Below are 57,671 nucleotides of genomic sequence, written 5' to 3'. Positions count from 1 at the left end.
CTTCCGGGGAACCGGACAGAAGGGCACTAATCGCCGGCGAAGGTCTGCTGGTCCCGAGTGAAGCGGTAGGTCGCCCAGTGCATGCGCACGACGGTGCCCTCGGCGTCGCGGGTGAGCCGCAGCAGCTCGCCCACCTCCCGCCCGGAGACGCCGCGCAGCACGTCCGGGCGGTCCGGCACGGGGGCGAATACCGCCGGCGGGCGGGTCGGCGGATCGTCCACGCCCCGGGCCCGCAGCACGCCGTCCCGCCAGAAGAAGACGTACTCGAAGCCCTCGCCCCACCAGCGGCCCAGCACCGACCGGTACGCCTCCGGGGCCGGCTCGCCGGGCGTCCAGGCCGGGACCTGCGCCGGGTCGTCCTGCACGGCGGCGGCGAGCAGCTTGTGCGGCAGCTCGACGGTGGCGATCGCCGTGCCGGAGGAGCCGAGCACCGCGCAGCCCATCGCCCGGGGCGTACCGTCACCGAGCCCGGCGGGGGCGGGGCGGCGGCCGTACACGCCGGCGAGGAAGCCCGGCATCGCACCGTCGTGCCCGACGTGTACGACCCGCTCCCCCTGCGGCACCAGGATCAGGCCGAGCCCGAACCCGGCGCTCCACAGTGCCTGGTCGGTCGTGGTCAGCGGCCAGCTCATCTCGTCCAGGGTGGACGGAGCGAGCACGCCGGCGCCCGGGTCGAGCGCGGCCGGGTCGGCGAGGAACGCGGCCCACCGCGCCATGTCGGCGGCGGTGCTCCACAGCTGCCCGGCCGGGCCCACACCGCCGAAGTCGGTCGGCGGCTCGGGCTTGGCGTGGTCGCTGTACGCCTCGACGAGGTAGCCGGTCACCGCGCGCTCGCCGGGCCGGACCGTCGTGTCCGCGAGTCCGAGCGGGCGCAGGATCCGGTCTTCGAGCACCTCGGCCCAGGTGCCGCCGCGCAGCCGGCCGACCGCGTGCCCGAGCAGCGACATGCCGAGGTTGGAGTAGTGGTAACGGCGGGCCGGTGGCAGGACCCGCTCGGCCCGGTCGAGCTCGGCCAGCAGGCCGTCGGCATCGGGGGCGAGCAGCGTGTCCCACACGTCGCCGTACGGCTCGCGTTGCAGGCCGGAGGTGTGCGAGAGCAGGCGGCGCACCGGCAGGTCGCCGTGCGCGGGCAGGTCGAGGTGGCGGCCGATCGGGTCGTCCAAGTCGAGCAGTCCCTCGTCGCGGGCTTGGAGCACGAGCACCGCGGTGAACGTCTTGGTCACCGACCCGATCCGGAACCGGCTCTCCGCGCCCGCCGCGCCGACCTGTACCTGCCACAGCGGCCGGTCCGCCCGGTGCAGCGCGGCGGAGAGCGCCGGTACGCGGGCCTCTGCCTGCACCCGCTGGGCCATCCTGGCCAGTTTCTTCGACATCACTTGGCGACCATCGGGCCCAGTGGCTCGCCGCCGAGCACATGCGCGTGCACGTGGAAGACCTCCTGGCCGCTGTACGGCCCGGTGTTGAAGATGACCCGGAAGCCGCCGTCGAGCAGCCCCTCGGCCTTGGCCACGGCGGCGGACGCGGCCAGCACCTCGCCGGCGAGCGCCGGGTCCGCGGCGGCGAGCGCGACGACGTCGGCGTGGTGCTCCTTCGGGATCACCAGCACGTGCACCGCCGCCTTGGGCCCGATGTCGCGAAAGGCGAGCGTGGTCTCGGTCTCGTACACCTTGGCCGCCGGGATCTCCCCAGCGACGATCTTGCAGAAGAGACAGTCAGTCGTGGTCACCCGCTGATGCTAGGTCGTGGACCCCGCCCTCCCCACGGCTGTGATCGAAGCTCCCCTCAAGTCGTTAGAACGACTTGAGGGGAGCTTCGATCACAGCCCACCACCCCGGCCCTAGAGCGCGCCGGCGGCCTGGGCCGTGTACAGCGTCGGGTAGAGCGGGCGGTAGCCCAGCTGGGTGCGGATCCGGCAGGTGTCGACGATGCCCTCCCACGGGTCGTCGAGCCGGCGGGTGGCGGCCTCCGGATCGGGCTCCTCCTGGTTGGCCCGGAGCAGCTCCAGCGCGGTCACCGGCGCGTCGTCGGCAACGTTGAAGACCTGGCCGTCGACCCCCTCGGCCGCGAGGATGCGGTCGAGCGCCTGGGCCACGTCGGCGTGGTGCACGAGGTGCAGCCGCCGGTGCGGCGCCCAGCGGCGGGCCCACGCCACCGACTCGGCCAGGTGCGGGTCGCCGTCCCCGTAGACGAACGCGAGCCGGGCGATCCGCACCGGCAGCCCCCGCTCGCGGTGCAGGCGCAGCAGCTCGACCTCGGCCGCCGCCTTGCCCACCGGGTACGCCCCCGCGGGGCGCGGCTCGTCGCCCTCGCCGGCGGGGCGGCCACGGCCGGGGCCGTAGACGAGGTTGGTACTGACGAATACGAACCGGGCCACGCCAGCGTCCACAGCGGCCTGGGCGAGCGCGATGGTGGCGTCCCGGTTGACCGCGTACGCCTCGGCGTCGGGCACGCCGCGGAACGCCGCCGCGATGTGCACCACCGCCTCGACCCCTTCGAGCGCCCGCTTGGCCGTGTCCGGCTCGCGCAGATCGCCGACCGTGACCTCGGCACCGCCGTTCCACCAAGGGGCGACCTGAGCCTCGGAACGCACCAGGACGCGCACCGGTCGGCGCAGGTCGAGCTGGCGGCGCACGTAGCGGCTGCCCACCCGTCCGGTGGGCCCCGTGATGAGGGTACGCACGGACCCTCTCCCTCCGTCGGTATCATTAGCTAGGCAATGAGTATACGTTAGCCGGCTAACGATTTTGGGGCAAGGGTGGGTGGCGAATTCCAGGCCGCGTTCTGGGCGGCCAAGCGGGCGATGGCCACCGCCTCCGAGGAGGCGTACCGCCGGCACGGCGTCCGTGCCGGCCAGCAGTTCCTCCTGTACGAGCTCTGGGCCGAAGACGGCCTCACCCCCGGCGAGCTGGCCCGGCGCCTCGGCCTGGCCGTGCCCACCGTCACCCGCACCGCCACCCGCATGGAGTCCGCCGGCATCCTGCGCCGCGAGCCGCACCCCACCGACGCGCGGCTGGTGCGGCTCCGTCTCACCGAGCGGGGGCACGAGCTCCAGGAGCTGATGACCGCCGAGGTGGTCCGGCTCTCCGAAAAGGCACTGAGCACATTGGACCAGGCCGACCGGGAACGCTTCATCGGGTACCTGAACGAGGTCCGGAAAAACCTCACGACCCCGGACGGTATGACGTAGCTGGGATGGCATTGACTCATTGCCATCCGTAAATCGAGATCCGTACGCTCCCCGCATCCGTGACATGCGCGCGCTCACGAGGTGCGCCATCCGTGTGGGGAGGATCCAATGGTTCGCTGGCGCAAAGTCGTGGGGACGGTCGCCGCGGCGCTGGCGGTGGCCGGGTTCACGGTCACCGTACCCGCTTCACCCGCCGCCGCGTCCGACGTGGCACCGCTCGTCGTGGGCGGCACCCGGGCCGCACAGGGCGAGTTCCCGTTCATGGTCCGGCTGTCGATGGGCTGTGGCGGCGCGCTCTACAGCCCGCGCCTCGTGCTGACCGCCGCGCACTGCGTGAACGGCACCGGCACCAACACCAGCATCACAGCGACGCTCGGCGTCGTCGACCTGCAGTCGTCGAGCCGCGTCCAGGTGCGCTCGAACTACGTCTACCGGGCCCCCGGCTACAACGGCAACGGCCGGGACTGGGCGCTGATCCGGCTCGCCAGCCCGGTCAGCGGCCTGGCCACACTGCCGATCGCGACGACCACCGCGTACAACAGCGGCACGTTCACGATCGCCGGCTGGGGCGCCGCGCGCGAGGGTGGGCCGCAGCAGCGGTACCTGCTGAAGGCGACGGTGCCGTTCGTCAGCGACTCCAGCTGCGACTCGATGTACGGCGGCGACGTCATCGTGGCCGAGGAGATCTGCGCCGGCTACACCTCCGGCGGCGTGGACACCTGCCAGGGTGACTCGGGTGGCCCGATGTTTCGCCGGGACGCCGGCAACGCGTGGATCCAGGTCGGCATCACGAGCTGGGGCAACGGCTGCGCGCGCCCCAATTTCCCCGGCGTCTACACCGAGGTGAGCACGTTCGCGTCCGCGATCCAGTCCGCGGCCGCGAGCCTGGGCGGCTGACCCCCACCGCCCGCCGCAGGGGGCGCCCGCGTGCGGGGCGCCGGGTGGGGCGTCCCCGTGCGGGGCGCCCCACTTTCCATTTAGGATCGGGCGATGTCGATCATCGAGGAAGCGCTGGCGGCTCTGGATCTCGAGACCAAGGTGCGGCTCCTCTCCGGTCAGGACTTCTGGACGCTGCCGGCCATCCCCGAGATCGGGCTGCGCTCGCTGGTGATGTCCGACGGCCCGATCGGGCTGCGCGGCATCGGCTGGCGCCCCGACGACCCGTCCGTGGCCCTGCCCAGCCCCACCGCGCTCGCCGCGACCTGGGACCCGGAGCTGGCCCGCACGGCCGGGCGCGTGCTCGGGCAGGAGGCCCGCCGCAAGGGTGTGCACGTGCTGCTCGCGCCGACCGTCAACCTGCACCGCAGCCCGTTCGGCGGCCGGCACTTCGAGTGCTACTCCGAGGATCCGCTGCTGACCGGCGAGATCGGCGCGGCGTACGTGGCGGGCGTGCAGGACCAAGGCGTGGGCACGACCGTCAAGCACTTCGTGGCCAACGACTCGGAGACCGACCGCTTCACTGTGGACGTACGGGTCGACGAGCGGGCACTGCGCGAGCTCTACCTGGCGCCGTTCGAGCGGATCGTCGGGGCCGGCGCGTGGGGCGTGATGTCGGCGTACAACGGGGTCAACGGCAGCACCATGACCGAGCACGCCGACCTGCAGATCGGGGTGCTCAAACGGGAGTGGGGCTTCGACGGCGTCGTCGTCTCCGACTGGACGGCCGCCCGCAGCACCGCACCGGCGGCGAACGGCGGGCTCGACGTGGTCATGCCGGCGGTCGGCGACCCGTGGGGCGAGGCGCTGGTCGCCGCGGTCCGCTCCGGCGCCGTCCCCGAAGAGGTCGTCGACGACAAGGTACGCCGGGTGCTGCGGCTCGCCGCCCGGGTCGGGATCCTCGACGGCGCCTCCCCGGCGGCCGGAGCTCCTTCCACACTCGACGGTGCGGCGGTCGCGCGGGAGATCGCCGCCCGGTCCTTCGTGCTCGCCCGCAACTCCGGCGGCCTCCTCCCGCTCGACCCCGCGCGGCTGCGCACGGTGGCGCTCTCCGGTGCGCTCGCCGCCGACGCGCGCGTGCAGGGCGGTGGGAGCGCGCTGGTCCAGCCGGCCCGGGTGGTCTCCCCGCTCGACGGGCTGAGCGCGGCGCTGGGCGGCGCGACCGTCACGTACTCCGTCGGTGCCGACCCGCGCCGCCGGATGCCGGTCGCCCGCGGTCCACAGTGGAGCGGCATCACGGGTGTGCTCCGCGCTGCGGACGGGCGGGAGCTCTTCCGGGCGTCGCTCCCCACCGCGTACGTGCGCTGGATGGGCGACCCGCCGCCCGGCGTCGCCCCGGACGAGATCGCCGAACTCGCCCTCTCCGCCCGCGTCACGCCGTCCGTGGGCGGCGCGCACGAGCTGGCGATCGTCGGCTTCGGGGACTTCACGCTCACCGCCGGCGGGCGCACGCTCTTCGAAGGCTCGCTGTATCGCGACCGGGACGAGTCGGCCGTCTTCCGCGGCCCGGCGGAGCAACGGTTTCCGCTCGACCTGGCCGCGGGCGAGCCGGTCGACGTGGTGCTCACCCAGCGGGGCGGCAATCCGGGGTTCGTGTCGTTCGCCATCGGTCACGCGCCGCCCTCGCCCGGCCCCGACGCGCTCCTCGACGAGGCGGCCAGCGCCGCGGCCGCGGCGGACGTCGCCGTCGTGGTCGTGGGGACGACCGAGGAGGTGGAGTCGGAGGGCTTCGACCGCACCACGCTCGCGCTGCCCGGCCGCCAGGACGAGCTGGTGTCCCGGGTCGCCACCGCCAACCCCCGTACCGTCGTCGTCGTGAACGCCGGCTCGCCGGTGCTGATGCCCTGGGCGGACGAGGTCGCCGCGATCCTGCTCACCTGGTTTCCCGGCCAGGAGGCGGGCGCCGCGCTGGCCGACATGCTGCTCGGGGCGGCCGAGCCGGGTGGCCGGCTGCCCACGACGTGGCCCCGCCACGACCGCGACGCGCTGCCGGTCACGCCCACGGACGGCGCACTGCCGTACGACGAGGGCGTCTTCCTGGGCTACCGGGCCGACCCGGCCGACCCGCTCTTCCCGTTCGGCCACGGGCTGGGCTACACCGACTGGGCGTACGAGTCACTGTCCATCGAGGACGGCGGCGAAGCGGTGACGGTGACGGTGACGGTGCGAAACGCCGGCGCGCGCCCGGGCCGCGAGGTGGTCCAGGTCTACATCGGACCGTCTACACCAGACCCGTCCCGGCCGCGTCGGTGGCTGGTCGGCTTCGCGGCGGCCGAGGCCGGGCCGGGCGAGGCGGTCACGGTACGGGTGCCGCTGCCCGAGCGCGCTTTTCAGGTGTGGGACGGCGGCTGGCGGAAGGTGCCGGGCAGCTACCTGGTCGAGGCCGCCCACAGCGTCGCCGACCGCCGACTGACCGCCGAGCTGACCGTCTAGCGAGTCCTCCCACGGCCGCGCGCGCTGGTGGGGGCGTTCTCCGCCGCGGGCCGGGATGGGTTACCAGCGGCCGAGGCGGGTGGAGAGGACGGACAGGGCGGCCACGCCGGCGGTCGACGTGCGCAGGACCTCGTCACCGAGCCGGACGGGTGTGGCGCCGGCCGCTTCGAAGGTGGCCAGCTCCTCCGGTGCGATGCCGCCCTCCGGCCCCACCACAAGGGCGATGTCGCCGGTGGCCGGGAGGTCGACCCGGGTCAGCCGCTCCTTGGCCGCCTCGTGCAGCACCAGCGTGGCGCGCTCGGCCGCCTCGCGGGTCGACGCGGCGGGTGCGACCACGGGCAGCCAGGGGCGGCGGGCCTGCTTCGCGGCCTCGCGGGCGGTGGCGACCCAGCGTTCGCGGGCCCGGTCGCCGCGCTCGCCGCGCCACTGCACCACCGAGCGGGCGGCGGCCCAGGGCACGATCTCGTCGACGCCGGCCTCGGTCATCGCCTGCACGGCCAGCTCGCCCCGCTCACCCTTGGCGATGCCCTGGATCACCACCAGTCGCGGGTCGGGCGTGTCCGCGTACCCGATGCTGATGGTCCGCAGATCGAGCGTGCCGCGGCCGGCGGCGGTGACCACGGCGGTGGCGGTGCCGCCCTTTCCGTCGCCGAGCAGCAGCTCCTCACCCACCCGCAGCCGCTGGACGGTGGCCGCGTGATGCCCTTCGGGGCCGTCGAGGGTGAACGACTCCCCCTGCGGCAGCGCGGCGACCAGGAAGAGCGGGCGGCTCACGCGTGGCCGTTGAAGGCGTCCCGCATCCGGGAGAAGAAGCCGCCCTGCTTGGTGAGCTCGGCGACCTCCTCGCCCCGGGTCTTGGCGAACTCGCGCAGGATGCGCTCCTGCTCCGGGTCGAGCTTGGTGGGTGTGCGCACGTCGAGGTGGACGAAGAGGTCACCGCGACCGGTGCCGCGCAGGTGCGGCACGCCACGGGCGCGCAGCCGGAGCGTCGCGCCGGGCTGGGTGCCGGCCTTGACGTCGAGCTGCTCCTCGCTGTCGAGCGTCTTGATCGTCAGGCGGGTGCCGAGCGCGGCGGCGGTCATCGGGACGGTGACGCGGCAGTGCAGGTCGTCGCCCTTGCGGGAGTAGACGTCGTGCGGCCGCTCGTGGATCTCGACGTAGAGGTCGCCGGCGGTGCCGCCGCCGGGGCCGACCTCGCCCTGCTGGGCCAGGCGGATGCGCATACCGTCTTCGACGCCGGCCGGGATCTTGACGGTCAGCGAGCGGCGGGTGCGGACCCGGCCGTCGCCGCCGCAGGTGGCGCAGGGGTGCGGGATCACGGTGCCGTAGCCCTGGCAGACGGTGCACGGGCGGGACGAGACGACCTGCCCCAGGAACGTGCGCTGCACCGACTGCACCTCGCCGCGCCCGCCGCACGCCTCGCAGGTGGCGAGGTGGGTGCCGGCCGCGGTGCCGGCGCCGGAACAGGTGGTGCAGAGCACAGCGGTGTCCACCGTGATCGGTGCCTCGACCCCGAACGCGGTCTCGGTCAGGTCGAGCTCCAGGCGCAGGATCGCGTCGGCGCCCGGCCGGGTGCGCGAGCGCGGCCCGCGCGCCCCGGCGGCCGTGCCGAAGAACGCGTCCATGATGTCCTGGAACCCGACGAATGGTCCCGCGCCGGGGCCAGCGCCCGGCCCACCGCCACCCGGGGCGAGAGGGTCGCCGCCGAGGTCGACGATCTGCCGCTTCTGGTCGTCCGAGAGCACCTCGTACGCCGCGTTGATGTCCTTGAACTTCTCGTGCGCATCCGGGTCCGGGTTGACGTCCGGGTGGTACTGGCGGGCCAGCTTCCGGTAGGCACGCTTGATCTCGTCGTCGGATGCGTCCCGGTTTACACCGAGAATCCCGTAGTAGTCCTTGGCCACTTGGTTACGTGTCCTCATGCTCTCGCGCTGTCCCGGGCTAGTTGTTTCCCAACAGGTCGCCTACGTAGCGTGCCACGGCGCGCACCGTGGCGATGGTGCCGGGGTAATCCATCCTCGTCGGCCCGAGGACGCCGAGACCACCCACGATTGTGGCGCCTGGACCGTAGCCCGTGCTGACAACTGAGGTGGACCGGAGGTTGTCGATCTCGTTTTCGTCGCCGATGCGGACCCGGAGGGTGTCCGCGTCGACCTCGCCCAGGAGCTTGAGCAGGATGACCTCCTCCTCGAGGGCCTCGAGGATCGGGCGGAGGGAGCCCTGGAAGTCGAGGAGACCGCCACGGGTCAGGTTGGCCCGGCCGGCTAGTGCTATGCGCTCATCGTGCCGCTCGGTGAGGGTTTCGAGCAACACCGAGGCGAGGGTGGCCATCGTGTTGCGGTCGTCCGGCGTGGCCTCCTCGACCAGCGCCTGGATCAGCGGCGGCGCCTCCGAGAGCCGCTTGCCGACGAGCCTTTCGTTGACCAGGCGGCGCAGGTCGGTGACGGCGTCGACCTGGACGGGCGCGGGCAGCTCGACCAGCCGCTGCTCCACCCGGCCGGTGTCGGCGATCATGACGAGCATCACCCGGGTGGTGGAGATCGGCACCAGCTCCAGATGGCGCACGGAGGAGCGGGACAGGCTCGGGTACTGCACCACGGCGACCTGACGGGTGAGCTGAGCGAGGAGCCGCACCGTGCGGTGCACCACGTCGTCGAGGTCGAGCGCCCCGGCGAGGAACCGCTCGATCGCCCGCCGCTCGGCGGGACTCAGCGGCTTGACCCGGGAGAGGCGGTCGACGAAGAGCCGGTAGCCACGGTCGGTCGGGACCCGGCCGGCGCTGGTGTGCGGCTGCCGGATGTACCCCTCCTCCTCCAGGACGGCCATGTCGTTACGCACGGTGGCGGGCGAGACCCCCAACTGGTGTCGCTCGACCAGAGCCTTGCTGCCGACCGGCTCCTGGGTGGCGACGTAATCCTCGACGATCGCTCGGAGCACGTCGAGCTTGCGGTCATCGAGACTCACTGTCACCCCCTGCCACACCCAGATGAGAGGACTGGCACTCGACTGTAGCGAGTGCCAGTCTACGTCGCATCCCCGTGCCCCCGCGATGATCTCTTTGGGCACAATGTCCGACAGTTGGCAAGAGTGTTGTGTGGCGCGGGTTGATCTGTGCCCCTACCGTGACCTCCATGACAGAACCACCTCGCCCTCCCGGAGAGAGCGACCCCGGCTCGACGCCGCCGGACCCGACCTCTCCGCCAACACCCCCAGCGTCCTACTCGATGCCGGGCGAGGCACCCTCTCCCGGTTACGCACCCCCACCGAGTGACGCACCACCACCGCCCCCGCCACCCGCGGGCGGGGCCGACTATCCGCCGCCCGGCGCCGGCTACCCACCGCCCGGCTACCCGCCGCAGGGTCCGCCCGGCGGCTACTACGCGGCCGGTCCCGCACCGTCGGGCTACGCCAACAACGACGAGAAGACCTGGGCCCTCGTCGCCCACTTCGGCGGCGCGGCCGGTGCGTTCATCGGCGGCGGCACGCTGGGCTGGGTCGGCCCGCTCGTCGCGCTCCTGGCAAAGGGCAACCAGTCGCCGACCGTGCGCGCGCACGCGGTCGCGGCGCTCAACTTCCAGCTGCTCTGGTCGATCATCACGGTGATCAGCTGGATCCTCGTCTGCGTGCTGATCGGCTTCATCCTCGCGCCGGTCGCGACGATCATCGCGATCGTCTTCGGCATCATCGGCGGCGTGAAGGCCAACGACGGCCAGCTGTACAACTACCCGATGAGCGTCTCGATCATCAAGTAACGCGCACGGAGGCCCCGGGGACCGCGCGGTCCCCGGGGCTCACGCCTTCCCGCGGCCTCCCTCTCCGTGTGGCCAGCCCCGCCCGCCGTGCCCGCCGTGCCTGACAGGCAGATCGTGGTATTTCGGTGCCTCTATAGGGGCACCGGAATACCACGATCTGCAACTGAATCCGGGTTCTGGCCGCACCGCAGGGGGTGGGCGGTGATCGTTCGCCCGTTTTCCGCGTGAAACGCCGAGAAAGACACCCGCCCTCCGGCCGCCGGTCTGGACCACCGCGGACGTCGCGGCAGCTCAGATCTTTGTGGGAGTTGCCCGTTCAGGGCAGCAGGTCGCGGACGACGGCGTCGGCGAGGAGGCGGCCGCGCAGGGTGAGGAGCGCGTGCCCGTCGCGGATCTCCAGCAGGCCGTCGGCCGCCGCCCGCCCAGCCGCCGCGCGGCCCTGGGCGTCGAGCACGTCGAGGGGCAGGCCGGAGGCGAGGCGCAGGCGCAGCATCACGTCCTCGACGTGCCGGTCGTCCGGCGCCAGCACCTCGCGCGCGTACCCCGGTGACTCGCCGGCGGCCAGGCGGGCCGCGTAGGTCGAGGGGTGCTTGACGTTCCACCACCGCACGCCGCCCACGTGGCTGTGCGCGCCCGGCCCGAGGCCCCACCAGTCGCCGCCGGTCCAGTAGAGGAGGTTGTGGCGGCACCGCGCCGCCGGGCCGGCCGCCCAGTTGGAGACCTCGTACCAGGTGAGGCCGGCCGCGTCGAGGGCGGCGTCCGCGGCCAGGTAGCGGTCCGCGGCGACGTCGTCATCCGGGTACGGCAGGTCGCCGCGGCGCATCCGGGCGGCGAGCCGGGTGCCGTCTTCGACGATCAGCGAGTACGCGCTGACGTGGTCGACGCCCGCCCCCACGGCGGCCGCCAGCGAGGCGGCGAAGTCGTCCGCCGTCTCGCCCGGCGTGCCGTAGATCAGATCGAGGTTGACGTGGTCGAAGCCGGCCTCGCGCGCCTCGACCGCCGCGGCCGGCGCACGGCCCGCGGTGTGCCGGCGTTCCAGCACCTGGAGTACGCCTGGCGCGATCGACTGCATCCCCAGCGAGACCCGGGTGAAGCCGGCCTTGCGCAGCCGCTGGAGCGAGGCCGGGTTCACCGACTCCGGGTTGGCCTCGGTGGTGACCTCGGCGTCCGCGGCCAGGCCCCAGGTGCGGTCGATCGCCTCCAGGATGCGGGCGAGGTCGTCCGGGTCGAGCAGCGTGGGGGTACCGCCGCCGACGAAAACGGTGTCCACCCGCGCCGGCGCCACGACCCGGGCGGCGAGGGCAAGCTCGGCGAGCACGGTCTGTGGGTACGCCTCGCGGCTCGCCCCGCCGCCCAGCTCAGCCGCGGTGTACGTGTTGAAGTCGCAGTAGCCGCACCGGCTGGCGCAGAAGGGCACGTGCACGTACACGCCGAAGCCGCGCCCGCCCGGGCCGGTGCCGGGCGGCAGGCTGCCGTCGCGGGGGACGGCCTCGCCTTCTGGGAGTGCTCCGGGCATGGGTTCTAGTCTGCCCGCATGGCTTCTGACGACGAGTCGCTGGTCCGGGTCGAGACCGGGCGGGGCGTGGCGACGCTCACTCTGGACAGCCCGCACAACCGCAACGCCCTCTCCTCCCGCCTGATGACGCAGCTGATGGCGGCGCTGGAGGCGGCGGAGGGCGACGAGTCGGTACGGGTGATCGTGATCTCGCACACCGGCCCGGTCTTCTGCTCCGGCGCCGACCTCAAGGAGACCGCCGACGCGATCTCCAGTGGCCGCATCCCGGTGGCGATGCTCGGCGACGTGCTCGCGGCGATCTGGGAGTGCCCCAAGCCGGTGGTGGCCCGGGTGGGCGGGCCGGCCCGGGCCGGCGGCCTCGGCCTGGTGGCGGCCGCCGACATCGCGATCTGCTCCGAGGAGGCGACGTTCGCCTTCTCCGAGGTACGGCTGGGCGTGGTGCCCGCGGTCATCTCGGCGACCGTCCTCCCCCGCCTCACCCCGCGCGCGGCGGCCGAGCTCTTCCTGACCGGAGACACCTTCGACGGGCAGCGCGCCGAACGGATCGGGCTGGTCACCCAGGCCACCACCGCGGAGACGCTGGACACCACGGTCGCGGCCTACTGCGGCGCGCTCGTGCTCGGCGGCCCGGAGGCACTCGCCGGTACGAAAGGCATCCTGCACCGCCGACCGACCGCTACCGTACGTGAAGAGCTCGCCGAGCTGTCCGCCCTTTCTGTGGGCTATTTCCAGTCCGAGGAAGGGCGCGAGGGAGTCCGGGCTTTTCGGGAGAAACGCCACGCCTCGTGGGTGCCCGAGGGGTCGGGTACCAGTTGACTCCCCCTTCCGCGCCAAACCGGCCAGGGGTACGGTCGCCGGCAGGATCACGTCGTACCCTGGACGGACAACTCACTGAGGGGTGACGGTGCGTATTCGGGCAGGGGTAGTGGCAGCCGTCGGCCTGATGCTCGTCGCGATCATCGGGCTCGTCGTCGGCAAGCACGACTGGACCCCCGAGCTCAAGCTCCCCCGCCCGCACAGCCGAGCCTGCACGGTGCAGGCGGACGGCGAGGTCACCCTCAACCCCGAGCAGATGGCGCACGCCGCCACGATCGCCGCGATCGGGGCGCAGCGAAAGATGCCCGAGCGGGCGGTGGTGGTGGCGCTGGCGACCGCCCTGCAGGAGTCCAAGCTGGAAAACCTCGCCGGCGGCGACCGCGACTCGATCGGCCTCTTTCAGCAGCGCCCGAGCCAGGGGTGGGGCACGCCGGAGCAGATCAGCGACCCGCGGTACGCGGCCAACAAGTTCTACGCCGCGCTCAAGAAGGTGCGCGGCTGGGAGAAGATGCGGGTCACCGACGCGGCCCAGCGGGTGCAGCGCTCGGCCTACCCGGAGGCGTACCAGAAGTGGGCCGACGAGTCGTCGGTGCTCACCAAGGCGCTGCTCGGCAACGCAACCGGTGCGGTGGCGTGCACGGTGGACGGTGAGCCGGCGATGCGCGGTGCGGCGGCGGCCGAGGCGCTGGGCAACGGGCTCCGCCTCGACTGGGGCCGGCTCGAAGCGTCCGCCCAGGTCACCGGCTTGACCGTGCCGGCGGCGAGCTCACAGGCCGGCTGGCGGTACGCGCACTGGCTGGTCTCGCACGCCACCGACCACGGGGTGAAGCGAGTGCGGTACGCGGGTCTGGAGTGGACGGCCGACGAGGGCGCCTGGGCCAAGATCACGGCACCGGACCAGTCTCCGCAGGTGGTGGCGGAGGTCTTCGCCGAAGCCTCTTCGTGATCGAAGCTCCACCCAAGTCGCTGGGCGGAGCTTCGATCGACAAGGGCGGGTCAGTAGCGACTGATGCCGCGCCGTCCGGTCACGCCCACCACCAGGGCAACGCCGATCGCGGCGAGTACCACCTGGATGAAGATCTCGGTCCAGTCCAGACCGGCGGTGTCGGCCACGCCCGCGGCCCGCGCGATCACGGTGCCGAGCAGGGCCGCGCCGACGCCGATGAGCATGGTCAGCCAGATGGGGATGTTTTGGCGGCCGGGAACCACCAGCCGCCCCAGCGCACCGATGATCAGCCCGATGATGAGCGCGGAGATGATGCCGGTTGCGGTCACGGTCGTCCTCCTTCAGGGGGTTCGTCCTGCCGCAAGAGGTGCCCGACATCTCATGGGGCTAAACGCCGGGCCGCCTCGGCTATGGCCCGGTCCATCGATTCGAACGCCAGCGGCGGCGGCCGGTCGATGTCGAACCAGGCGTGCTCGGACGACTCGCGCGGGTCGAGCGTCAGCCGCGCACCGTCGGCCAGCGTGGCGAGGTAGAAACACTCCAGTACCGGCAGCCGTTCGTCCTGGTAGTCGTACGTTCCGATGTACATGCCGACGAGGTCACCGAGGGCGACCTCGACGCCGAGCTCCTCGCGGGCCTCGCGTAGGGCGGCGGTCGCGGGCTCCTCCCACCCGTCGCAGAACCCGCCCGGCAACTCCCAGCCTCCGGCGCCCGGCTCCATCACCCGCTTGAGCGCGAGGAAGCGGCGTCCATCGTGGACGATGAGGTTTGCGGTGGGGCGGGCGTTGACGTAGAGCTCGTAGCCGCAGGCGACGCAGGCGGTGGGCGGCTTGTCGCGGAGCCCCGCGCCGCAGCGGGGGCAAAACCGCGCCTCGACCGTCACTTCTTGGCCTTGTTGTCCCCGCCGTCCGAAGTGGACAGCGCCGCGATGAACGCCTCCTGAGGCACCTCGACGCGGCCCACCATCTTCATCCGCTTCTTGCCTTCCTTCTGCTTTTCCAGCAGCTTGCGCTTACGGGTGATGTCACCGCCGTAGCACTTGGCGAGCACATCCTTGCGGATCGCCCGGATCGTCTCGCGCGCGATCACGCGGTTGCCGATCGCGGCCTGGATCGGCACCTCGAACTGCTGGCGCGGGATCAGGTTGCGCAGCTTGGCGGCGATGGTGACGCCGTAGTTGTACGCCTTGTCCTTGTGGACGATCGCGCTGAACGCGTCGACCGCCTCGCCGTGCAGCAGGATGTCCACCTTGACCAGATCGGCCTTCTGCTCGCCGCTGGGCTCGTAGTCGAGGCTCGCGTACCCCTTCGTGCGGCTCTTGAGCTGGTCGAAGAAGTCGAAGATGATCTCGGCGAGCGGGAGCGTGTAGCGCAGCTCGACCCGGTCGGCCGAGAGGTAGTCCATGCCGAGCAGCGTGCCCCGCCGCCCCTGGCAGAGCTCCATCACCGCGCCGACGTAGTCGTTGGGCGTGAGCACGGTCGCCCGGACCACCGGCTCGTACACCTCGGCGACCTTGCCGGTCGGGTACTCGCTCGGGTTGGTCACGACGTGCTCGGTGGCGTCTTCCATCAGCACCCGGTAGACCACGTTGGGCGCGGTGGAGATCAGGTCGAGGCCGAACTCGCGCTCCAGCCGTTCCCGGATGATCTCCAGGTGGAGCAGGCCGAGGAAGCCGCAGCGAAAGCCGAAGCCGAGCGCGGCGCTGGTCTCCGGCTCGTAGCTGAGCGCGGCGTCGTTGAGCTTGAGCTTGTCGAGCGCGTCGCGCAGGTCGGGGTAGTCGGAGCCGTCGATCGGGTACAGCCCGGAGTAGACCATCGGCTTGGGGTCCTTGTAGCCGCCGAGGGCCTCGCTGGCGGGCCGCGAGTTGATGGTGACCGTGTCACCGACCCGGGACTGGCGCACGTCCTTTACGCCGGTGATGAGGTAGCCCACCTCGCCCACGCCGAGGGCCTGCGCCTTTTGCATCTCGGGCGAGATGACGCCGAGCTCCAGCAGTTCGTGCACCGCTCCGGTGGACATCATCTTGATCCGGTCGCGCGCCTCGATCCGCCCGTCGACCACCCGGACGTACGTGACCACGCCGCGGTACACGTCGTAGACCGAGTCGAAGATCATCGCGCGGGCCGGTGCCTGCGCCTCGCCCTTCGGCGGGGTGAACTGCCGCACGATCTCGTCGAGCAGGTGGGGCACGCCCTCGCCGGTCTTGCCGGAGACGCGCAGGCAGTCTTCGGGGCGGCCGCCGATGAGGTGGGCCAGCTCCTCCGCGTACTTGTCGGGCTGGGCGGCCGGCAGGTCGATCTTGTTGAGCACCGGGATGACGTGCAGGTCGTTTTCCAGCGCCAGGTAGAGGTTGGCCAGCGTCTGCGCCTCGATGCCCTGCGCGGCGTCGACTAGGAGCACGGCACCCTCGCAGGCGGCGAGGCTGCGGGACACCTCGTACGTGAAGTCGACGTGCCCGGGCGTGTCGATCATGTTGAGCACGGCCGCCTCGCCCTTGAGGTCGCCCTCCCGCACGGTCCAGGGCATCCGCACGGCCTGGCTCTTGATCGTGATGCCACGCTCGCGCTCGATGTCCATGCGGTCGAGGTACTGGTCGCGCATCTGCCGGGCATCGACCACGCCGGTGAGCTGCAACATCCGGTCGGCCAGGGTCGACTTGCCGTGGTCGATGTGGGCGATGATGCAGAAGTTACGGATGCGGCCGGGGTCGGTCGCGCCCGGGCTGTTCGCGCTCATCGGTGGCACAGTCGTCCGTTCTCGTTCAACCTGCGGGAACGGCCGGCGAGTGGCCGGCCGTTCTCTATGGTCCCACGCTTTTGTTTTCGGCTACTCAGCCGGCGCCTCGTTGAAGAGCGCGGCCAGGCGTGGGAAGCGCCGGCGCACCTCGTCTTCGTCGTCGAAGTCCCAGAAATCGTCCGTGTTGGGGCGTTTTGTCGCCGCCTCCTCGGGCAGCTCAAGGCCGGTGGCCCGGCGGTGAGCCTCGGCGGCCACGGCCAGCATGCCCTCTGAGCCAAGCTCCTCGCCGGTGACCGCCGCCCGCTTCACCGCCGGCAACTCCGCCAGCGAGTCGGGCTCGCCCACCGCCCGCGCGAACGCTTCCCGCCCCTGCGCCATCAACCAACCCCGGAAAGCGTCGAAACCTTCGTCGGAACAGCCGCCGTTGACCAGGTAGGCAGCCCCAAAAAGATCCACTTTGTACGACGCGTCGAGCACCCGGCGCAGGTGCCGCTCGAAGCCGGCGATCTCGTCCGCGTCACGGGTCGCCAGGGCGGTGGCAGCCCGGTCCGCCACCGTGTCCGGGGTGCCACCGTCGCGGGCCGCGTCGCCGATCAGAGCCCAGAACTCGTTCGTGTTCATCTCGCCGTGCCTTCTGTGTCGATCTTTTGGGTCGTACTTTTTGTGTCGCTCGGGCCTGACTGTGCCAGACAGGTGTGACACCAGGGCAATATTGGTGCATGCCCAGGATGCCGATGCCGGCCGTCCCGTACGCGTCCACCGCCGTGCGCCCCTCCTGGGCCGACCTCCCCGCCGACCTCCGCACGGCGATCAGCGCGCGGCTGGGCTCGCAGGTGACCTGGGCGACCACGGCCGGTGGCGGCTTCACCCGCGGGTTCGCGGCGGTGCTGGACACCGCCGACGGGCAGCGCGTCTTCGTCAAGGCAGCGTCGCTGAGCACGCAGCGCCACCTCACCGACTGGTACGCCCGGGAGGTCGCGGTCACCGCCGCGCTGCCCACCGCCATACCGTCCGCCCGCCCGCGGTGGACGCTGACCGCCGCCGGCTACTACGTGATCTGCCTGGACGCCATCGAGGGACACATGCCCGCCCTACCCTGGCAGCCGGCCGAGCTGGACGCCGCGCTGGAGGCGTGGGCCGTGGCGGCCGAGGCGCTGCGCGAACCGCCGGCCGAGCTGGTGGCGGTGGGGCTCCCGGCCCTCTCCGACCTGGTCCGCAGCGACCTGTCGTGGTGGCGGGAGATCGCCGCCGGGCGCGAGGCCATGCCGCCGGTGCCACCCTGGGTGGAGAAGCAGCTGGATGACCTCGTCACGCTGGAAGCGGCCCTCCCCGGCTACCTGCACGGCGACGCCGCCACCCACTGTGACCTGCGCCTCGACAACGTACTCATCGACCCGGCCGGCGCCGCCCTGCTGTGCGACTGGACCTGGATCTGCTTCGGCCCCGCCTGGTGGGACACCGCCTCGCTGCTCATCACCGCGTACGCGAGCGGCCTCGACGCGGATGCCCTCTTCGCCGCGCACCCCACCACCCGCGACGCCCCACCGGACGGGCTGGACGCGGCGCTGGCAGCCCAGGGTGGTTACCTGCTGACCCGCGCCGAGGCCGGCCCGACCGGCGCGTCACCACACCTGGTGGCCCACCAGCGCTGGACCGGCGAGGTGGCACTGGCCTGGCTCGCTTCGCGGCGCGGGTGGGCTTGAGGGGGCCCGCCGCTTTGGTCTCCGGCCCGGCCCGTCTCTCGGCGGGTAGAGTCGGCGGCGCTGCCCGTTTTGGATGTGTGCGGGGCTGGCTGGTAATCTGGTGCGTCGCGCATGGTGATGTGTAGGTGTCTCGTGCGCTCAGAAACCCGAAACCCAAGAACGACAAGGACGAGGCTGTCGCGTGGCGAACATCAAGTCCCAGATCAAGCGCAACCGGCAGAACGAGAAGCGCCGGCTGCGTAACAAGTCGGTCAAGTCGTCGCTGAAGACCGCCATCCGTAAGTTCAACGAGGCGAGCCAGGCCGGCGACACCGAGACCGCCACCGCCCTCATGCGTGACGCCTCGCGCAAGCTGGACAAGGCCGTCAGCAAGGGCGTGATCCACAAAAACCAGGCCGCCAACCGCAAGTCGGCGATTGCCAAGCGCCTGCAGTCGCTGGCCGCCTGAGACTTCGCACCACCTCGGGCACCCGCCTGCGCACCATTTTCGGGCACCCACCTTCGGGCACCGCCGGAGCCACAGCGCTCCCCGAGCGGTGCCCGTTGCTTTGCCCGTTATGCCCCTTGTTAACGCCCCTATTCGTAGCGGCGACGGCTGGCTGACCTGCGCTCGCGCTGCCCGGTAGGGTCGACCCGCTCGCTGTGGTGGGCCATCGTGTAGGCGTGCTGCCGCCAGGCCGCATCCAGGTACCGCCCAGCCGCCGCGTACCGCGGCCCCGCCGCCGCAGAGCCAGCCTCCTGGTCCGGCTGGGTCAGCACGGCATACTGCGCGGTCGCCTCCGTCAAGCTCGCCGCCGCCGGGGCGTGCCCCCGCTGCCCGACCGCCGGATCGACGTGGTCGCCGGGGTTGGCCGTGCCCGCGTGCGCGCCGGGCACCGTGGCCAGGCTGGCGAACTGGACGGTGGCCTCGGTCAGCGCGGCGCTCTCACGTGATACCTCGTCTCCTATGACACCGGCTGGCGCCGCGGGCGATTGGTCGGCGGCCTCGATCGGCCCAGCGCGCCCTCCGGTCGCCTGGTCCGCGGCCTCGTCCCGCCCGGCGTACCCTCCGGTCGCCTGGTCCGCAGCCTCGTCCCGCCCGGCGTACCCTCCGGTCGCCTGGTCCGCAGCCTCGTCCCGCCCGGCGTACCCTCCGGTCGCCTGGTCCGCGGCCTCGTCCCGCCCGGCGTACCCTCCGGTCGCCTGGTCCGCGGCCTCGTCCCGCCCGGCGTACCCTCCGGTCGCCTGGTCCGCGGCCTCGGTCCGCCCTGCACGCCCTCGGGTCGCTTGGTCTGCGGCCTCGGGCCGCGCCGGGATTCCTTCGGCTGCCAGATCAGCGGGCTGAGCCGCCGTTTCGGCCCGCGCCCTGTTCGCTCCGGCCACCGGATCACCGGGCTGATCCGTCGCTTCGGCGGGCTCTCCGACCGCCCGGTCGGTGGCCTCGGCCGGCGCGACATCCTGAGGGCCGGCGTCGTGTGCGATGGTCCCGGCGTGCTCGGCCCGCGCGACGCCCTCCCGGCCGACCTGGTGCGCGACGCCCCCGGCAGGCTCGCCGACCGTCCGCTCGGTGGCTTCGGCCCCCGCCGGGACCTCCTCTTCGGTCTCCGCGCGGGCATGGCGGGCGACGGCCTCCGCCAGCCCGACGTGCTCCGCGGTCATCACGTCGGCGTGGCGGGCGACGGCATTTCGCAGCCCTGCGTGTTCTCTCGTCTCCAGGTCGGTGTGCTGGGCGACCGCCCCGGCGTGGTCATCGACCACCTCGCCGGTGGTCTCGGCCCGCGCGACGCCCTCACCGTTCCCCAGGTCGGCACCTTGAGCTGCGGTCTCGCCGCGCACGACGCTCTCGCCGGGCCGCACGTTGGCACCTTGAGCCGCGGTCTCGACCCGCGCCACGCTGCCATCGCTCTGCAGGCCGGCACCTTGAGTGGTCTCGGCCCTCTCCAGGCCGTCCCCTTGAGTGGTCTTGGCCCGCGCGGCGCTCTCGCCACTGTCCACGTCGGCGCCTTGAGTGGCGGTCTCGGCCAGCACCGCCCTCCCTCCGGCCACCAGCCTCCCATCGGCCACCAGCCTCCCGTCGACCACCAGATCGGCGGGCCGAGCCGTGGCCTCGGCCCGATCGGCGCCCTCCCCGGCCTCGGCGCTGGTCTGTTGGGCGATGGCCTCGGTCAGCCCGGCGTGCTCGTCGGTCGCCAGGTCGGCGTGCGCGGTCGCCAGGTCGGCGTGCGCGGTCGCCAGGTCGGCGTGCGCGGTCGCCAGGTCGGCGTGCGCGGTCGCCAGGTCGGCGTGCGCGGTCGCCAGGTCGGCGTGCTCATCGGTGTCCGTGGCCCGCGCGGCGGCGTCCTTGCGCGGGGCAGCGACCGTGGCGCGGCCCACCGTTGGCATGAAGGCGACGACCTCGCGCCGCAGGCGCTCGCGCTCCCGCTCCGGTGTCCGCGCCGCCGAACGTGCCACCGCACCCGCCACCAGGTCGTTGACCTTCACCATCAGCGCGACCGACACCGGCAGGATCAGCACGACCCACCAGGTCACGAGCTCGGCCAGCGCCAGCAGCAGGCTGAGTGCGATCGCGCCTTCGAGGTAGACGAAGCAGAGCATGCCGCCGGGGTGGAGGTGCCGCAGTCCCAGCGCCCGCGCGTACAGCGGCCGGTAACGCACCTCCGCCACGCCCGGCTCCGGCAGGCGCGTCAACGTCCGCGCGCTCACCGGCCACCGCTCCCGCGCCGCGCACCCTGCCTCGCGGCACCCGCTGGGGCACCGGCCGCCGCGCCTTGCGGGGCCGCCGCCCCGGCACCCGACCGCGCGGAGGAGGCACCCTGGCGGGCCGCGGCCACGGCGAAGATGGCGCGCTCCAGGGCGTACCCGCGATCGTCGGAGCCGCCCTTCACCTCCGCGTTGCACTCCGCGGCCGCCCGCATCGCGTCGACCAGGCCCTCGGGGCTCCAGCCGCGACCCTGGCGCTGGGCACGCTCGATCTTCCACGCCGGCATGCCGAGGCTGCTCGCGAGCTGGTACGCGTTGCCGCGCCCGGCCGACGCGACCCGCGCCACCGTACGCACACCGTCGGCGATCGCGTCGGCGATCGGCACCGGGTCGACGCCGACGTGCAGCGCCCACCGCAGCGCCTCCAGCGCGCCCGGCACGTCGCCGACCATCGCGGCGTCCGCGACGGTGAAGCCGCTGACCTCGGCACGCCCCCGGTAGTACCGGGCGACGGTGTCGGCGCCGATCCGCCCGTCGGTGTCGGACACGAGCTGCGAGCAGGCGGCCGCGAGCTCGCGCAGGTCGTTGCCGACTGCGGCGAGCAGCGCTTCGGCGGCGTCGTCGGTGCACCGGCCGCCCAGCCGCCGGAACTCGTCCCGCACGAACGCGACCCGCTCGCGGTTGCCCTTGAGCTTCGTCGCCTGGACCACGGTCGCGCCGGCCGATTTCAGGCCGTCGGCGAGCGCCTTGCCCTTCGCCGCGCCCGGATGAGTCACCACCAGCGTGACGTCGGGGTCGGGGTGCTTCGCGTACGCCAGCAGGGCCGCTGTCAGGTCCTTCTTGGCGTCCTGGCCGTTGCGGATCACCAGGACCCGGCGCCCGCCGAAGAGCGAGGGACTCGTCATCTCCGCGATCTCGCCGGGGCTGATCGCACCACCCTCGTACTCCCGAACGTCGGCCCCCGGGTCGGCGGCTCGTGCGGTTTCGACGGCGTGGGCCACGGCTCGCGTGACCAGAAGTTCCTCGTCACCAGAGACGAGCACGATCGAGTCGGTGGCTCCTGAAGTCACGCAGCCCATACTTGCATGGCTGGTTCGTGGAATATCACGTTCGCTCACTCGATCGGGTTGCCGACGAATCACTGTGTGCCAAAGCGGACAAACCACCACGGCGGATCGCGTCCTCGGGCCGCGACGGCCAGCTCACCACCCCTGGTACGCATCGCCGCGACGTCACCGTCCACATCGGTGCGCAGCACCCGCGCCCCGCCACGAGCCAGGCGGGAGAGCACCGCCACGCTCGGGTGGCCGTACCCGTTGTCCACTCCCACCGACACCAGCGCGAGCGCGGGATCCACCGCATCGAGGAACTCAGGATCTTGGTAGCCGCTCCCGTGATGGGCGACCTTCAACACGTCCGCGCGCACGCCTGCCGCGCCCATCCGGTCGAGCAACGCCCGCTGCTCCTCACTTTCCGCGTCACCGGCCATCAGCACGCTCAGCCCGCCGGCGGAGACCCGTATGACCAGGGAGTTGTTGTTGGGATCGGAGCGCGTGCCGCGCATCTCGTGCGGCGGCCCGACCACCTCGACCCGCACCTGCCCCACCACGCGGGACCAACCCACGGTCACCGCCTCGACCGGCAACCGGCGGCTGGCGGCAGCCCGCATCACGAGGTCCCGCCCGTACGCCGGCTCCGGCCACGCCGTCGTCACCACCGCGCCGACCGACCGTCCACGCAGGACACCGTCGAGCCCGCCGACGTGGTCGGCGTGGAAATGGGTGACCGCAAGCAGAGGCACCGCCCGCACGCCGTGGCGGCGCAGGCACCGGTCCGCCGCGGCCGCGTCCGGACCCGCGTCGACCACCACCGCCTGCCCCGGACCGACGGGCACCAACACCGTGTCGCCCTGCCCCACGGAGCAGACCGCCACAAACCATCCCTCTGGTGGCCAGCCCGACGCCACGAGCCGAACCGGCAGCGCGCCGATCACCACCGCCACGGCGACCACTGCCGCGAGACGGCGTACGACCCGGCGGCGCGCCGCGACCAGGAAGGCCACCGAGATCCCGCCAAGCAGCAGCGCGCCGAGGACGCCGTCGGGCCACGGCAGGTTGCCGGAGGGCACGCGCGCTCCGTACCTTGCGACCAGCACCAGCCACCACGCCGGCCACCCGCCCAGCCACGCGGCGAACGCGGCACCCGCCGGCCAGACCGGAGACACGACCGCCGCACCCACGCCGAGGAGCGTGGCGGGCGCGATCGCGGGAACCGCGAGCATGTTGGCCGGTACCGCCACCAGGCTCACCGCGCCGGAAAGCCCGGCCACGACCGGCCCGCAGGCGAACTGCGCGGCGGCCGGCACGGCCAGTGCCTCCGCGGCCCCGGCCGGCACCCCCGCACGCCGCAGCCCGTCGCGCCAGCGCGGTGCCAGCAACAGCAGGCCGCTGGTGGCCAGGACGGAGAGCGCGAACCCGGCGTCGCCGGCCAGCTCGGGATCCCACACGACCAGCACGGTCACCGCCGCGGCCAGTGCCGGCACGGCCGCACGCGGACGCCCGCTGGCGAGGGCGATCAGTCCGATGGCGCCCATCGCGCCGGCCCGGACCACGCTGGGCGACGGCCTGGCCAGGATCACGAAGCCGGCGAGCGCTATGGCGCACAGGGCCGCCGAGAGCCATGGGCCGGCGCGTGCCCAGCGCGCCACCAGCAGTACCGCGCCGATGACGATCGCCACGTTGGCACCGCTTACGGCAACGAGGTGAGTCATGCCGGTCGCCCGGAAGTCGTCGTCGACGGCCGGATCGAGCCGGCTGGTGTCGCCGACCACGAGGCCGGGCAGCAGGCCGCCGGGCTCGTCGGGCAGCGGTGCGCAGGCACGCTGGAGGCCGGCGCGGAGCGTACCGGCGGCCCGCTGCGCCCAGGACGGCTCGCCCTGCCGCACGGGTGGACCGGTAGCCGAGAGCATCGCCGCGCTGAGGTCGCCGCGACCGGCTGGCAGCAGCCGCCCGGTCGCCGTCAGCCGCTGCCCCGGCAGGAGGTCACGCCACTGTGGATCGCTCGCGAGGACGAGAACCCGCGCCCGGACCGCGATCGCGCCATCCGCCGGCCGTACGCCCCGCAGGTGGGCGGCGACCAGGTAGGTCTGCGGCCGCCCGGGCAGCGAACGCACCGGCCGCGGATCGTCGCGGACGACCAGTTCGACGTCGACGCGGGCATGCTCGCGGACCAGCGCGGCGATCGGCTCCGCGTCGCGTGTGGCCACCCGGGCGGCCGTCGCCGCACCACCGCACACGGCGCCGAGCAGCAGGCTGGCGACGACCCAACCATGCGGTAGCGGTCGCCGCCGCATGACCACGACCACAGCGCCCGCGGCCAGAGCGACCAGCACCGCGACCACGACGACGCCGCGCACAGGGATATAAAGGGCGGCCAGGGCGGAAAGCCAGGTCGCCACCGCCAGGCCGGCCAACCGCAGGTCGGGCAGGCGCGGGCTGGCGGCATCCGGCGCGCTCATACCGTCACCAGCTCTTTGAGCTGCTCGTAGCGGGTGTCGCCGATCCCGTCGACCTGCCGCAGGTCGCTTACCGTCCGAAACGGGCCGTTCTTTTCGCGGTGGTCGAGGATCCGCTGAGCGAGCACCGGACCGACGCCGGGCAGCGTGTCGAGCTGGGCGAGGGTGGCCGTGTTGAGGTTGACCTTGCCACCCGCGGCGCCACCGCCGGTCGAGCCGTCGGGCGGTGCACCACCGGCCGGGTCACCGGGTGGCGCGGTCACGCCGACGAGGATGAACTCGCCGTCGATCACCTTGCGGGCGAGGTTGAGCAGGGCGATGTCGGTGCCGGGAAGCACGCCGCCGGCCGCGGTGAGCGCGTCGGCCACGCGCGAGCCCTCGGGGAGCCGCACGAGGCCGGGCTTGCGGACCTTGCCGGCCACCGCCACCACGACCTCACCACCGGCGGCCGCGGTCGCCCGATCCGCCTGGGTGTCGCCGGTGGCCGCGGGAACGGGCTCGGCCGTCACGGGATCGGCGCGAGGCCGTGAATACCAGGCGATCGCCGCCGCGACCAGCACGACGACCGCCGCCACGGCCGCGAGTGCCCGCACGCCGCGCCGCCCCGGATCGAACGCCGACCCACCGCCGGCCCGGCTCGGCCGATCGTCGTCACGCCCGTCTGCCTGACGCGCCGCAGCGAGACGACGCGAGCCCTCCGATGCTGGGTCACCCACCCGGCCAAACCGCTCGGCAGCACCCGATGGGCCGGCCGCCGCCATGCCGGGAGGGCCACCAGAAGGACCACTCACCACCCCACCCGCCACGGCGTCCGCCGAACCAGCCACGACCACGCGCGCCGAGCCAGCAGAGGGGCCACCCACCGAGCCCGACCAGCCAACCGCCACCCCGCCCGAAGGGCCAGGAGACGGACCACCCGCCGCGCCCGACGAACCTGCCGCCATCCCGCCCGCAGGGCCAGCTACGGGGTAGCCGATGCCGGAGCCACCGTCCAATGCCGACCGTGGGGGGCGAGGGACCGCACGGCCAGCAACGCGCGGAGCCGCTGGCGGCGAGCCGGGCGGGCCGTAGAGCGCGCCGTGCCCGCTGGACGTCGCTGACATGAAGTCGGACGCCAGGGGATCGTCGGGCAGGACGCCGGAGACGGCATCACCGGCAGCACCCCACGCGCCCCATGAAGAGTCGGCCACGGCGGGACCGGCGCCACCGCGTGCGACCGGCGACGTAGGGGCCGGCTCCCCAGGACGGGCCGGCGGCCAACCCGGAGCGGCAGGACCAGCGCCAGGAGCACCGCCGGCGTGCGGCATGGCAGCGACAGCGGCAGCACGACCACCGTCTGACGCGGCCGGACCAACGCCGGGACCGCGGGCCGCGGCGACAACGCCATCCCCAGTGGGGACGGCCGGATCCGCGCCGGCAGCGGCGGCGCCCCTCGGCAAGGCCGCGACACCCGTGGCACCGCCGCCACCCGGCACAGCCAGACCGGCGACCGACCAAGCCGCGACACCAGCAGCGCCGTCGCCATCCGGCGCGGTCGGACCAGCGACCGGAACGCCGACCGACCAAGCCGCGACATCGGTGGCATCGTCGCCTGACGCGGCCGGACCAGCGACCGACCAAGCAGCGACACCAGCGCCACCCGACGCGGCCGGACCAGCGACCGGAACGCCGACCGACCAAGCCGCGACATCGGTGGCATCGTCGCCTGACGCGGCCGGGCCAGCGACCGGAACGCCGGCGGTGGGAGCTGCGGCCGTGACGGTGGAAGGGTCAGCGCCGGCCCGCGGTGGCAGGGCGGAACGTGGTAGTGGGATGTCCGGCTGGGGAACAGGCGCCCGGCCCGATGCGCCACTGGCCGGTGGGAGCAGGCTGCCACCGGCATCCGCTCGCGCGGTCACGCGGTGGAGGCGTTGCCGCACCGCGGTCTGCTGCTCGTCTCTCGATGCCCCGTGCACGCAGCGACGCTAGGCCCGATCACGAGGCCGGCGCTGGACCGGCGGGCTTCGCTGTGGATAACCGGGACGCCTGTGGAAAACGCCCTGATCAAGCAACAATCTGCTACCCCAGCAACAATCGGCCACGCCAGAGAGCTGTGATCGAAGCTCCTTCCAAGTCGTTCTAGCGACTTGAAAGGAGCTTCGATCACAGGCAGCCGGGGAGCGAGCCCGAGAGAGCTACGCGCGGCGGTGGATCACGATTCCCAGCAGGCCGGGGCCGACGTGGGCGGCGACCACCGCGCCCACCTCTGTCACGTACCGCTCGTGTAGGCGCTTGCCCAGCCGCTCGCTCAGCGCCTCGGCCACCGCCGCCGCCCGGTCCTCGGCGCCCAGGTGGTGTATGGCGGCGTCCACATCGGACTCGGCGGCGGTCTCCACGGCCAGGTCGAGGAGGCGGGCGAGGCCACGGCTGGCGGTGCGGACCTTGTCGCGCAGCACGATCGCGCCGTTGGACACGCGCAGGATCGGCTTCACCGACAGCGCGGTCCCCAGCAGCGCAGACGCCGGCCCTATGCGGCCACCGCGGCGGATGAACTCGAGCGTGTCCACATACAACAGCGTGGTGGTGCGGTCAATGGCCTCGGTAGCCGCTCGGCGTACCCCCTCCAGGTCGGCACCCTCGACGGCGGCCGCGGCGGCCGCGAGCGCCGGGAAGCCGAGGCCCATGCCCGTGGATCGTGCGTCGACCACCGCGACGCGCTCCCCCACCTCGGCCGCGGCGAGGGTGGCGGACTCGACGGTGCCGGAGAGCTCGGCGGAGAGGTGCACCGACACGACCCCGGCCGCACCCGCGTCGAACAGGCGCCGGTAGGTGGCGGCGAAAGTCTCGGGCGACGGCCGCGAGGTCGTCACCGCGACCCGCCGCGCGCTCAGTGCCCGGGCCACCTCGGCGGAGGTGGCGTCCAGGCCCTCCCGGCCCTCGACGCCGTTGATCACAACGGTGAGCGGGACGACGGTGAGGTCGTGACCGGCAGGGAGGTACGCGGTGGAGTCCGTAACAACCGCGACACGCATGCCGGCACGGTAGCGGATCAGGCTGTCAACGCGACATGATCTCCGTGACCACGAACGGCGTCCCCTGCTGGCAGGTGGTCATCATGCCCTGCTCCACCCGCCCGCGGACCGTGAGCGTGGCGCCGATCGGCAGGTCGTCGCGGCTGACCCCGGGGCCGGAGATCAGCAGGTACTGGTCGATCAGCCGGCACCCCGGCTCGACGCCCTGCACGATCGTGCCGCTGATCTCGATCGACGCCCCGGCCGAGGGCTTGCCCGACGGCGTCGGGGTAGGAAGATCCTCGGGGAGAGAGGACGACGGGGACGGGGACACCGCATCACCTCCGGAGGAATCGTCGGTGCCGGCACACCCGCCGAGCAGCACGGCGGCCACCAGGACGACAAGAGCGCGGCGAATACCCATGTCAGATGCGACGTTACCCAACCGCACGCGGTTCCTCACACGGGCGACGGAGTGGGGCGGTGGGCGGACGGCCCGGTGTTGTGCGCGCGCAGCCACCACCCGCGGACCGGGTCGTGGCCGAGATCGGTCCAGTGGCAGTTTTGCAGCGGACCCACCCGGCGCAGTATGTCCGGCGTCCAGCCGAGCAGGAAGCCGCAGCCCTGCCGCGCCGCGCCGCCATGGGTGGCCACCACGACGGTGCCGCCGGGCGCCTGGTCGGCCGCCTCCTGGAGCGCCTGCCCCACGCGTTTGCCCAGGTCGTCGAGGGTCTCCACGTCACAGCCCTGCGGCTGCTCGCCGGCCCGCCAGCGGGCGTGCTCGGTCGGGAAGCGCTCGGCCACCTCGGCCATCGTGAGGCCCTGCCACTCCCCGTACGAACGCTCGCGCAGCCGCGGGTCGGTGCGCACCGGCAGCCCGGTCAGCGCGGCCAGCGCGGCCGCGGTGTCGGCGGCCCGCCGCAGGTCGCTGGCGACGATGGCGTCGGGGTGGAAGGCGGCCAGCAGCGGCGCGGAGGCCGCCGCCTGCTCGCGGCCGAGATCGTTGAGAGGGGTGTCGGTCTGACCTTGGACGCGGTCCGTGGCATTCCAGTCGGTGTTGCCGTGCCGCCAGACGATGAGACGGGTCATTCCGCCTCGACCAGGGCCCGATCCACGAACGGGATCGTCGGGCAGTCCTTCCACAGCCGGTCGAGGGCGTAGAACTCACGCTCCTCGGTGTGCTGCACGTGCACCACGATGTCGACGTAGTCGAGCAGCACCCAGCGGCCGGCGCGCTCTCCCTCGCGCCGCACTGGCTTCGCCTTTTCCGGGAGGCTGGCCAGTGCGTCCTCGATCGCGTCGACGATCGCCTGCACCTGCCGCTCGTTGGGCGCGGAGGCGAGCACGAAGGCGTCCGTGATGACCATCTGGTCGGCCACGTCGATGATGACGATGTCCTGCGCCTTCTTGTCGGCGGCGGCCTGGGCGGCGCTCAGCGCCATCTCACGGGCGCGCTCGGATGCACTCACCCGACTAGCCTCTCATACCGGCTCACGCGCCGCGCAGCGATAAAGGCGACAAATCACCTGTAAAGGCGCCTCTTGGCGATGTACTGCACCACACCGTCCGGCACGAGGTACCAGACCGGCTTGCCCATCGCGACCCGCGCCCGGCAGTCGGTCGACGAGATGGCCATGGCCGGCACCTGCACAAGGCTGACCGTGTCGGCGGGCAGATGGTCGTCGGAGAGCGCGAACCCCGGCCGGGTCACCCCGATGAAATGCGCCATCTCGAACATCTGGTCCGTGTCTTTCCAGGACAGCATCTTCTGCAGCGCGTCGGCGCCGGTGATGAAGAAGAGCTGGGCCTTCGGGCCGTACTCGGCGCGCAGGTCACGCAGCGTGTCGACGGTGTAGGTGGGGCCATCGCGGTCGATGTCGACGCGGCTGACGTGAAACTGCGGGTTGGAGGCGGTCGCGATCACGGTCATCAGGTAGCGATCCTCGGCCGGGCTCACCGCCACCTCGGCCTTCTGCCACGGCTCGCCGGTGGGGACGAAGACCACCTCGTCGAGCGCGAACCGGTTGGCCACCTCGCTCGCCGCCACGAGGTGCCCGTGGTGGATCGGGTCGAAGGTGCCACCCATGATGCCGATCCGCCGCGTATCGTCCGCCATTGCCGAATCGTAGATCGTTACTGAACGGAACCGTGCCGCGACCGCTCAGCCCCGGGCCGCAAGCGCCCGGCGCAGGTCGTCGTCCGCGTCGATCACGACCCGGCGCAGGCCGGGCTCCAGGTCGTCGCGGGCCAGCAGCGCCGCGGCCGCCTTTCGGGTCGACGCCGCCACGGCGTAGCGGGGAAACGCACTCTTCGCGACCTGGTCGGCCGCCCAGGGGGTACGCAGCCGCGCGGCGGCCGGCATCTCGGCGAAGTAACGCTCCACATAGGAGCGGGTGAGGTCGGTCTGCTCGGGCTGCCAGAAGCCTTCGGCGTTCGCCTCGACGAGGCGGTTGGAGAGGGTCGTGTCCTCGGTGACCACCCGCCACGCCTCCGCCTTGGCCGCCGGGTCGGGCAGGGCCGCCCGGCAGCGGGCCGCACACTGCTCGCCGGTCGCGCTCCGGTCGTTGGCCAGCTCCGCCTCGATCCGGTCCGGGCCGGCCGCGCCGAGCACCACCAGCCGCTCGCACAGCGCCCAGCGCAGGTCGGTGTCGATTCGCAGCCCCTCAGGCACCCCCTGGCGCTTGAGCCAGCCGGCGAGCCGGCGCGCGTCGGTGCTCACCTCGATGAGCCCGCGGGCCGCCGCGAGCTGCAGCGAACCGCCGGGTGGCGCGGTCGCCAGCAGCCGTTCGCAGGCCATCGCCACCGGCTGTAGCGCGATCTCCCGCGGCACCGGATCGAGGTAGCGGTCGAGCAGGTCGCGGGTCATGCCCAGCACCCCCTCGACCACGAGCGGCTCGGTCTCCAGCGGCAGTGCGGTGATCACGAGCGCGACCAGGTCGGCGGGCGATGCGTCGCCGTCGCGCACCGAGTCGATGGTGGTCGACCAGAGCACCGCGCGGTCGAGCGAGTCGTCCAGCGCCGGCAGGATCCCGGGTACCGCCGCGGCCGAGGCGGGGTCCAGGCGCACCTTGGCGAAGGTCAGGTCGCCGGAGTTGACCAGCAGCAGGTCGGCCGCGGGCTCGCCGGCCAGCTCGGCCACCTCGGTCCGCTCCCCCACCACGTCGACGGGTACGCGCTGGCGCAGCGCCGGCCCGTCGTACACGCCGAGTGCCACGCGGTGCGGGCGGGTCGCCCCGGTCTGTGCGATGTGGACACTCTGGTATCGGCCGTCCACAGTGGTCACCTCGGCGCGCAGCGTGTCGACGCCGGAGCGGCGCAGCCACAGGTCGGCCCAGCCGCTCAGGTCGCGCCCGCTGGCCGTGGAGAGCGCGGCGAGCAGGTCGGCGAGGGTCGCGTTGCCGAAGCGGTGCGCCGCGAAGTGTGCCCGCAGCCCGGCGAAGAAGGCCTCGTCACCGAGCGAGGCGACGAGCTGGCGGAGCACCGAGGCGCCTTTCGCGTACGAGATGCCGTCGAAGTTGAGCAGCGCGTGCGCCGCGTCGGCCACCTCCTCCGGCGCCACCGGATGGGTGGAGGGGCGCTGGTCGGCGACGTACCCGGAGGCCTTGCGCCGCAGGCCGAACGTGGTCCACGACCGGTCGAACCGGGTCGACTCGCCGGTCACCCGCACGCCGAGGTACTCCGCGAACGACTCGTTGAGCCACAGGTCGTCCCACCACCGCATGGTCACCAGGTCGCCGAACCACTGGTGTGCCATCTCGTGCGCGATCACCACGGCCCGCCACTCGCGGTCGCCGTCGGTCACGGCGGAGCGGAAGATGTAGTCGTCGCGGAGCGTCACCAGGCCGGGGTTCTCCATCGCGCCGGCGTTGAACTCCGGCACGAACGCCTGGTCGTACTTGCCGAACGGGTAGCGGATCCCGAAAAGCTCGTGGAACCGGTCGAAGCACGCCTTGGTGATCTCGAAGACCTCGTCGGCGTCCTTGTCGAGGTGGGGCGCGAGCGACCGCCGGCACAGCAGGCCGAGCGGGATGCCGTCGTGCTCGTCGTAGCGGGCGTGGAACGGGCCGGCGACCAGCGACACGAAGTACGTGGCCAGCGGCGGCGTGGTCGCGAACCGCCCGCCGCCCTCGGCTGCCCCGTTGGCCGCGACGAGCCAGCCCTCCGGCGCGTGCACGGTCAGCGTGACCGGCGCCTTGAGGTCGGGCTGGTCGAAGCAGGCGAAGATCCGCGGCGCGTGGTCCAGGAAGGACATCGCGTACAGGTAGGTCTCGCCGTCGGCCGGGTCGACGAAGCGGTGCAGCCCTTCACCGGTGTTGGAGTACGCCATGTCCGCCTCGACCACCAGCTCGTTGACCTCGGCGAGGCCGGAGAGCGGGAGGCGGTTGCCATCGAACGTCGACACGTCGAGCGGTGTGCCGTTGAGCCTCGCCGACCGCAGCTCGGCCGGCTTGACCTCGGCGAACGTCGCGGCGCCCGGGCGGGCCGAGCGAAACCGCACCGTCACCGCCGAGCCGAAGCGCTCGGGACCCCCGGTCACGTCCAGCTCCACTGTGTACGACTCGACGGTGAGCAGGTCGGCGCGTTCGGCCGCTTCGGCCCGGGTGAGGCTACGCATCCGCCCATCCTGCCCGATCCGCCGCGGTATAGCCTTCGTCGCGAACCGCCCCTCGCGAGCCGAGCTCGCGCAGCGAGCGCCGAGAGTGGGAAAGTCAGCTCGCGCAGCGAGCACCGGGAGTGGGAAGTCAGCTCGCGCAGCAAGAGCCGGGAGTGGAAAGTGAAGGAGCAAGCGATGGCCCAGCACCCCAAGGGTGACTTCGACCTGAGCCGCGCGGTGTGGCAGCGGGCCAAGGGCGACGAGTCGGAGAGCGCGGTCGAGGTCGCCTTCGTCGACGACCTCATCGGCCTGCGCAACTCCGGAGAGCCGGAGGGCCCGGTGCTGGTTTTCACCAAGGACGAGTGGGACGCCTTCGTCGGCGGTGCCCAGGACGGCGAGTTCGACATCGACTGACCGGGCGCTCAGTCCATCAGCTCGCGGACGGCGTCCATGCGGGCGATCCGCGGCGCGAGCCGGCGAAGCTGGAGTGCGAGGTTCATCGCCACGAGCACCGGCTCCTCGTCGGGCAGCTCGTAGCCGAGCCGGCGGCGCAGCCACTGCGCGATCTCGGCCCAGCTGTAGAACGACGTGTCGCAGCCGGGGTTGAGCGGTGGCGGGAAGCCGCCCGGCCCCTGCCGGCCGACCGACCAGAGCCGCACGATCTCGCGGGACCGCCCGATCCGGGCCGCGACATCGGCGAGCCTGACCCAGTCGCCGGTCGCCACCCGCACCGGGCGGAGCCCGGCCGACTCGGCGTCGCGCACGGCCGCCGTGACCGCCTCGGCCAGGTCGGGCGCGTGCCGCCGCACGACCACCGCGCCGATGCCGTCGCGCGGCCCCGGAGCCGGGGCGAGACCGTCATACGACCGGAGGACGGCGCTGCCCGGCACCCCGGCCACCACGAGCACGAACTCCTGAAGCTCCACGACCCCCTCCTCCGGAACTCCGGCCACCACGGCCAGCGCGCGGGGCGGGTCGAGCTGGGTGCCCGGGCTGCCCGCCGGGCCCGCCGCCGGCCGACCACGCCCCTTTGAACCAGGCCCCAGTGAAGCCCACCCCCAGGCCCCACCGGAGGAGCCAGCACAGGGGCCAGCACCTGGCCCCCTGCTACCGTGGACCACATGCGCACTACGCTCCGGCACCTCGGCTGGTGGACCGCCTGACGGGCGGCCCACCCACGTTCGCGCAGACCCAGACACACGACGGCCGCCCCCTCCGGGCGGCCGTTTCGCGTGCCCGGAGCAGGGCGGCTCCCGTACCAGAAAAGGAGCCTGAAATGACGACCACCGCGACCCTCACCGGTTTCAAGCCCACCGGCCACCTCCAGCTCGGCAACCTGCTCGGCGCGATCCGGCCGGTCGTCGCCGCGCAGCGGCGGACGCGGCCGGTGACCTTCGTAGCCGACCTGCATGCGATGACCGTGGCCCACGACCCGGCCGGGCTGCGCCAGCTCACCCTTGAGGTGGCGCAGCTGCTGCTCGCCGCCGGCGTCGACCCGGACCGGAGCCTCTTCTACGCGCAGTCCCAGGTGCCCGAGCACGCCGAGCTGCACTACCTGCTGGAGTGCGCGACCCGGTACGGCGAGGCACACCGCATGATCCAGTTCAAGGAGCGGTCGTCGAGGCGGGGTGCCCGGCTGAGCCTGCTCACCTACCCGGTGCTGATGGCCGCCGACATCCTGCTGCACGGCACGGCCGAGGTGCCGGTCGGCGAGGACCAGCGGCAGCACGTGGAGCTGGCGCGCGACGTGGCCACCCGGTTCAACACCCACTATGGACAGACGTTCGTGGTGCCGCGCGCGGTGAAGCCCGAGGTCGCCGCGCGGGTCATGGATCTGTCGGACCCGACCGCGAAGATGAGCAAGACCAGCGGCGCGCCGGGCACGATCTTCCTGCTCGACCCGCCGGAGGCGATCGAGCGAAAGGTGATGCGAGCGGTCACCGATTCGGGTGACACGGTCAGTTACGAGCCCGAGACCAGGCCGGGGGTGGCAAACCTGCTGGAGATCCTCGCCGGCTGCGCGGGCGGGTCACCCGCCGCCCTCGCGTCCGGCTTCACCTCGTACGGCGCGCTCAAACGGGCCGTGGCCGAGGCGGTGGTCACGACCGTCCGGCCCATCCAGGTCCGCTTCGCCGAGCTTTCCCGCGATCCCGGGTACGTGCGGAGGGTGCTCGCCGACGGCGCCGAGCAGGCTCGGGACGTAACCGCCGAAACCGTGCACCGGGCTCGGAGGGCACTGGGCCTGATCATGTGACACCGACGCCACCTGGGGGAAATCATGGAACCCATGAGCACACCGGCCCGTAAGGAGCACAGCCCATGGCTGGTGCTGGCGACGCTCTGCCTCGGCTTCTTCATGATCTTGCTTGACACCACGATCGTCAATATCGCGATCCCGGACATGAGCACTGATCTCGACGCGTCACTGGACCAGATCCTGTGGATCGTCAACTCATACGTGCTGGTCTACGCCGTCCTCCTGATCACCGCCGGCCGCCTCGGTGACCTGTACGGCCCCAAGCAGCTGTTCATCATCGGCCTGGTGGTGTTCACGCTCGCCTCGGCCGCCTGCGGGTTCGCCACCAGCCCGGGCCAGCTCGTGGTCGCCCGGGTCGTCCAGGGCGTGGGCGGTGCGCTGCTCACCCCGCAGACACTCTCGGTGATCACGGTGATCTTCCCGCCGGAAAAGCGCGGCGCCGCGTTCGGCATCTGGGGCGCCGTTGCCGGCGTGGCCACGGTCACCGGGCCCACGCTCGGCGGCTACCTGGTCACCGACTGGGGCTGGGAGTGGATCTTCTTCGTCAACGTACCGGTCGGCGTGGTCACCGTCGCCCTCGCCGCGGTCGTGATGCCCAAGCTGAAGCTCAACCGCCGCCACCGGCTGGACTGGGTCGGCACGCTGCTCGCCACGGTCGGCCTCTTCCTCATCACGTACGGGCTGATCGAGGGTGAGTCACACCACTGGGGCGACGTGTGGGGCCCGATCACGATCCCGGAGCTGATCGGGGCCGGCGTCCTGGTGATGGTGATCTTCTTCCTGCACCAGTACGCGACCCGCGCCAAGGAGCCGCTCGTCCCGTTCTCGATCTTCTCGGACCGCAACTTCTCGCTGATGAACTGGGTGGTCGGCGCGATCGCGTTCGGCATGCTCGGGCTCTTCCTGCCCCTGGTCATCTACCTGCAGTCGGTGATCGGGCTGAGCGCGCTGCAGGCCGGTGTCGCGGTCGCCCCGATGTCGCTGCTCTCCATGGTCATCGCCCCGTTCGCCGGACGGGCCGCCGACCGGATGGGCGGGAAGTGGATCCTGTTCACCGGGCTCACGCTCTGGTCCGGCGGCATGGCGCTGGTGGTGTGGCTGGCCCGCGCGGACGCCGGCCAGTGGACCCTCCTCCCCGGCCTGCTGGTCGCCGGCACCGGCCTGGGCATGACGTTCGCGCCGCTGCAGACGATCGCGATGCGCGACATCGCGCCCCGCATGGCCGGTGCCGCCTCCGGCCTGATCAACACAAGCCGCCAGCTCGGCGGCGTGATCGGCTCGGCCGCGGTCGGCGCGCTGCTGCAAGCCCGGCTGGCGACCGAGCTGCCGCGGGCCGCGCAGGACGAGGCCGGCGCGCTGCCCGAGCAGTACCGGGGGCAGTTCGTGAGCGGGTTCAGCGAGGCGAGCACCGGCAGCCTGCACGTGGGCGCGGGACAGACCGGGGTGCCGCTGCCGCCCGGCCTGCCGGAGCAGGTGAGGCAGGTGATCGCGGGGGCGGCGGAGAGGGCGTTCCGGGAGGGCTTCACCCACGCGATGCGCCTGACGCTGATCCTCCCGCTGGCAGTCCTCGCCGCGGCGGCCCTCTCCTGCCTCTTCATCCGCGGCCGCACCCGCACACCCGAACGCGAACGCGACACCGCACCCGCCGCGGTCGGCAGCTAGTGCGGTGGCCACTGACGTTCACCGGGTGACCGGCGGCCTTCGGCCGCTGGTCACCCGGGCCGGCGAAGCCGGCAAAGGTTAGTGGCCAGCGCACTAGGCGACCACCGCCTTGAGTCGGGTTCGGCCGCACCGGGTTGCGGTGATCGTCCGCCCGCTTTCCGCGTAAACCGCCGGGAAAGACGCGGGTAGACCCCTCGGCGTCGGGGGTGCGGCGCCCTCGCCGCTGCCCGTGATCTTGGGGTGGGCTACCGCGCCTGCCCGAGAATGCGGGCGTTCTCGGCGGTCGGCGCCGTCTCGGAGTGGGCCCTTTCCTTGGTCGACGCGGGGCTGGTGGGGTTGCGGTACGTCCGTGCGAAAAACCGCCCCGCCTGGGGCAGCGATTCGCCACGGACAGCTTGGCGACCCCGTTGCTCCCGCAGCTACCCCTCCGCGGTTCACACCCGGGCCCGCGCGGACAGCGAAGCGCCCGGCCGGCCCGTGGCAGTGGGCACTGTCGGGGAACCTACCCTGTGCGAGCGCATTAGGTCCGGACTGTTGCTCTCGCGGCCTCACCCTCCGCGTCTGGTCGCGGTCACCGCTCCACTTGCCTCCGGCGGGAGCAGATCCGAAGCCGATCTAGAACGTTTAGGGCTCTATATCCGCCCTAAGCGTTCTAGATTCACAACCTACGAGAGCAGGCGCCGCCTACGGGGCGGGCCAACCGCGGAGGGGTGAGACCGCGGGGGCAACGGGTCTGGACCCAATGCCACTCACCATAGGGCTGAGCCGTCCGCGTTCACAGGCTTGTCCACCCGACCCCACCGTCCACCCGAGGCCGATGACCGGAGCCACCCCGGCGATAAACGATCAAGGACGAGCGATTTGACCGGCGGGGTAGCCATCCCACCTTCCCCGCCTCGATCAAAGGAAAGGCGCACGCGGCCCGACAGCCAAGGACACTGTCACCGGCGGACAAGACATCCCACGTGCACGCTCACCGAGACCACCCCGACCACCAGCAACGGCCGCGTCCTCGGCGGGCACGGATCCTCCTTGCTCACAGAGGTAGCCCACGGCAGGCCCGACCTCAAACCACGGTGAGTGACATCGGATCCGGACCAGCGCGGACGCTCAGGCAGGCGAACCCAGCTCAGGCGGCGACGAGGATGCGCTTTTCGAAGCCATGCGCCGGGGTCCTGCCGTAACCGGCGGAGCGGAGCAGCGCCAAGGCGGCCGGAAGGTAAACACCGGCCTCCAGCCGCAGCACCACGTGGCCGGCGTCGAGGGCCATCTCCTCCAGCGCGGCCAGTATCTGGCGTGCGATGCCCCGGCCGCGAAAGGCCGGGCGCACGTACATGCGCTTGATGGCGCCGACCTGCGGATCGAGTGCCTGGAGTGCGCCGCAGGCGACGGCGCGCCCGTCGACCACGCCCACCAGGTGCTGGGCGTGCTCTTCGAAGTTGACGTCCAGCCCGCCGCCGGCTTCGCGGAGCTCCCGCTGCAACGCCGTTATCAACATGCCCAGCTCGGCGTCGTTGACAGGGCGGGCTTCGATCAACACCGGTCCAAAGTAGCCGGACGCGATTTCCGCCAGGTTTCGTGCATGTGGCCCGAATACGGACACTATTCGTCCGTGGAGTCCGGCTCCAGAACGTCGTTCCCGGTCACGGAGCCGGGCGAAACGACCGCGCCGCTCCTCGGGTCGCGCTCCGGCTGGCGGGCTCGGTGCGCGGCCAGGCGCTCGGCCGCGGTGGCCCGCCCCGAGGGCTCCTCGAGCCGGGCGTCGGTGCCTCGCGGGCCGGCCGCGTACGCCCCCGCGGTCGGGTGCCAGTCGAACTCCCGGGCGCCGATCCGCACCAGGTCGCCCGGCTCGGCGCCCGCCTTGGCCAGCGCTTCTTCGACGCCGAGCCGTTCCAGCCGGTCGGCGAGGAAGCCCACCGCCTCGTCGTTGTCGAAGTTGGTCTGCCGCACCCACCGCTCGGGCCGGGGGCCGCGTACCACGTACGCCCCGTCCTCCGCGGTGACCGTGAACCCGGCGTCGTCCACCGCCGGCGGGCGGATCACGATGCGCGTCGGCTCGGGGGCGGGCGCCTGCTCGCGGGCCTGCCGTACGTGTTCGACCAGCGCGTAGGTCAGCTCCTTGAGCCCCTCGCGGGTCGCGGTGCTCACCTCGAAGACCGGCAGCCCGCGCGCCTCGATGTCGGGGCGGGTGATCTCGGCCAGGTCGCGGGCGTCCGGGACGTCGACCTTGTTGAGCACGACGAGGCGGGGGCGGTCGGCGAGCCCGCCGTACTCGGCAAGCTCCGCCTCGATCGCGTCGATGTCGCTGAGCGGGTCGCGCCCCGGCTCCAGCGTCGCGGCGTCGACCACGTGCACGAGTACGGCGCACCGCTCGATGTGGCGCAGGAACTCCAGCCCGAGCCCCTTGCCGGTCGCCGCACCCGGGATCAGCCCCGGCACGTCGGCGATGGTGAACGTGTTGTCGTCCACCCGTACGACGCCGAGGTTGGGCACCAGCGTGGTGAACGGGTAGTCGGCGATCTTCGGTTTGGCCGCGGAGAGTACGGAGATCAGCGACGACTTGCCGGCCGACGGGAAGCCGACCAGCCCCACGTCGGCAACGCTCTTCAGCTCCAGCACGACGTCGAGCCGGTCGCCGGGCTCGCCCAGCTCGGCAAAGCCGGGCGCCTTGCGGCGGGAGCTGGCGAGCGCCGCGTTGCCCCGGCCGCCCCGGCCGCCCCGCGCGATCTCGATCGTGGTGCCGGCGCCCACCAGGTCGGCGATCGTCTCACCGCCGGTGGTCTGCACGACCGTGCCGTCCGGCACCTTCAGCACCAGGTCGGCACCGTTGGCGCCGTCGCGGTTGGAGCCCTGGCCACCCTTGCCGTTCTCCGCCTTGACGTGCGGCCGGAAGTGGAAGTCGAGCAGCGTGTGCACCTGCGGGTCGACGGTCAGCGACACGCTGCCGCCGTGCCCACCGTTGCCACCGTCGGGGCCGCCGAACGGCTTGAACTTCTCCCGGTGGATGGAGACGCACCCGTGCCCGCCGTCACCCGCCTGAAGGTGCAGCACGACCCGGTCGACAAAGGTCGCCACGTCCCGATCCTCTCAATCAAAGGGCCGCCGGGCACGCCCGGCGGGGAAACCAATCAACACCGCCGGCCACGCCGGCAGCGAAACCGAACCAATCAACACCGCCAGGCACGCCCGGCGAGGAAACCCATCAACCCCGCCGGACACGCCGACGAGGAACCATCAAGCCCGCCGGACACGCCCGGCGAGGAACCAATCAACACCGCCCGGCACGCCGGCAGCAAAACCGAACCAATCAAGGCCGCCGGCCATGCGGCCGGCGGAGCCCGAACCGGTCAAAGGGGCCGCCGGACGCGCCGGCGACGGAACGAACCGATCAAGGCCGGCGACCGATACAAGCGAAACGGGCCGGGACCCGAAGGTCCGCGGCCCGCTCGGAAAGCCGAGATGCTACTGCTGCACCGGCACGACGCTGACGGTCTTGCGCCCGCGCTTGGTGCCGAACTGGACCGCGCCCGGCGCCAGCGCGAAGAGCGTGTCGTCGCCGCCGCGGCCGACCAGGTCACCGGGGTGGAACTTGGTGCCGCGCTGGCGGATCAGGATCTCGCCCGCGCTGACGACCTGACCACCGAACCGCTTCACGCCGAGGCGCTTAGCCTGCGAGTCGCGACCGTTGCGCGAGCTGGAAGCACCCTTTTTGTGAGCCATTTCGCCTCGTCCTTACTTCCCGCTCGAGATGCCGGTCACCTTGACCTGGGTCAGCGGCTGGCGGTGGCCCTGGCGCTTGTGGTAACCGGTCTTGTTCTTGAACTTGTGGATCCGGATCTTGGGGCCCTTGGTGTGGGCGGCGATCTCGGCGGAGACCGAGACCTTCGCCAGCGTGGCCGCATCGGTGACCAGGTCGTCACCGTCGACGAGGAGCACCGCGGGGAGCGTCACCGCATCGCCGGGCTCGCCGACGAGCTTCTCGACCTCGATCACGTCGCCCTCGGCGACCTTGTACTGCTTGCCGCCGGTCTTGACGATCGCGTACATCGGACGCGGACTCCCTGTCGCTAAACGGATGAATCACGGGCACACAGAGCTTTGAAGGCACAAAGATCCGGACGCACCGAACGTGCGCCACAGGCAAGAATACGCCACCGCCCGGCGCGCCACCAAATCGGCAGCGGGCCGCTACTCGGAGCACAACGTGTCGAGGCGTTGCTGGAGCTGGTCCAGCTTGGCACTGTCCACGCTGTCGATGTCGGCGCGCATCGTGCCGACCTCGACGCCGATCTCGTTCAGGAGCGTGCGCAGCCGCCCGTCGGTGGCCTTGGCCGCCTGCTCCTTCATCGCGTTGGACCAGGTGGCGAGCGCCGCCTCGGCCTTCTGCCGGGCCTCGTACTCGGCTTTGCCGTCGCCCTTCCCAGCCGCGTTGAGCATGTTGCCCAGCTCGGCCAGGAACGTCGTGACCCCCTTGCCGCCGGCGGCCATCGCGTCGGCGCAGACCTGCTTGGCGTTGCCCGCCGCCGGCCCGGTCTCGGTCACACCCGGCGAGGCACCACCCGGCGAGGCACCACCCGGCGAGGCGCCGCCCGGCGAGCCGCCGCCCGGCGCCGCTGACGTCGGGTCGGGCGCCACCGGGGCCGACGCGGAGGGCGAGGCGTCCGGACGATCCGCCGAACATCCCGCCCCCGCGAGCACGAGTGCGACCACGACCGCCAGCAGAGGGGATCGGCTCATGGGGCAGAGCCTACGGGCGGGTGCGCCGCCGAGCACCACCGCGCCGGGTCCGCCGCCGGCCACCCGAACCGGCGGCCGCCTCCTCGGCGTCGTCGTCCTCGTCGAGCCCGTCCGGGTCGTCGGGGCCGGCCAGGCGCATCGGCTCCACGGCGTCGGTCACGACCGGGTCGTCCTCCATCGCGTTCTCGTAACGCGACAGGTCGTACCCCATGGTGTCGTCTTCGTCGTAGGCCGGCGCCGCCGGCTCGGCGACGGCCGGCGCTTCGCTGGCGGCCTTGCGACCCCGGCGGCGGCCGCTGGTGACCGTGCCGGACGACCCGTTCGACGCCGAGGCCGCGGCGACGGCCTTGACCTTGTCACCCGCGCCGGAACCCGAGCCGGACCCGCGGGCCGGCACCGGTTCGGTGTGGATGATCAGGCCGCGCCCCTTGCAGACCTCGCAGGTCTCGCTGAACGCCTCCAGCAGCCCCGCACCGATCCGCTTGCGGGTCATCTGCACCAGGCCGAGCGAGGTGATCTCGGTGACCTGGTGCTTGGTGCGGTCGCGCCCGAGGCACTCGGTGAGGCGGCGCAGCACGAGTTCGCGGTTGGACTCCAGCACCATGTCGATGAAGTCGATCACGACGATGCCGCCCAGGTCGCGCAGCCGTAGCTGGCGCACGATCTCCTCGGCCGCCTCGAGGTTGTTGCGGGTGACGGTCTCCTCCAGGTTGCCGCCCGCACCGGTGTACTTACCGGTGTTGACGTCGATGACCGTCATCGCCTCGGTGCGGTCGATGACCAGGTGGCCGCCGGAGGGGAGGAAGACCTTGCGGTCGAGCCCCTTGAGGATCTGCTCGTCGATCCGCTTCTCGGCGAAGACGTCGACCGCGCCGGTGTGCCGCCGCAGCCGGGCCACGAGGTCGGGCGAGACGTGCTGCAGGTACGACTCGACCATGTCGTACGCGCCGTCGCCCTGCACCACGAGCTCGCGGAAGTCTTCGTTGAACAGGTCACGGACGACCCGGATGACCAGGTCGGGCTCCTCGTAGAGCAGCGCCGGGGCGCCACCGTCGGCGGCCCGCGCCTGGATGTCCTCCCACTGCGCCTGCAGCCGCTTCACGTCGCGGGCGAGCTCGTCTTCGCTGGCCCCCTCGGCGGCGGTACGCACGATCACGCCGGCGCCGTCCGGCACGAGCTTCTTCAGCACGTCGCGCAGGCGCTTGCGCTCGTTGTCGGGGAGCTTGCGGCTGATGCCCGAGGCGTTGCCGTGCGGCACGTACACCAGGTGCCGCCCGGAGAGGGCGATGTGGCTGGTCAGCCGCGCGCCCTTGTGGCCGATCGGGTCCTTTGTGACCTGCACGAGCACCGAGTCGCCAGACTTGAGGGCCTGCTCGATCGAGCGGGCCCGCCCCTCCAGGCCGGTGGCGTCCCAGTTGACCTCGCCCGCGTACAGCACGGCGTTGCGCCCGCGCCCCACGTCGACGAAGGCCGCCTCCATGCTGGGCAGGACGTTTTGCACCTTGCCGAGGTAGACGTTGCCGGCCATCGTGCCGGCCGAGGCGCGGGTCACGTAGTGCTCGACCAGCACGCCGTCTTCGAGCACCCCGATCTGGGTGCGGTCGCCGCGCTGGCGCACGACCATCACCCGGTCGACCGCCTCGCGGCGGGCCAGGAACTCCGACTCGCTCAGGATCGGCGGGCGGGTGCGGCGCTGCTCGCGACCGTCGCGGCGGCGCTGGCGCTTGGCCTCCAGGCGGGTCGAGCCGGAGACGCCCTGCACCTCGTCCGAGCCGCGCCGCGGCTCGCGGATCTTGACGACCGTCGGCACGCCGTCGTCGGCGCCGGACTCGACGTCGCTGGAGCCCTTGCGGCGGCGCCGGCGGCGCCGGCGGGTCAGCGGCTCGCCGTCCTCGTCTTCCTCGTCGTCGGCCGCCTCGGCCTCGGCCTCCGCCTCGTCGGCCTCGTCGTCGGCCGGGCCGCGCCCGCGACCCCGGCCGCGACGGCCCCGGCGCCGCCGGCGGCGGCCGGCGCCTTCCTCGTCGTCTTCGTCTTCCTCGTCCTCTTCCTCGGCCTCCGCGGCGGTGCTCTCCGCGATGACCTCGGCCTCCGCCTCGGTGGCAGCCGCCTCGCCGGTACGCCGTCCGCGGCGCCGCCGGCGCGAAGGCTCGGCGGTCTCCGTGGCCTCCTCGGTGGCGGCCGCCGCCGGGGCGGCCTCGGGCGCGGCCGCCGGTTCCGCGGCCTTCTCGGCGCGTGCCTTGCGGGTGGTCTTGGTGGGCGGCTCGTCCTCGGCCTCGGGCGCCATGAAGAGCACGGTCGGGGCGGACAGCGCGGCCCGGCGGCGCCGGCTCCCGCCCTGCGTCTCGGCCGGCTCCTCGACCGCCGCGGGCTCGGTCACCACGGCCTCGGTGACCGGCTCGGCCAGCGGCTCGGCCGCAGCGGTCGCCTTCTTACGCCGGGTACGTGTCGCCTTGACCGGAACGGCCTCTTCCACGACCGGCGCGGCTTCCGTAGTGATTTCCGGTGCTGCGCCCGATTCGTCCGGCGGGACGACTTTACGCCGGCGCCGGGTCGTTGTGGTCGCCTCGGCACCCGGCTCGGCGGGCTCGGCCGCCTTGCGCCGGGTGGTCCGGGTGCGCTTGACCGGGGTGGTGCTGCTTTCGGCGGTATCGCCGGCCGGCTCGGAACCGGTCCGGTCACCGCCCTCTGGCTCGTTGTCGAGCATGGGCGTTCTCCAGTTCTGGCGGCCCCGGGCGCGGGTGAGCGCTGCCACGCAGGGTCGCCGCAAAGTGTTTCCGGCGGCCAGCCCGCCCGGGCGAGCCACCGAAGTCTGCCTGCTGAGCGCTGGCCGGAGACCGGCTAGCGTTCACCGATGGGTGTCTCGTCGCGATCCGCCTCCAACGGATCGACGATCGCCCCCTGCGCGGTCAGCGTGCCCTGCGCCAGCCGGGTCGCCCGAGGGGGCACCGGCGGCTCCAGGTCGGCCACCACGCGGAGGCCGGCAAGAACGTCATCGGGCCGTACGGACGGGGTGACCTGCCGTACGACTAGGTCGAGTATCGCACACGGTATGCCCGTGACCTCGCTAGGTGCCGCAGACTCCGAGATCACAGAGATGGCGGCCACTGCGCCGCGCGTGTCGAACGTACGCCGGCCCTGCTTCGTGAGGCGCTCCACGAGCACCTCCCCGGCGGCCGTGAACGCGGCCACCGCCTGCCCCAGCGTGTCGGGTTTCACTCCGGGAAGCTCGATCCGCCACGCGGACGCGTCGATCCGGTCGGCCAGGCTCGTACCGGGCCGCGCCTCGACCGCCTCCACGACGTCCAGCCCGGGCGAGAGGGCCGCGTCGAGCGAGGCGCGGACGGCCACCGGGTCGGCGGTCGCCTGGAGGCCGATCTCCAGGTACTCCGCCTCGCTGGCCACGCCCGTGGGCGCCGCCGAGGCGTACGAGATCTTGGGGTGTGGGGTGAAGCCCTGCGAGAAGGCGATCGGCACTCCGGCCCGGCGTACCGCCCGCTCGAAGGCGCGGGCGAAGTCGCGGTGCGAGGTGAACCGGAGCGGGCCCCGCTTGGCGTACCGGATCCGGATCCGCTGCACGACCGGTGCCTGACCCCCTTCCGGCTGTGGTTTCCTGCTGATCGTGTGGCTCCCGTCGGGTCAGCGCTGCTCGTGGGTCAGCGCGCGGAGGTGACCGGCGTCAGTGGCAGCAGCTTGCGGCCGGTGGGGCCGATCTGGATCTCGGTGTCCATCGCGGGGCACACGCCGCAGTCGAAGCACGGGGTCCAGCGGCAGTCGTCCTGCTCGTACTCGGAGAGCGAGTCCTGCCAGTCCTGCCAGAGCCAGTCCTTGTCGAGGCCGGAGTCGAGGTGGTCCCAGGGCAGCACCTCGGTCTCGTCCCGCTCGCGGGTCGTGTACCAGTCGAGGTCGACGCCGAACCCCGGCAGCACAGCGGCGGCCGCGTCGACCCACCGCTGGTACGAGAAGTGCTCACTCCACCCGTCGAAGCGGCCGCCCTCCTCCCAGACCCGGCGGATCACCGCGCCGACCCGGCGGTCACCCCGGGAGAGCAGCCCTTCGATCAGCGATGGCTCACCGTCGTGGTACCGGAAGCCGATCGCCCGGCCCAGCGACCGGTCCGAGTTGATCTCGGCCTTGAGCTTGCGCAGCCGGTCGTCGATCACCTCGGGCGAGCACATCGAGGCCCACTGGAACGGCGTGTGCGGCTTGGGCACGAACCCGCCGATCGACACCGTGCAGCGGATGTCCTTGGAGCCGGTGGCCGCCCGCCCGGCCCGGATGACCTCGTGCGCGAGGCGGGCGATCTGCAGCACGTCCTCGTCGGTCTCGGTGGGCAGGCCGCACATGAAGTAGAGCTTCACCTGGCGCCAGCCGTTGCTGTACGCCGTGACGACGGTGCGGATGAGGTCTTCCTCCGACACCATCTTGTTGATCACCTTGCGGATCCGCTCCGAGCCACCCTCCGGCGCGAACGTCAGGCCGGTGCGCCGCCCGTTGCGGGACAGCTCCTGGGCCAGCGTGATGTTGAACGCGTCGACCCGGGTCGAGGGGAGCGAGAGCGAGACGTTCGTGCCCTGGTACTGGTCGGCGAGGCCGGAGCAGATGTCGCCGATCTCGGAGTGGTCGGCCGAGGAGAGCGAGAGGAGCCCCACCTCGGAAAAGCCGGAGAACTCCAGCCCCTCCTTGACCATCTGCCCCACCGTCGTGATCGACCGCTCCCGCACCGGCCGGGTGATCATGCCGGCCTGGCAGAAGCGGCAGCCGCGCGTGCAGCCCCGGAAGATCTCCACCGCGTACCGCTCGTGCACGGTCTCGGCGAGCGGGACCAGCGGCCGCTTCGGGTACGGCCACTCGTCGAGGTTCATGGTCGTGCGCTTGTGCACCCGGAACGGCACGTCAGCGCGGTTGGGCACGACCCGCTGGATCCGGCCGTCGGGCAGGTAGTCGACGTCGTAGAAGCGCGGCACGTACACGCTCTCGGTGCGGGCCAGCCGCAGCAGCAGCTCGTCGCGGCCGCCGGGGGAGCCCTCGGCCTTCCACGCCCGGACGATCCCGGTGATCTCCAGGACGGCTTCCTCGCCGTCACCGAGCACCGCCGCGTCGACGAAGTCGGCGATCGGCTCCGGGTTGAACGCCGCGTGCCCGCCCGCCACGACCACCGGGTGGTCCGTCGTGCGGTCCCGCGCCTCCAGCGGGATGCCGGCCAGGTCGAGCGCGGTGAGCAGGTTGGTGTAGCCGAGCTCGGTCGCGAACGAGACGCCGAGCAGGTCGAACGCCCCCACCGGCCGGTGCGCGTCGACCGTGAACTGCGGCACGCCGTGCTCGCGCATCAGCCGCTCGAGGTCGGGCCAGACCGCGTACGTCCGCTCGGCCAGCACGTCGGGCAGCTCGTTGAGCACCTCGTACAGGATCTGGACGCCCTGGTTGGGCAGGCCCACCTCGTACGCGTCCGGGTACATCAGCGCCCACCGCACGGTCGCCGAGTCCCAGTCTTTGACGACCGCGCCCAGCTCGCCGCCGACGTACTGGATCGGCTTGCTGATGCGCGGCAGCAACTGCTCCAGCTGCGGAAAGACGGACGGGACGCTCACGAAACCTCCAGGGTGGTGTCCAATCGCCCAGAATACGCGGCGGGTTCGCCCGGACGCTGGGCTGGTGCGGCGGTACTAGCCTCGGAGGAGTCACGAGGCGCTGTGGAGGGAGTGCACGGGAAGATGCCGGGACCGGATCCCGACCCCACCCGACCGGAGCCCCGGGAGGACGAGCCGACGGCCGTGACCCCGCCCGCCGACGACGACGGCGTGAGCGGCCTCAAGCCCACGAAGAAGGAGCCGCCGCGCTGGTCCGGCTCCGCGGCCGTGCCGCCGCCCCCGGAGAAGAAGCGCAAGCGCTGGCTCGCCACCGTCCACGACCTCGAAGCCCCCGGGCTGGCCCCCTCGCCGCCGCCGCGGGATCCGACCATGCAGCTGCCGGACGAGGAGCGCCGGGCGTACGAGAGTGGCGCGCCGGTGGACCCCTGGGCCGACGCCGACCCGCTCGACCAGCCGTACCCGCAGACCCTGCTGGATGTGCCGCACGCGCCGCCACCGGCGCTCCCGCCCGCACCACCACCGCCGCCACCGGCCCTGCCGCCACCCCCGGCCCGGCGGCCGGCCGCGGCGCCGCCTCCCCCACCTCCGCCGCCCGCAAACCTCCCGGCCCGGCAGGCACTGCCCGACGTGCGCAAGCCGCCCAAGAAGCAGAAGTCGCGCAAGGGTCCGCCGCCACCGCCGCCACAGGCACCGCCGCCGGGCTGGCGGCCACCACAGGGGTACGTGCCGGTCCCGGTGCGGCGGCGCCGGCGCAAGTGGCCGTGGGTGTTCCTCTTCCTGACGCTGGCCTGCTGCTGCGGCTGCCCGGCCTACTTCGGCAAGCCGATGTGGGAGCAGTACCCCGCCTCGGCCTCGCTGCCGGCCGAGGTCTCCGACCTGAGCCTGCGCGACGACGCGGCCAGCCGGCGCGTGGTAACGCAGATGGAGACCGACCTGCGCGGCAGCCACGTGCTCGCCGAGGACACGTTCGCCGGGGTGTACTCGGACGGCGCCGGCAAGCGGGTGACGCTCTTCGGCACCACCGGGTTTCGCTTCTCGCCCGAGTCCGACCTGGAGAAGGAGATCAACCGGCTCTCCAGCCGGTACGCGCTGCGGCAGGTGGAGTCGATCGACACCGGCACCCGCGGCGAGTACCTGCGCTGCGGCGTGGGCAAGGACGGCCAGGCCGCGGTGGCCGTGTGCGGGTGGGCCGACCACGGGAGCCTGGCCACCGGCGTCTTCACCCGCCGCTCGGTCGACGACAGTGCCGCCCTCCTGGAGCGGCTCCGCGGAACCATCGTCAGTCGCGGATAGTAGCGGATCGCGCACAGAAGGAAATAACTCGAGGTACTGGATGGCGACAACCAGGCAGTCCGAGGCAGAATCTGGACATGCGGCGATGGCTCTTCGCTGACCAGCTGGGGCCGCACTTCCTCGACGGGGCGCACCAGCCGGTGTTGTTGATCGAGTCAAAGGCGGTCTTCCGTCGCCGCGCCTTCCATCGGCAGAAGGCCCACCTCATCCTCTCCGCGATCCGGCACCGCGCCGCTGAGCTGGGCGAGCGCGCCCTGCACCTCAAGACCGAGACCTACCGCGAGGGCCTCCGGCAGTACGGCGAGGTGGTCGAGGTCTGCCACCCGACCTCCCGGCGGGCCCGCGACTTCGTCCGCGCCCAGGAAAAGGTGACGGTGCTCCCGGCGCGCGGCTTCGTCACCAGCCAGGAAGACTTCGCCGCGTGGGCCGACGGCCGGCGCGGCGCGGCCCGGCTCGACGACTTCTACCGCCACGCGCGGCAGGCGCACGGCGTGCTCATGGACGGCGGCGAGCCGGCCGGCGGCCGCTGGCAGGTCCGGGTCTCCGACGGGCAGCGCCCGCCCCGGCTGCCACCCCCGCCCACGCCGGTGGAAGACGACATCGACGCCGAGGTCCGCGACGACCTCGACCGGTGGACCGCGGAGGGCATCGAGTTCATCGGGCGCGACGGCCCGCGCCAGTTTCCGGCCAGCCGGGCCGAGGCGCTCGACCGGCAGCAGCACTTCCTCGTGCACCGGCTGCCGCACTTCGGCCGCGCCGACGAGATGCTCGCCGGCGACCCCTGGCTCGGCCACAGTGGACTGTCCACGTCGTTCAACCTGGGGCTGCTCGAGCCGCTGCCGGCCGTGCGCCAGGCCGAGGAGGAGTTTCGGGCCGGGCACGCGCCGCTCGCCAGCGTGGAGCGGTTCGCCCGACAGGTGATCGGCTGGCGCGACTATCTCTGGCACCTGTACTGGTACCTAGACGCCGGCTACCCCGCCGGCTCACGCGCGCCGGGCCGCGGCTCGATCCCCGAGTGGTTCGCCACGCTCGACGCCGACTCGGTGCACGCCCGCTGCCTCGAAAGCGCCCTCGCGGCGGTGCGCGACCGCGGCTGGGCCCACCACGCCGTACGGCAGGCCGTGCTCGGCAACTACGCCGTCCAGCGCGGCTGGCGCCCGACCGACATGGTCGACTGGTTTCAGCGCGCCTTCGTCGACGGCCAGGAGTGGGCGATGATCGGCAACGTGGTCGGCATGGCCCGCCACGCCGAGCTCGGCTCGGTCACCACCGAGGCGTTCGCGGTGAGCGGCACCCACGTCAACCGCACGAGCGACTTCTGCGGCGGCTGCCGCTACGACCCCAAGCGGCGGGTGGGGCCCAACGCCTGCCCGTTCACCGGCGGCTACTGGGCCTACCTCCACCGCACCCGGGAGCGGCTGCACGGCAATGTGCGGATGACCCGGGCCCTGAAGCAGCTCGCCCACATCCCCGACCTCCGCGAGATCGTCACCCAGGAGCAGGCCCGCGGCGACACCGCTCCCTAGCGCGACGTCTTCCGGTCCGCCCGCGCGGGCGGACCGGAAGTGCACCACTCAGACGCGGGCCACCGCGACCGTCACCCGCTCGCCGTCGCCGACCTCGCCCTCGAAGCCGGCCGCCGACGGGTCGAACGCCAACTCGGTCGCGAGCACCTCGGCGGCCACGAAGTCGCGGTGTGCCCGCACCGCCGCCACCACATCGGGCGCGGCGCCGAGCGTGACGGTCACCCGGTCGGTCACGTCGAGCTGGGCGTCACGGCGGGCCTGCTGCACGACGCGGACCACGTCGCGGGCCAGCCCCTCCGCCGCCAGCGCGGGCGTGACGGTGCTGTCGAGCACGACCACGCCCTCGCCGCCGGGCAGGGGGGCGGAGTGTTGGGCATCGGCCGCGACCAGCTTGAGCTCGTACTCGCCGTCCCGCAGGGCCACGCCGGCGGCGACCGGGCGGCCGTCGACAAGCGTCCACTCGCCCGCCTTGACCGCCTTGATCACCTGCTGCACCGCGCCGCCCACCCGCGGGCCGAGCGCCCGGGGTACCACGGTCAGCACCTGCTCGCAGTAGGCGGACAGCTCGTCGGTGAAGACCACCGACTTGACGTTGACCTCGTCGGCGACCAGGTCGGCGAAGGGGCGCAGCTCGGCAGCGGCCGGCGTCGCCACGGTCAGCTCGGCCAGCGGCAGCCGTACCCGTAGGCCGCGCGCCTTGCGCAGGGACAGCGCCGCCGAGGTGACCCCGCGTACGGCGTCCATCGCGGCGACCAGCTCGTGGTCGGCGGGGAAGCGCCCCTCGTCCGGCCAGTCGGTCAGGTGCACCGAGCGGCCGCCGGTGAGCCCGCGCCAGATCTCCTCGGCGGTCAGCGGTGCCAGCGGCGCCACCACCCGGCTGAGCGTCTCCAGCACCGTGTACAGCGTGTCGAACGCGTCCCGGTCGCCGCTCCAGAACCGGTCCCGCGACCGCCGCACGTACCAGTTCGTCAGCGCGTCCAGATAGGAGCGCACCGACGCGCAGGCACCGGAGATGTCGTACTCGTCCATCTGCCGCCGCACCGTGGAGACGAGCTCGCCGGTCTTCGCCAGCACGTACCGGTCGAGCAGGTGCCCGCTGTCCGTCCGCCACGCGGCATCGTGCGACGAGGCGTTGGCGTACAGCGAGAAGAAGTACCAGACGTTCCACAGTGGAAGCAGCACCTGCCGTACGGCGTCCCGGATCGCGCTCTCGGTCACCGGCATGTCCCCGCCGCGCAGCACCGGCGACGACATCAGCATCCAGCGCATGGCGTCGGAGCCGTGCGAGTTGAAGACGCCGTACACGTCCGGGTAGTTGCGCAGGCTCTTGGACATCTTCCGCCCGTCTTCGCCGAGCAGGATGCCGTGGCTCAGGCAGTTGCGGAACGCCGGCCGGTCGAACAGCGCGGTCGCCAGCACGTGCATGGTGTAGAACCAGCCCCGCGTCTGCCCGATGTACTCGACGATGAAGTCGCCCGGGTAGTGGTGCTCGAACCACTCGCGATTCTCAAATGGATAGTGCACCTGGGCGAACGGCATCGAGCCGGACTCGAACCAGCAGTCCAGCACCTCCGGCACCCGCCGCATCACCGACCTGCCGGTCGGGTCGTCGGGGTTCGGCCGCACCAGGTCGTCGATGCCGGGCCGGTGCAGGTCGGTCACCTTGACGCCGAAGTCCGCCTCCAGCTCGGCGAGCGAACCGTAGACGTCGACCCGCGGGTACGCCGGGTCGTCCGACTTCCACACCGGGATCGGCGAGCCCCAGAAGCGGTTGCGGGAGATCGACCAGTCCCGGGCGCCGGCCAGCCACTTGCCGAACGAGCCGTCCTTGACGTGCGCCGGCGTCCAGTTGATCTGCTGGTTGAGCTCGACCATCCGGTCGCGAAACCGGGTCACCGCCACGAACCAGGACGACACCGCCTTGTACACCAGTGGGGTGTCGCAGCGCCAGCAGTGCGGGTACGAGTGGGTGTAGGTCTCCTGCCGCACCACGACGCCCCGCTCGCGCAGCTCCCGCGAGATCGGCTTGTTGGTGTCGAAGACCTGCTCCCCCTGGTACGGCGGGACCAGGGCGGTGAACCGGGTGTGCTCGTCGACGGTGACGACGGTCGGGATGCCGGCCGCGTTGCACGCGTTCTGGTCGTCCTCGCCGAACGCGGGCGCCATGTGCACGACCCCGGTGCCGTCCTCGGTCGAGACGAAGTCGGCGCCCAGCACCTGAAACGCGTTCGGCGTGTCGGCGAGGAAGTCGAAGAGCGGTGTGTACCGCCGCCCGACCAGCTCGGCCCCGCGCACCACACCGACCTGGGTGAGGTGCCCCAGCTCCTTCTCGTACGCCGCGAGCCGCGCCGCGCCGATCACGTACCGCTGCCCGGCCGCGTCGGCGAGCACCGCGTACTCGATGTCGGGGCCCACCGCAAGCGCCAGGTTGGACGGCAGCGTCCACGGCGTGGTCGTCCAGACCGCGACCTTCTCCCCACTGTCCAATGTGAACCACACGGTGAGCGACGGGTCCTGCCGGTCGCGGTAGACGTCGTCCATCCGGGTTTCCGTGTTGGACAGCGGCGTCTCGCACCGCCAGCAGTACGCCAGCACCCGGAAGCCCTCGTAGACCAGGCCCTTGTCGTGCAGGGTCTTGAACGCCCACATGACGCTTTCCATGTAGTCCAGGTCGAGCGTCTTGTAGTCGTTGGCGAAGTCGACCCAGCGCGCCTGGCGGGTGACGTACCGCTCCCAGTCCTGGGTGTACGTCAGCACCGACGTGCGGCACACGTCGTTGAAGCGGGCCACGCCGAGGTCGAGGATCTCGGCCTTGGTGGAGATGCCGAGCTGCTTCTCCGCTTCCACCTCGGCGGGCAGGCCGTGGGTGTCCCAGCCGAAGCGCCGCTCCACCCGCCGGCCGAGCATCGTCTGGTAGCGCGGCACGACGTCCTTCACGTACCCGGTGAAGAGGTGCCCGTAGTGCGGCAGCCCGTTGGCGAAGGGCGGGCCGTCGTAGAAGACATATTCACTGTCGGCGCTCGCGCCGAAATCGGAAGGCCCGGCCCCGTTCTCCTTATTGCCGCCGGAGGCGGCAGGACGGGCGTCCACCGACGCCTGGAAGGTCTTGTCCGCCGCCCAGTGGTCGAGCACGCGACGCTCGACCGCGGGCAGGTCGGGGCTCGCCGGTACGCCGGCCGTCGGGTCGGTCTTGGGGTACACCGTCTGTCTCCTCGCAGCTCACAGTCTCGACACTGCGAGGACGAGCCGGACACGGCCCGCGGTACCACCCCGCTTGGCGCCCTCCCGGGAGAGGTCGCCCGCTCGTTGGCCGGCTGTGACGGGCCGGACCCGTCCGGTTCTACTGGGGCTGACGCCTTTTCTTCCGGAGGCTCACCGGTGATGGCCGGGTCAACGCCTTTACGACCGTCAAGCGTACCCGACGCCCTACGGCGTCAGCGTCACATTAAACAGCGAGGCCCCCTCCGCGTCCCGCAGGTCCACCCGGAAGGCGCCGGTCTCGCCGTCGATCGCGACCTCGCCGAAGTGCTGGAAGCCCTCGGCGGGTGACGTGTTCGCCGCCGGCGGCGCGTGCACGAAGACGGCGCGCGGGCCGAACGTGCCGTCCAGCGCGTTCGGCCCGAAGGCGCCCGCGTGCGCCGGACCCGACACGAACTCCCAGAACGGGGTGAAGTCCGCCACCGCGGCCCGCGCCGGGTCGTAGTGGTGGGCGGCCGTGTAGTGCACGTCCGCCGTCAGAAACACGATCCCCTTCACACCGGCCCGGTGCGCCGCGCCCAGGACCTGTGCGAACTCCATCTCGCGCCCCTTCGGCCCGCCGGCGTCGCCCTGCGCGACCCCCTCCTGCGCGGCCGCGCCGTCCGGCACCACCAGGCCGAGCGGCAGGTCGGCGGCGATCACCTTCCAGGTCGCCCGGGAGTGCTTCAGCTCGCGGATCAGCCAGGCCCGCTGCTCGTCGCCGAGCAGGCCGCGGCGCGGGTCGGCGTACGTGTTGCCGTCGTTCACGTCCTTGTACGTCCGCATGTCCAGCACGAACAGGTCCAGCCGCGGCCCGTACGACAGCTTGCGGTAGATCCGGCCGCCACCGGTCGGGAGCCACTCGTGGAACGCCTGGCGGGCCCGGGCGGCCAGCACGTCCACCCGCCGCTCGGTGTAGCGGGCGTCGTCCAGCACCTCGCCCGGGTACCAGTTGTTGGTCACCTCGTGGTCGTCCCACTGGTTCACCTGGGGCACCTCGGCGGCGAACGCGCGCAGGTGCCCGTCCAGCAGGTTGTACGCGAACTGCCCCCGGTACTCGGCGAGCGTCTCGGCCACCTTCGCCTTCTCCGGCGTGACGAGGTTGCGCCAGACCCGCCCGTCCGGCAGCGTCACGGTCTCGCTCAGCGGGCCGTCCGCGTACACGGTGTCGCCACTGCACAGGAAGAAGTCCGGCCGGGCCGCCCGCATCGCCCGGAAGATCTTCATCCCGCCGAGGTCGGGCGCGATGCCCCAGCCCTGGCCGGCGATGTCACCGGTCCAGACGAACCGCACGCCGCCCTTGCGCGGCGCGGTGCGCAGCGACCCCACCAGCGGCTCGCTCCGCAGTCCGTGGCGGTCGAGGCTCTCCGCGCGTACCCGATAATGCAACCGCTCCCCCGCGGGGAGGCCGCGCAGGCGCAGCTTGCCGGTGAAATCGGTGTCCGGGCCGAGCAGCGGCCCGCGCAGGACGCGGGCGCCGCGGAAGTCGGGGCGGCGGCTGACCTCGACGAGCATCCGGGACGTGCGGTCCGCGCGCGTCCACACCACCGCGGCGTCCGCGGTGGCCTCGCCGCTCTGCACGCCGTGGGTGAGCAGCGGCCGGCCGCTCGGCCGGAGTGGAGTGGCCGCGGCAGGAGATCCGAGCAGGGGTACGGCGGCGAGTCCGGCCCCGGTCGCCAGCCCGCCGCGCAGCAGTGTCCGTCGATCCATGTGCCCTGCCTATCGGCCGGACATGACGGCAACCCAACCGGCGGGTTACGGCAGATCGGGGAACCAGAGCGCGATCTCCCGCTTGGCGCTGTCCGGCGAGTCGGAGGCGTGCACCAGGTTTTCCCGGTTGGAGAGGGAGAGGTCGCCGCGGATCGTACCGGCGGCGGCCTTGCGCCCGTCGGTGGCGCCGACCAGCGTGCGCACCACCTCGATCGCCTGGTCGCCGGAGAGGACCGCGGCCACCAGCGGACCCCCGGTCATGAACTCCTTCAGCGGCGGATAGAACGCCTTGTCGACGTGCTCGGCGTAGTGCTGGTCGGCCAGCGCGGCGTCCATGCCGCGCAGCACCAGCGCCTCGATCGCCAGCCCCTTGCGCTCGAACCGGCCGAGGATCTCGCCGAGCAGCCCTCGCCGGAGGGCGTCCGGCTTGATCAGGACCAACGTGCGCTCGGCCGGGGTGCTCGTGGACACGCTTCCTCCAGTGCCAGGGACGGACGTACGGCCCCAAGGGTATCGGGCTTCCCATCGGTGGCCCGGCCGGCCTAGCCTGGCGGGTAACCCCGAGGGAGGTCCACTGTGGCTGACGCTCGTCGGAGGCCGATCGCACCGGTCCGCAAGCTCGTCGCCGCGGTGCTGGGCACGTTCGCCGTGTTCGTGATGCTCTTCGGCGCCGGCATGCAGAGCTGGGCGATCGTGGCGGTCGGCCTGGCGGTGCTGGTGCTGGCGATCAGCATGGTGCTGGTCAACACGATCCGTGGCGGCGCCCGCGCGTGGGTGGCCGGCACGGCGCATGTGATGACCGCCACCGAGCCGCCCGCCTCGTCCACGTACGGCCGGTGCGAGCTGCAGATCGTCATCGACGCCCCCGGCCTGCCCGCTGCGTCGATCAAGGTGCGGGAGTCGCGGGTACCGGTCGCCAAGTGGCCCCTGCCCGGCGTCACCCTGCCGATCATGGTGGCCGTCGACGACCTGCGCCACGTGCGGATCCTCTGGGACGAGGCGCTCACCCACACCGAGGCCGCCGCGAGGCTGGAGCCCGAGCAGGACTACCTCCCCGAGTCCGACGACATCCTCTTCGAGGAGGACGAGCCGCCGTGGTCGCGCCGCGGCCCGGACGAGCCGGTCACCGCCGACCTCACCGACGACCTGGGCGGCGGCATCCGCGACGAACCGGTCGTGGTGCACCAGCCGACGCCCGGCGGGCCGATCGTGCTGGAGGGCATCGTCGTGGAGCCGCCCTCCGGCGGCGAGGCGCGCTCGGTCCCGCTCCCCCGGCGCGCCCGCTCCAACCAGGACAAGGGCAACGGCAACGGCGCGGCGGCCACCGCGGTCGCCGACCCGGCCTCGGCCCCGGAGTCCTCCGAGCCGCTGGACCCCACGCCGGCGGAAGACGACGTGTTCGACGACTTCACGCCGTACCCCAGCGCCCACCCCGGCCCGAGCGGCTCCATCCACGGCGTGGGCGTGACGGTGCTGGTCACCGACCTGGCCCGGTCGATCGAGTTCTACCGCGACATGCTCGGCTTCTACGAGATCGACGGCGGCGACGGCAACGCGGTACTCGCCTCCGGCGACACCCGCCTCGTGCTCCGCGCCATCACCGACCTCTCCCCGGCCGGCCCCCGCACCGTCCACCTCAACCTCGAGGTCGGTGACATCACCGCCACCCACGAGGAGCTCAAGGCGAAGGGCGTCAAGTTCACGTACGGCCCGCGCCCGGTCAACAAGGGCGCAAAGCTGGAGCTCTGGGCGGCCGCCTTCAAAGACCCCGACGGCCACGGCATCGCGATCACCCAGTGGCGCAACCGCGCCGAGGAGGCCGACGAGCAGGCCGTCGACGACGGCGCCTAGAAAGCGCGATCTTTGGGCTACCGCGACGTCCGCGGTGGTCCAGACCGTTGCGCGGGGCCCCGGGGAAACGCGGAGCGTTTTCTTGGGATACGTTCCCCCGGCCTCCCTCACCCTCCACGTTTTACAACCCCCCGCCAGGCGCGGTGCGCGATCACCGTGCCGCCCATCCCTTGATCGACGCGATGAGATCAGCCCCAGGCGGAGATCGTGGTATCCAACTGCCCCTGGAGGACTCTGCTGGCGAATTTGTGGCGTGTCTGCGGGTGTTGATCTTGGTGCTGGTCCAGGATGCGGGTTTGGTCTGGTGTCGATTGTGGATGGTGGCGTGGTGTCGCTGCGGCCTGGTGAGGATCGTGGGGTTCCGGAGCAGACCGCGCGGCTGGCTCGGGCTGCGTTCCGGCGGGGGAATGTGTACCTGCGGATGCGTGATGAGCTGCGGGTTCGTTTTGATGATCGCGAGTTTGGGGAGTTGTTCGCGGTGCGGGGTCGGCCCGGGCTGTCGCCGGCGCGGCTGGCGTTGGTGTCGGTGTTGCAGTTCATGGAGAACCTGACCGATCGGCAGGCTGCTGACATGGTCCGGGGCCGGATCGACTGGAAGTACCTGCTCGGTCTGGAGTTGGACGATGCCGGGTTCGACGCCTCGGTGTTGAGTGAGTTCCGGTCCCGGCTGGTCGATGCGGACGCCGCCGAACGGTTGATCTTCGATCGGGTGTTGGGCATCCTGCGCGAGGCGGGCATGTTGGGCGGGGCCCGTCGTCAGCGCAGCGACTCGACGCATGTGCTGGCCGCGGTCCGGTCGTTGAACCGCCTGGAACTGGTTGGTGAGACGCTGCGGGCGGCGTTGGAGGCCCTCGCGGGGGTGGCCGGGCCGTGGTTGGCGGGCTGGGTGCCGACCGATTGGTATGAGCGGTACGGGCCCCGGATCGACCAGTGGCGGCTACCCAAGAGCGAGACCGAACGTGTCACCCTCACACAAACCATCGCCGAGGATGGATACACGCTGGCCGGAGCGTTGTCCCGGCCGGACGCGCCTGCCTGGGCGGCGGAACTGTCGGCCGTGCAGACCCTACGGACCGTGTGGATCCAGCAGTTCTACCGCGACGAGCGCGGGGCGCGGCTGCGTGAGCCGAAGGAGGACGGGTTAGCCCCCGCCGCCGACAGGATCGTCTCTGCGTATGACACCGACGCCCGGTACGGGATGAAACGCGGGCACGGTTGGGAGGGTTACAAGGTCCACCTCTGCGAGACCTGCACCGACGACCACCCGCACCTGATCACCGCCGTGCTGACCACCGCCGCCACCGTCTGCGACGTGCAGGTCACCGACCAGATCCACCAAGCCCAGGCGGCCCGGGACCTGACCCCGGACGAACATCTGGTCGACGCCGGCTACATCGACGCCGAACTACTCATCACCGCCCGCCGTAACCACGGCATCACCCTGACCGGCCCGGTCCTGCCCGACGCCTCCTGGCAAGCCCACACCGACGGCGGCCACACCCTGCCCACCTTCACCATCGACTGGGACCAGCAGCAGGCCACCTGCCCAGCCGGCGCCACCAGCATCAGCTGGAAACAACACCCCAGCCAACCCGGCAAGACCACCGTGCTGTTCTCCCGCACCGACTGCATGCCCTGCCCCGACCGGCCCAAATGCACCCGCAACACCTCAGGGGCGCGCAGCATCAGCCTCGCCCCCCGCGAACAACAACAAGCCCTCACCCAAGCCCGCACCGACCAACAAACCACCACCTGGCAGCGCCGCTACGCCACCCGCGCCGGCGTCGAAGGCACCATCTCCCAAGCCGTCCGCGCCTACCGACTACGCCGAACCCGCTACACCGGACAACCCAAAACCCACCTAAACAGCCTCCTCACCGCCACCGCCATCAACATCGCCCGCGCCGACGCCTGGATCACCGGCCACCCACTCCACCCAACCCGCCACAGCCGCTTCGCCCAACTCCAATACGACCTCGCCGCCTAACACCAATTCGCCAGCAGAGTC

The 57,671-nt window shown here is 72.3% G+C and carries 47 protein-coding genes and 2 pseudogenes; 15 read left to right on the top strand and 34 right to left on the bottom strand.

What is annotated here, in order from left to right:
- Positions 1-26 precede the first annotated feature (26 nt).
- The 3 genes from RB614_RS00240 to RB614_RS00230 all read right to left on the bottom strand — a co-directional run bounded on the left by RB614_RS00240 (position 27) and on the right by RB614_RS00230 (position 2,680).
- On the bottom strand, positions 27-1,373 hold the full coding sequence (locus tag RB614_RS00240; RefSeq protein ID WP_308710221.1) for a serine hydrolase domain-containing protein: 1,347 nt from the start codon (positions 1,371-1,373) through the stop codon (positions 27-29).
- Positions 1,373-1,726: an HIT domain-containing protein gene (locus tag RB614_RS00235; RefSeq protein WP_308710220.1), complete on the bottom strand. Its 354-nt coding sequence runs from the start codon at positions 1,724-1,726 to the stop codon at positions 1,373-1,375. The genes RB614_RS00240 and RB614_RS00235 overlap by 1 nt, the downstream gene beginning before the upstream one ends.
- A 111-nt stretch (positions 1,727-1,837) precedes the next feature.
- Positions 1,838-2,680, bottom strand: a complete 843-nt coding sequence (locus RB614_RS00230) for an NAD-dependent epimerase/dehydratase family protein (RefSeq protein ID WP_308710219.1) — start codon at positions 2,678-2,680, stop codon at positions 1,838-1,840.
- Positions 2,681-2,755: 75 nt separating this feature from the next.
- Between RB614_RS00230 and RB614_RS00225 the strand changes: the two genes are divergently transcribed.
- From RB614_RS00225 to RB614_RS00215, 3 genes are all read left to right on the top strand, one after another.
- Entirely contained in the window at positions 2,756-3,187 is a 432-nt protein-coding gene (locus tag RB614_RS00225; RefSeq protein ID WP_308710218.1) for a MarR family winged helix-turn-helix transcriptional regulator, read from the top strand.
- Positions 3,188-3,295: 108 nt separating this feature from the next.
- Complete coding sequence (locus tag RB614_RS00220) at positions 3,296-4,084, top strand: S1 family peptidase (protein ID WP_308710217.1); 789 nt, start codon at positions 3,296-3,298, stop codon at positions 4,082-4,084.
- A 93-nt stretch (positions 4,085-4,177) separates the two neighbouring features.
- The gene (locus RB614_RS00215) at positions 4,178-6,556 is read left to right on the top strand and encodes a beta-glucosidase family protein (RefSeq protein WP_308710216.1); all 2,379 of its coding nucleotides are present in this window, start codon (positions 4,178-4,180) and stop codon (positions 6,554-6,556) included.
- 60 nt (positions 6,557-6,616) lie between these two features.
- Here RB614_RS00215 and RB614_RS00210 read toward each other — a convergent pair whose 3' ends face one another.
- From RB614_RS00210 to hrcA, 3 genes are read right to left on the bottom strand one after another with little or no spacing between them, the layout of a single operon-like run.
- Positions 6,617-7,330, bottom strand: coding sequence for a 16S rRNA (uracil(1498)-N(3))-methyltransferase (locus tag RB614_RS00210; protein WP_308710215.1), 714 nt, complete (start codon positions 7,328-7,330; stop codon positions 6,617-6,619).
- Positions 7,327-8,460 (bottom strand): molecular chaperone DnaJ, encoded by a 1,134-nt coding sequence (dnaJ, locus tag RB614_RS00205; RefSeq protein ID WP_308710511.1) that lies wholly within the window; start codon positions 8,458-8,460, stop codon positions 7,327-7,329. The genes RB614_RS00210 and dnaJ overlap by 4 nt, the downstream gene beginning before the upstream one ends.
- Positions 8,461-8,497: 37 nt before the next feature.
- Positions 8,498-9,520, bottom strand: a complete 1,023-nt coding sequence (hrcA, locus tag RB614_RS00200) for a heat-inducible transcriptional repressor HrcA (RefSeq protein WP_308710214.1) — start codon at positions 9,518-9,520, stop codon at positions 8,498-8,500.
- 167 nt (positions 9,521-9,687) lie between these two features.
- Here hrcA and RB614_RS00195 point away from each other — a divergent pair, with 167 nt between their 5' ends.
- Complete coding sequence (locus RB614_RS00195; protein WP_308710213.1) at positions 9,688-10,308, top strand: DUF4870 domain-containing protein; 621 nt, start codon at positions 9,688-9,690, stop codon at positions 10,306-10,308.
- A 316-nt stretch (positions 10,309-10,624) separates the two neighbouring features.
- Here the strand turns inward: RB614_RS00195 and hemW are convergent, their stop codons facing one another.
- Entirely contained in the window at positions 10,625-11,824 is a 1,200-nt protein-coding gene (gene hemW, locus RB614_RS00190; protein ID WP_308710212.1) for a radical SAM family heme chaperone HemW, read from the bottom strand.
- A gap of 18 nt (positions 11,825-11,842) precedes the next feature.
- Between hemW and RB614_RS00185 the strand changes: the two genes are divergently transcribed.
- Together RB614_RS00185 and RB614_RS00180 are read left to right on the top strand one after the other, a co-directional pair.
- Positions 11,843-12,640, top strand: coding sequence for an enoyl-CoA hydratase-related protein (locus RB614_RS00185; RefSeq protein ID WP_308710211.1), 798 nt, complete (start codon positions 11,843-11,845; stop codon positions 12,638-12,640).
- Between the two features lie 82 nt (positions 12,641-12,722).
- Positions 12,723-13,586 carry a hypothetical protein gene (locus RB614_RS00180; protein ID WP_308710210.1) on the top strand — a complete coding sequence of 288 codons (864 nt, stop codon included), beginning with the start codon at positions 12,723-12,725 and terminating at the stop codon, positions 13,584-13,586.
- A gap of 50 nt (positions 13,587-13,636) precedes the next feature.
- Here RB614_RS00180 and RB614_RS00175 read toward each other — a convergent pair whose 3' ends face one another.
- The 4 genes from RB614_RS00175 to RB614_RS00160 form a co-directional block, all read right to left on the bottom strand.
- The gene (locus RB614_RS00175; protein ID WP_308710209.1) at positions 13,637-13,915 is read right to left on the bottom strand and encodes a GlsB/YeaQ/YmgE family stress response membrane protein; all 279 of its coding nucleotides are present in this window, start codon (positions 13,913-13,915) and stop codon (positions 13,637-13,639) included.
- Between the two features lie 50 nt (positions 13,916-13,965).
- The gene (locus tag RB614_RS00170; protein WP_308710208.1) at positions 13,966-14,469 is read right to left on the bottom strand and encodes an NUDIX domain-containing protein; all 504 of its coding nucleotides are present in this window, start codon (positions 14,467-14,469) and stop codon (positions 13,966-13,968) included.
- Positions 14,466-16,322 carry a translation elongation factor 4 gene (gene lepA / locus RB614_RS00165; protein WP_308710207.1) on the bottom strand — a complete coding sequence of 619 codons (1,857 nt, stop codon included), beginning with the start codon at positions 16,320-16,322 and terminating at the stop codon, positions 14,466-14,468. The genes RB614_RS00170 and lepA overlap by 4 nt, the downstream gene beginning before the upstream one ends.
- Positions 16,323-16,412: 90 nt before the next feature.
- A complete protein-coding gene (locus RB614_RS00160) occupies positions 16,413-16,943 on the bottom strand; it encodes a DUF4240 domain-containing protein (RefSeq protein WP_308710206.1) in 531 nt (176 codons plus the stop codon).
- A 98-nt stretch (positions 16,944-17,041) separates the two neighbouring features.
- On the opposite strand from RB614_RS00160, the gene RB614_RS00155 reads away from it, so the two are divergent.
- Positions 17,042-18,025, top strand: a complete 984-nt coding sequence (locus tag RB614_RS00155) for a phosphotransferase (RefSeq protein WP_308710205.1) — start codon at positions 17,042-17,044, stop codon at positions 18,023-18,025.
- 181 nt (positions 18,026-18,206) lie between these two features.
- Positions 18,207-18,473, top strand: coding sequence for a 30S ribosomal protein S20 (rpsT, locus tag RB614_RS00150; RefSeq protein ID WP_308710204.1), 267 nt, complete (start codon positions 18,207-18,209; stop codon positions 18,471-18,473).
- A gap of 128 nt (positions 18,474-18,601) precedes the next feature.
- Here rpsT and RB614_RS44190 read toward each other — a convergent pair whose 3' ends face one another.
- The 11 genes and pseudogenes from RB614_RS44190 to pepN all read right to left on the bottom strand — a co-directional run bounded on the left by RB614_RS44190 (position 18,602) and on the right by pepN (position 31,823).
- Complete coding sequence (locus tag RB614_RS44190) at positions 18,602-20,032, bottom strand: hypothetical protein (RefSeq protein ID WP_428982885.1); 1,431 nt, start codon at positions 20,030-20,032, stop codon at positions 18,602-18,604.
- Between the two features lie 137 nt (positions 20,033-20,169).
- Positions 20,170-20,692 (bottom strand): annotated as a pseudogene (locus RB614_RS44185) (hypothetical protein).
- A 116-nt stretch (positions 20,693-20,808) separates the two neighbouring features.
- Positions 20,809-21,783 (bottom strand): annotated as a pseudogene (gene holA, locus RB614_RS00140) (DNA polymerase III subunit delta); the annotation flags it as partial.
- A 59-nt stretch (positions 21,784-21,842) separates the two neighbouring features.
- On the bottom strand, positions 21,843-24,221 hold the full coding sequence (locus tag RB614_RS00135) for a ComEC/Rec2 family competence protein (protein ID WP_308710203.1): 2,379 nt from the start codon (positions 24,219-24,221) through the stop codon (positions 21,843-21,845).
- Positions 24,218-24,979, bottom strand: coding sequence for a ComEA family DNA-binding protein (locus RB614_RS00130; protein WP_308710510.1), 762 nt, complete (start codon positions 24,977-24,979; stop codon positions 24,218-24,220). Before RB614_RS00130 ends, RB614_RS00135 begins: the two co-directional genes overlap by 4 nt.
- 1,413 nt (positions 24,980-26,392) lie before the next feature.
- Positions 26,393-27,229: a DegV family protein gene (locus tag RB614_RS00125; protein ID WP_308710202.1), complete on the bottom strand. Its 837-nt coding sequence runs from the start codon at positions 27,227-27,229 to the stop codon at positions 26,393-26,395.
- A 25-nt stretch (positions 27,230-27,254) separates the two neighbouring features.
- The gene (locus RB614_RS00120; RefSeq protein ID WP_308710201.1) at positions 27,255-27,632 is read right to left on the bottom strand and encodes a hypothetical protein; all 378 of its coding nucleotides are present in this window, start codon (positions 27,630-27,632) and stop codon (positions 27,255-27,257) included.
- A gap of 35 nt (positions 27,633-27,667) precedes the next feature.
- Complete coding sequence (locus RB614_RS00115) at positions 27,668-28,297, bottom strand: histidine phosphatase family protein (RefSeq protein ID WP_308710200.1); 630 nt, start codon at positions 28,295-28,297, stop codon at positions 27,668-27,670.
- The gene (rsfS, locus tag RB614_RS00110) at positions 28,294-28,677 is read right to left on the bottom strand and encodes a ribosome silencing factor (protein WP_308710199.1); all 384 of its coding nucleotides are present in this window, start codon (positions 28,675-28,677) and stop codon (positions 28,294-28,296) included. The genes RB614_RS00115 and rsfS overlap by 4 nt, the downstream gene beginning before the upstream one ends.
- A 53-nt stretch (positions 28,678-28,730) precedes the next feature.
- Positions 28,731-29,324, bottom strand: coding sequence for a nicotinate-nucleotide adenylyltransferase (gene nadD / locus RB614_RS00105; protein WP_308710198.1), 594 nt, complete (start codon positions 29,322-29,324; stop codon positions 28,731-28,733).
- 45 nt (positions 29,325-29,369) lie between these two features.
- On the bottom strand, positions 29,370-31,823 hold the full coding sequence (gene pepN, locus RB614_RS00100) for an aminopeptidase N (protein ID WP_308710197.1): 2,454 nt from the start codon (positions 31,821-31,823) through the stop codon (positions 29,370-29,372).
- A gap of 174 nt (positions 31,824-31,997) precedes the next feature.
- Here pepN and RB614_RS00095 point away from each other — a divergent pair, with 174 nt between their 5' ends.
- A complete protein-coding gene (locus tag RB614_RS00095) occupies positions 31,998-32,216 on the top strand; it encodes a DUF397 domain-containing protein (RefSeq protein WP_308710196.1) in 219 nt (72 codons plus the stop codon).
- An 8-nt stretch (positions 32,217-32,224) separates the two neighbouring features.
- On the opposite strand, the gene RB614_RS00090 is transcribed toward RB614_RS00095, so the two are convergent.
- Positions 32,225-32,728: a helix-turn-helix transcriptional regulator gene (locus RB614_RS00090; RefSeq protein ID WP_308710195.1), complete on the bottom strand. Its 504-nt coding sequence runs from the start codon at positions 32,726-32,728 to the stop codon at positions 32,225-32,227.
- Between the two features lie 350 nt (positions 32,729-33,078).
- Between RB614_RS00090 and trpS the strand changes: the two genes are divergently transcribed.
- Together trpS and RB614_RS00080 are read left to right on the top strand one after the other, a co-directional pair.
- Complete coding sequence (gene trpS, locus RB614_RS00085) at positions 33,079-34,056, top strand: tryptophan--tRNA ligase (protein WP_308710194.1); 978 nt, start codon at positions 33,079-33,081, stop codon at positions 34,054-34,056.
- A 33-nt stretch (positions 34,057-34,089) separates the two neighbouring features.
- Positions 34,090-35,721, top strand: coding sequence for an MFS transporter (locus tag RB614_RS00080; protein WP_308710193.1), 1,632 nt, complete (start codon positions 34,090-34,092; stop codon positions 35,719-35,721).
- A gap of 1,129 nt (positions 35,722-36,850) precedes the next feature.
- Here the strand turns inward: RB614_RS00080 and RB614_RS00075 are convergent.
- The 8 genes from RB614_RS00075 to RB614_RS00040 all read right to left on the bottom strand — a co-directional run bounded on the left by RB614_RS00075 (position 36,851) and on the right by RB614_RS00040 (position 46,046).
- Positions 36,851-37,261 carry a GNAT family N-acetyltransferase gene (locus tag RB614_RS00075; protein WP_308710192.1) on the bottom strand — a complete coding sequence of 137 codons (411 nt, stop codon included), beginning with the start codon at positions 37,259-37,261 and terminating at the stop codon, positions 36,851-36,853.
- Between the two features lie 62 nt (positions 37,262-37,323).
- The gene (obgE, locus tag RB614_RS00070) at positions 37,324-38,796 is read right to left on the bottom strand and encodes a GTPase ObgE (RefSeq protein WP_308710191.1); all 1,473 of its coding nucleotides are present in this window, start codon (positions 38,794-38,796) and stop codon (positions 37,324-37,326) included.
- A 387-nt stretch (positions 38,797-39,183) separates the two neighbouring features.
- A complete protein-coding gene (gene rpmA / locus RB614_RS00065; protein WP_308710190.1) occupies positions 39,184-39,441 on the bottom strand; it encodes a 50S ribosomal protein L27 in 258 nt (85 codons plus the stop codon).
- 12 nt (positions 39,442-39,453) lie between these two features.
- Positions 39,454-39,768, bottom strand: a complete 315-nt coding sequence (gene rplU, locus RB614_RS00060) for a 50S ribosomal protein L21 (RefSeq protein ID WP_308710189.1) — start codon at positions 39,766-39,768, stop codon at positions 39,454-39,456.
- 141 nt (positions 39,769-39,909) lie between these two features.
- Positions 39,910-40,458: a hypothetical protein gene (locus RB614_RS00055; protein ID WP_308710188.1), complete on the bottom strand. Its 549-nt coding sequence runs from the start codon at positions 40,456-40,458 to the stop codon at positions 39,910-39,912.
- Positions 40,459-40,468: 10 nt separating this feature from the next.
- On the bottom strand, positions 40,469-43,162 hold the full coding sequence (locus RB614_RS00050) for an Rne/Rng family ribonuclease (protein ID WP_308710187.1): 2,694 nt from the start codon (positions 43,160-43,162) through the stop codon (positions 40,469-40,471).
- A gap of 134 nt (positions 43,163-43,296) precedes the next feature.
- On the bottom strand, positions 43,297-44,034 hold the full coding sequence (locus RB614_RS00045) for a TIGR03936 family radical SAM-associated protein (protein ID WP_308710186.1): 738 nt from the start codon (positions 44,032-44,034) through the stop codon (positions 43,297-43,299).
- Between the two features lie 77 nt (positions 44,035-44,111).
- Entirely contained in the window at positions 44,112-46,046 is a 1,935-nt protein-coding gene (locus tag RB614_RS00040) for a TIGR03960 family B12-binding radical SAM protein (protein WP_308710185.1), read from the bottom strand.
- A 123-nt stretch (positions 46,047-46,169) separates the two neighbouring features.
- Here RB614_RS00040 and RB614_RS00035 point away from each other — a divergent pair, with 123 nt between their 5' ends.
- The gene (locus RB614_RS00035; RefSeq protein WP_308710184.1) at positions 46,170-47,339 is read left to right on the top strand and encodes a hypothetical protein; all 1,170 of its coding nucleotides are present in this window, start codon (positions 46,170-46,172) and stop codon (positions 47,337-47,339) included.
- Between the two features lie 77 nt (positions 47,340-47,416).
- The gene (locus RB614_RS00030; protein WP_308710183.1) at positions 47,417-48,865 is read left to right on the top strand and encodes a cryptochrome/photolyase family protein; all 1,449 of its coding nucleotides are present in this window, start codon (positions 47,417-47,419) and stop codon (positions 48,863-48,865) included.
- Positions 48,866-48,913: 48 nt separating this feature from the next.
- On the opposite strand, the gene ileS is transcribed toward RB614_RS00030, so the two are convergent.
- The 3 genes from ileS to ndk form a co-directional block, all read right to left on the bottom strand.
- On the bottom strand, positions 48,914-52,066 hold the full coding sequence (gene ileS, locus RB614_RS00025) for an isoleucine--tRNA ligase (RefSeq protein WP_308710182.1): 3,153 nt from the start codon (positions 52,064-52,066) through the stop codon (positions 48,914-48,916).
- Between the two features lie 225 nt (positions 52,067-52,291).
- The gene (locus RB614_RS00020; protein ID WP_308710181.1) at positions 52,292-53,812 is read right to left on the bottom strand and encodes an alkaline phosphatase D family protein; all 1,521 of its coding nucleotides are present in this window, start codon (positions 53,810-53,812) and stop codon (positions 52,292-52,294) included.
- Positions 53,813-53,857: 45 nt separating this feature from the next.
- Positions 53,858-54,283: a nucleoside-diphosphate kinase gene (ndk, locus tag RB614_RS00015; RefSeq protein WP_308710180.1), complete on the bottom strand. Its 426-nt coding sequence runs from the start codon at positions 54,281-54,283 to the stop codon at positions 53,858-53,860.
- A 105-nt stretch (positions 54,284-54,388) separates the two neighbouring features.
- On the opposite strand from ndk, the gene RB614_RS00010 reads away from it, so the two are divergent.
- Both RB614_RS00010 and RB614_RS00005 read left to right on the top strand, forming a co-directional pair.
- Positions 54,389-55,663, top strand: a complete 1,275-nt coding sequence (locus RB614_RS00010; protein WP_308710179.1) for a VOC family protein — start codon at positions 54,389-54,391, stop codon at positions 55,661-55,663.
- Between the two features lie 304 nt (positions 55,664-55,967).
- Entirely contained in the window at positions 55,968-57,650 is a 1,683-nt protein-coding gene (locus tag RB614_RS00005; protein WP_308710178.1) for an IS1182 family transposase, read from the top strand.
- Positions 57,651-57,671 lie beyond the last annotated feature (21 nt).

The sequence above is a fragment of the Phytohabitans maris genome, assembly GCF_031085175.1.
GTDB lineage: Bacteria > Actinomycetota > Actinomycetes > Mycobacteriales > Micromonosporaceae > Phytohabitans > Phytohabitans maris.
This window is presented reverse-complemented; position numbering and strand designations above follow the sequence as displayed.

What these genes read in the sequence shown, in the direction of transcription:
- rplU (WP_308710189.1), bottom strand. Translation starts at nt 39,768, where the DNA reads ATGTACGCGATCGTCAAGACCGGCGGCAAGCAGTACAAGGTCGCCGAG.
- RB614_RS00050 (WP_308710187.1), bottom strand. Translation starts at nt 43,162, where the DNA reads ATGCTCGACAACGAGCCAGAGGGCGGTGACCGGACCGGTTCCGAGCCG.
- RB614_RS00095 (WP_308710196.1), top strand. Translation starts at nt 31,998, where the DNA reads ATGGCCCAGCACCCCAAGGGTGACTTCGACCTGAGCCGCGCGGTGTGG.
- RB614_RS00035 (WP_308710184.1), top strand. Translation starts at nt 46,170, where the DNA reads ATGCCGGGACCGGATCCCGACCCCACCCGACCGGAGCCCCGGGAGGAC.
- RB614_RS00030 (WP_308710183.1), top strand. Translation starts at nt 47,417, where the DNA reads ATGCGGCGATGGCTCTTCGCTGACCAGCTGGGGCCGCACTTCCTCGAC.
- lepA (WP_308710207.1), bottom strand. Translation starts at nt 16,322, where the DNA reads ATGAGCGCGAACAGCCCGGGCGCGACCGACCCCGGCCGCATCCGTAAC.
- RB614_RS00195 (WP_308710213.1), top strand. Translation starts at nt 9,688, where the DNA reads ATGACAGAACCACCTCGCCCTCCCGGAGAGAGCGACCCCGGCTCGACG.
- RB614_RS00240 (WP_308710221.1), bottom strand. Translation starts at nt 1,373, where the DNA reads ATGTCGAAGAAACTGGCCAGGATGGCCCAGCGGGTGCAGGCAGAGGCC.
- hemW (WP_308710212.1), bottom strand. Translation starts at nt 11,824, where the DNA reads ATGCCCGGAGCACTCCCAGAAGGCGAGGCCGTCCCCCGCGACGGCAGC.
- RB614_RS00020 (WP_308710181.1), bottom strand. Translation starts at nt 53,812, where the DNA reads ATGGATCGACGGACACTGCTGCGCGGCGGGCTGGCGACCGGGGCCGGA.
- RB614_RS00185 (WP_308710211.1), top strand. Translation starts at nt 11,843, where the DNA reads ATGGCTTCTGACGACGAGTCGCTGGTCCGGGTCGAGACCGGGCGGGGC.
- RB614_RS00220 (WP_308710217.1), top strand. Translation starts at nt 3,296, where the DNA reads ATGGTTCGCTGGCGCAAAGTCGTGGGGACGGTCGCCGCGGCGCTGGCG.
- pepN (WP_308710197.1), bottom strand. Translation starts at nt 31,823, where the DNA reads ATGCGTAGCCTCACCCGGGCCGAAGCGGCCGAACGCGCCGACCTGCTC.
- trpS (WP_308710194.1), top strand. Translation starts at nt 33,079, where the DNA reads ATGACGACCACCGCGACCCTCACCGGTTTCAAGCCCACCGGCCACCTC.
- RB614_RS00130 (WP_308710510.1), bottom strand. Translation starts at nt 24,979, where the DNA reads ATGGCGGCGGCCGGCCCATCGGGTGCTGCCGAGCGGTTTGGCCGGGTG.
- RB614_RS00055 (WP_308710188.1), bottom strand. Translation starts at nt 40,458, where the DNA reads ATGAGCCGATCCCCTCTGCTGGCGGTCGTGGTCGCACTCGTGCTCGCG.
- RB614_RS00120 (WP_308710201.1), bottom strand. Translation starts at nt 27,632, where the DNA reads ATGGGTATTCGCCGCGCTCTTGTCGTCCTGGTGGCCGCCGTGCTGCTC.
- RB614_RS00080 (WP_308710193.1), top strand. Translation starts at nt 34,090, where the DNA reads ATGAGCACACCGGCCCGTAAGGAGCACAGCCCATGGCTGGTGCTGGCG.
- nadD (WP_308710198.1), bottom strand. Translation starts at nt 29,324, where the DNA reads ATGGCGGACGATACGCGGCGGATCGGCATCATGGGTGGCACCTTCGAC.
- RB614_RS00215 (WP_308710216.1), top strand. Translation starts at nt 4,178, where the DNA reads ATGTCGATCATCGAGGAAGCGCTGGCGGCTCTGGATCTCGAGACCAAG.
- rpmA (WP_308710190.1), bottom strand. Translation starts at nt 39,441, where the DNA reads ATGGCTCACAAAAAGGGTGCTTCCAGCTCGCGCAACGGTCGCGACTCG.
- RB614_RS00155 (WP_308710205.1), top strand. Translation starts at nt 17,042, where the DNA reads ATGCCCAGGATGCCGATGCCGGCCGTCCCGTACGCGTCCACCGCCGTG.
- RB614_RS00115 (WP_308710200.1), bottom strand. Translation starts at nt 28,297, where the DNA reads ATGACCCGTCTCATCGTCTGGCGGCACGGCAACACCGACTGGAATGCC.
- RB614_RS00135 (WP_308710203.1), bottom strand. Translation starts at nt 24,221, where the DNA reads ATGAGCGCGCCGGATGCCGCCAGCCCGCGCCTGCCCGACCTGCGGTTG.
- RB614_RS00160 (WP_308710206.1), bottom strand. Translation starts at nt 16,943, where the DNA reads ATGAACACGAACGAGTTCTGGGCTCTGATCGGCGACGCGGCCCGCGAC.
- RB614_RS00125 (WP_308710202.1), bottom strand. Translation starts at nt 27,229, where the DNA reads ATGCGTGTCGCGGTTGTTACGGACTCCACCGCGTACCTCCCTGCCGGT.